Origin of the sequence: Loktanella salsilacus, from assembly GCF_024206795.1 — a bacterium.
In the GTDB taxonomy this organism is placed as follows: Bacteria; Pseudomonadota; Alphaproteobacteria; order Rhodobacterales; family Rhodobacteraceae; genus Loktanella; species Loktanella salsilacus.
The window spans coordinates 2754503-2811499 of record NZ_CP072994.1 but is presented as its reverse complement, the minus strand read 5'-3'; the positions used below and the strand labels follow the sequence as shown (position 1 = coordinate 2811499).

The 56997-nt window shown below is 59.6% G+C and carries 56 protein-coding genes (2 of these 56 only partly in view); 28 read left to right on the top strand and 28 right to left on the bottom strand.

The genetic code is table 11. The annotated features are described in order from the left end of the window. The 8 genes from KBW81_RS13590 to folD all read left to right on the top strand — a co-directional run. On the top strand, positions 1-15 hold the 3' portion of the coding sequence (locus KBW81_RS13590; RefSeq protein WP_254247538.1) for a hypothetical protein. The gene continues 1122 nt to the left of window position 1, outside the view; the window shows 15 of its 1137 coding nt (coding positions 1123-1137); its start codon lies beyond the left edge, outside the window; its stop codon occupies positions 13-15. Between the two features lie 103 nt (positions 16-118). Next, complete coding sequence (tolB, locus tag KBW81_RS13585) at positions 119-1447, top strand: Tol-Pal system beta propeller repeat protein TolB (protein ID WP_090185675.1); 1329 nt, start codon at positions 119-121, stop codon at positions 1445-1447. A gap of 73 nt (positions 1448-1520) precedes the next feature. Then, positions 1521-2048, top strand: coding sequence for a peptidoglycan-associated lipoprotein Pal (gene pal / locus KBW81_RS13580; RefSeq protein WP_090185678.1), 528 nt, complete (start codon positions 1521-1523; stop codon positions 2046-2048). 44 nt (positions 2049-2092) lie between these two features. Next, positions 2093-2872: a tetratricopeptide repeat protein gene (locus KBW81_RS13575; RefSeq protein ID WP_254247537.1), complete on the top strand. Its 780-nt coding sequence runs from the start codon at positions 2093-2095 to the stop codon at positions 2870-2872. A gap of 14 nt (positions 2873-2886) precedes the next feature. Then, positions 2887-4140 (top strand): tRNA lysidine(34) synthetase TilS, encoded by a 1254-nt coding sequence (tilS, locus tag KBW81_RS13570; protein ID WP_254247536.1) that lies wholly within the window; start codon positions 2887-2889, stop codon positions 4138-4140. 87 nt (positions 4141-4227) lie between these two features. After that, positions 4228-6141, top strand: a complete 1914-nt coding sequence (gene ftsH, locus KBW81_RS13565; protein ID WP_254247535.1) for an ATP-dependent zinc metalloprotease FtsH — start codon at positions 4228-4230, stop codon at positions 6139-6141. A gap of 66 nt (positions 6142-6207) precedes the next feature. Continuing rightward, positions 6208-6789, top strand: coding sequence for an MOSC domain-containing protein (locus tag KBW81_RS13560; protein WP_254247534.1), 582 nt, complete (start codon positions 6208-6210; stop codon positions 6787-6789). Between the two features lie 188 nt (positions 6790-6977). Further along, positions 6978-7856: a bifunctional methylenetetrahydrofolate dehydrogenase/methenyltetrahydrofolate cyclohydrolase FolD gene (gene folD, locus KBW81_RS13555; protein WP_090185691.1), complete on the top strand. Its 879-nt coding sequence runs from the start codon at positions 6978-6980 to the stop codon at positions 7854-7856. Here the strand turns inward: folD and pdeM are convergent. The 15 genes from pdeM to KBW81_RS13480 form a co-directional block, all read right to left on the bottom strand. Continuing rightward, positions 7801-8499: a ligase-associated DNA damage response endonuclease PdeM gene (pdeM, locus tag KBW81_RS13550; RefSeq protein ID WP_254247533.1), complete on the bottom strand. Its 699-nt coding sequence runs from the start codon at positions 8497-8499 to the stop codon at positions 7801-7803. The genes folD and pdeM overlap by 56 nt on opposite strands. Positions 8500-8537: 38 nt before the next feature. After that, a complete protein-coding gene (locus tag KBW81_RS13545) occupies positions 8538-10937 on the bottom strand; it encodes a ligase-associated DNA damage response DEXH box helicase (RefSeq protein WP_254247532.1) in 2400 nt (799 codons plus the stop codon). A gap of 39 nt (positions 10938-10976) precedes the next feature. Continuing rightward, positions 10977-12287 (bottom strand): ATPase, encoded by a 1311-nt coding sequence (locus KBW81_RS13540; protein ID WP_090185700.1) that lies wholly within the window; start codon positions 12285-12287, stop codon positions 10977-10979. 121 nt (positions 12288-12408) lie between these two features. Then, a complete protein-coding gene (locus KBW81_RS13535; protein WP_254247531.1) occupies positions 12409-12903 on the bottom strand; it encodes a prepilin peptidase in 495 nt (164 codons plus the stop codon). Positions 12904-12906: 3 nt separating this feature from the next. Beyond that, complete coding sequence (locus tag KBW81_RS13530) at positions 12907-13752, bottom strand: tetratricopeptide repeat protein (protein ID WP_254247530.1); 846 nt, start codon at positions 13750-13752, stop codon at positions 12907-12909. 27 nt (positions 13753-13779) lie between these two features. Next, positions 13780-14337 carry a tetratricopeptide repeat protein gene (locus KBW81_RS13525; RefSeq protein ID WP_090185708.1) on the bottom strand — a complete coding sequence of 186 codons (558 nt, stop codon included), beginning with the start codon at positions 14335-14337 and terminating at the stop codon, positions 13780-13782. Positions 14338-14341: 4 nt separating this feature from the next. Next, positions 14342-15325: a type II secretion system F family protein gene (locus KBW81_RS13520; RefSeq protein ID WP_090185709.1), complete on the bottom strand. Its 984-nt coding sequence runs from the start codon at positions 15323-15325 to the stop codon at positions 14342-14344. 9 nt (positions 15326-15334) lie between these two features. Further along, on the bottom strand, positions 15335-16300 hold the full coding sequence (locus tag KBW81_RS13515; protein WP_090185712.1) for a type II secretion system F family protein: 966 nt from the start codon (positions 16298-16300) through the stop codon (positions 15335-15337). A gap of 6 nt (positions 16301-16306) precedes the next feature. Next, complete coding sequence (locus tag KBW81_RS13510) at positions 16307-17755, bottom strand: CpaF family protein (RefSeq protein WP_090185715.1); 1449 nt, start codon at positions 17753-17755, stop codon at positions 16307-16309. Positions 17756-17769: 14 nt separating this feature from the next. Continuing rightward, positions 17770-19017 (bottom strand): AAA family ATPase, encoded by a 1248-nt coding sequence (locus tag KBW81_RS13505; protein WP_254247529.1) that lies wholly within the window; start codon positions 19015-19017, stop codon positions 17770-17772. Between the two features lie 276 nt (positions 19018-19293). After that, positions 19294-19953, bottom strand: a complete 660-nt coding sequence (locus tag KBW81_RS13500) for an OmpA family protein (protein WP_254249067.1) — start codon at positions 19951-19953, stop codon at positions 19294-19296. A gap of 13 nt (positions 19954-19966) precedes the next feature. After that, entirely contained in the window at positions 19967-21391 is a 1425-nt protein-coding gene (locus KBW81_RS13495) for a type II and III secretion system protein family protein (RefSeq protein WP_254247528.1), read from the bottom strand. A 218-nt stretch (positions 21392-21609) separates the two neighbouring features. Continuing rightward, complete coding sequence (cpaB, locus tag KBW81_RS13490; protein WP_090185723.1) at positions 21610-22476, bottom strand: Flp pilus assembly protein CpaB; 867 nt, start codon at positions 22474-22476, stop codon at positions 21610-21612. A 73-nt stretch (positions 22477-22549) separates the two neighbouring features. Beyond that, positions 22550-22714, bottom strand: a complete 165-nt coding sequence (locus KBW81_RS13485) for a hypothetical protein (protein WP_175499140.1) — start codon at positions 22712-22714, stop codon at positions 22550-22552. Positions 22715-22872: 158 nt separating this feature from the next. Next, positions 22873-23061: a Flp family type IVb pilin gene (locus KBW81_RS13480; RefSeq protein ID WP_090185725.1), complete on the bottom strand. Its 189-nt coding sequence runs from the start codon at positions 23059-23061 to the stop codon at positions 22873-22875. A gap of 357 nt (positions 23062-23418) precedes the next feature. Here KBW81_RS13480 and KBW81_RS13475 point away from each other — a divergent pair, with 357 nt between their 5' ends. Beyond that, the gene (locus tag KBW81_RS13475) at positions 23419-24264 is read left to right on the top strand and encodes a lytic transglycosylase domain-containing protein (RefSeq protein ID WP_090185728.1); all 846 of its coding nucleotides are present in this window, start codon (positions 23419-23421) and stop codon (positions 24262-24264) included. Between the two features lie 35 nt (positions 24265-24299). Here KBW81_RS13475 and KBW81_RS13470 read toward each other — a convergent pair whose 3' ends face one another. The 5 genes from KBW81_RS13470 to tldD form a co-directional block, all read right to left on the bottom strand. Then, on the bottom strand, positions 24300-24944 hold the full coding sequence (locus KBW81_RS13470; RefSeq protein WP_254247527.1) for a 3-oxoacid CoA-transferase subunit B: 645 nt from the start codon (positions 24942-24944) through the stop codon (positions 24300-24302). Continuing rightward, positions 24944-25648, bottom strand: a complete 705-nt coding sequence (locus KBW81_RS13465) for a CoA transferase subunit A (RefSeq protein ID WP_090185732.1) — start codon at positions 25646-25648, stop codon at positions 24944-24946. The genes KBW81_RS13470 and KBW81_RS13465 overlap by 1 nt, the downstream gene beginning before the upstream one ends. Before the next feature lie 80 nt (positions 25649-25728). After that, positions 25729-28446 carry a type I DNA topoisomerase gene (gene topA / locus KBW81_RS13460; protein WP_254247526.1) on the bottom strand — a complete coding sequence of 906 codons (2718 nt, stop codon included), beginning with the start codon at positions 28444-28446 and terminating at the stop codon, positions 25729-25731. 157 nt (positions 28447-28603) lie between these two features. Then, entirely contained in the window at positions 28604-29770 is a 1167-nt protein-coding gene (dprA, locus tag KBW81_RS13455; RefSeq protein WP_254247525.1) for a DNA-processing protein DprA, read from the bottom strand. A gap of 98 nt (positions 29771-29868) precedes the next feature. Continuing rightward, positions 29869-31287: a metalloprotease TldD gene (tldD, locus tag KBW81_RS13450; protein WP_254247524.1), complete on the bottom strand. Its 1419-nt coding sequence runs from the start codon at positions 31285-31287 to the stop codon at positions 29869-29871. Between the two features lie 207 nt (positions 31288-31494). Here tldD and coxB point away from each other — a divergent pair, with 207 nt between their 5' ends. From coxB to KBW81_RS13395, 11 genes are all read left to right on the top strand, one after another. Beyond that, the gene (gene coxB / locus KBW81_RS13445; protein ID WP_254247523.1) at positions 31495-32325 is read left to right on the top strand and encodes a cytochrome c oxidase subunit II; all 831 of its coding nucleotides are present in this window, start codon (positions 31495-31497) and stop codon (positions 32323-32325) included. Between the two features lie 96 nt (positions 32326-32421). Then, complete coding sequence (gene cyoE / locus KBW81_RS13440) at positions 32422-33366, top strand: heme o synthase (protein WP_254247522.1); 945 nt, start codon at positions 32422-32424, stop codon at positions 33364-33366. Then, a complete protein-coding gene (locus KBW81_RS13435; protein WP_090185747.1) occupies positions 33367-33594 on the top strand; it encodes a hypothetical protein in 228 nt (75 codons plus the stop codon). Beyond that, positions 33594-34205, top strand: coding sequence for a cytochrome c oxidase assembly protein (locus KBW81_RS13430; protein WP_254247521.1), 612 nt, complete (start codon positions 33594-33596; stop codon positions 34203-34205). The genes KBW81_RS13435 and KBW81_RS13430 overlap by 1 nt, the downstream gene beginning before the upstream one ends. Before the next feature lie 33 nt (positions 34206-34238). Next, on the top strand, positions 34239-35039 hold the full coding sequence (locus KBW81_RS13425; RefSeq protein WP_090185753.1) for a cytochrome c oxidase subunit 3: 801 nt from the start codon (positions 34239-34241) through the stop codon (positions 35037-35039). A 125-nt stretch (positions 35040-35164) separates the two neighbouring features. Next, the gene (locus KBW81_RS13420; RefSeq protein ID WP_254247520.1) at positions 35165-35842 is read left to right on the top strand and encodes an SURF1 family protein; all 678 of its coding nucleotides are present in this window, start codon (positions 35165-35167) and stop codon (positions 35840-35842) included. 1 nt (position 35843) lies between these two features. Continuing rightward, entirely contained in the window at positions 35844-37229 is a 1386-nt protein-coding gene (thrC, locus tag KBW81_RS13415; RefSeq protein ID WP_090185758.1) for a threonine synthase, read from the top strand. Next, positions 37226-38488, top strand: coding sequence for a M16 family metallopeptidase (locus KBW81_RS13410; RefSeq protein ID WP_090185760.1), 1263 nt, complete (start codon positions 37226-37228; stop codon positions 38486-38488). The genes thrC and KBW81_RS13410 overlap by 4 nt, the downstream gene beginning before the upstream one ends. Continuing rightward, the gene (locus tag KBW81_RS13405; RefSeq protein ID WP_254247519.1) at positions 38488-39072 is read left to right on the top strand and encodes a GNAT family N-acetyltransferase; all 585 of its coding nucleotides are present in this window, start codon (positions 38488-38490) and stop codon (positions 39070-39072) included. The genes KBW81_RS13410 and KBW81_RS13405 overlap by 1 nt, the downstream gene beginning before the upstream one ends. 148 nt (positions 39073-39220) lie before the next feature. Next, positions 39221-40036 (top strand): alpha/beta fold hydrolase, encoded by an 816-nt coding sequence (locus KBW81_RS13400; RefSeq protein WP_254247518.1) that lies wholly within the window; start codon positions 39221-39223, stop codon positions 40034-40036. An 88-nt stretch (positions 40037-40124) separates the two neighbouring features. Continuing rightward, on the top strand, positions 40125-41546 hold the full coding sequence (locus KBW81_RS13395; protein ID WP_254247517.1) for an FAD-binding oxidoreductase: 1422 nt from the start codon (positions 40125-40127) through the stop codon (positions 41544-41546). A 171-nt stretch (positions 41547-41717) separates the two neighbouring features. Here KBW81_RS13395 and KBW81_RS13390 read toward each other — a convergent pair whose 3' ends face one another. Together KBW81_RS13390 and KBW81_RS13385 are read right to left on the bottom strand one after the other, a co-directional pair. Continuing rightward, positions 41718-42248, bottom strand: a complete 531-nt coding sequence (locus KBW81_RS13390; RefSeq protein ID WP_090185768.1) for an adenine phosphoribosyltransferase — start codon at positions 42246-42248, stop codon at positions 41718-41720. After that, positions 42245-43120 (bottom strand): S-methyl-5'-thioadenosine phosphorylase, encoded by an 876-nt coding sequence (locus KBW81_RS13385; protein ID WP_254247516.1) that lies wholly within the window; start codon positions 43118-43120, stop codon positions 42245-42247. Before KBW81_RS13385 ends, KBW81_RS13390 begins: the two co-directional genes overlap by 4 nt. Before the next feature lie 137 nt (positions 43121-43257). On the opposite strand from KBW81_RS13385, the gene KBW81_RS13380 reads away from it, so the two are divergent. From KBW81_RS13380 to KBW81_RS13365, 4 genes are all read left to right on the top strand, one after another. After that, a complete protein-coding gene (locus KBW81_RS13380) occupies positions 43258-44877 on the top strand; it encodes a SulP family inorganic anion transporter (protein ID WP_254247515.1) in 1620 nt (539 codons plus the stop codon). A gap of 118 nt (positions 44878-44995) precedes the next feature. After that, positions 44996-45994, top strand: coding sequence for an ABC transporter substrate-binding protein (locus tag KBW81_RS13375; protein WP_254247514.1), 999 nt, complete (start codon positions 44996-44998; stop codon positions 45992-45994). A 3-nt stretch (positions 45995-45997) separates the two neighbouring features. Further along, positions 45998-46780: an ABC transporter ATP-binding protein gene (locus KBW81_RS13370; RefSeq protein WP_254247513.1), complete on the top strand. Its 783-nt coding sequence runs from the start codon at positions 45998-46000 to the stop codon at positions 46778-46780. Beyond that, positions 46777-47535, top strand: a complete 759-nt coding sequence (locus KBW81_RS13365) for an ABC transporter permease (RefSeq protein WP_090185781.1) — start codon at positions 46777-46779, stop codon at positions 47533-47535. Before KBW81_RS13370 ends, KBW81_RS13365 begins: the two co-directional genes overlap by 4 nt. On the opposite strand, the gene KBW81_RS13360 is transcribed toward KBW81_RS13365, so the two are convergent. After that, entirely contained in the window at positions 47532-48152 is a 621-nt protein-coding gene (locus KBW81_RS13360) for a flavin reductase family protein (RefSeq protein ID WP_090185784.1), read from the bottom strand. The genes KBW81_RS13365 and KBW81_RS13360 overlap by 4 nt on opposite strands. Before the next feature lie 79 nt (positions 48153-48231). Here KBW81_RS13360 and KBW81_RS13355 point away from each other — a divergent pair, with 79 nt between their 5' ends. Further along, positions 48232-48723 (top strand): GNAT family N-acetyltransferase, encoded by a 492-nt coding sequence (locus tag KBW81_RS13355; RefSeq protein WP_254247512.1) that lies wholly within the window; start codon positions 48232-48234, stop codon positions 48721-48723. Positions 48724-48774: 51 nt separating this feature from the next. Continuing rightward, positions 48775-49563 (top strand): EcsC family protein, encoded by a 789-nt coding sequence (locus KBW81_RS13350; RefSeq protein ID WP_254247511.1) that lies wholly within the window; start codon positions 48775-48777, stop codon positions 49561-49563. Here the strand turns inward: KBW81_RS13350 and ptsP are convergent. Continuing rightward, the gene (gene ptsP / locus KBW81_RS13345; protein WP_254247510.1) at positions 49539-51803 is read right to left on the bottom strand and encodes a phosphoenolpyruvate--protein phosphotransferase; all 2265 of its coding nucleotides are present in this window, start codon (positions 51801-51803) and stop codon (positions 49539-49541) included. The two genes, KBW81_RS13350 and ptsP, sit on opposite strands and share 25 nt — an antisense overlap. Before the next feature lie 191 nt (positions 51804-51994). Between ptsP and KBW81_RS13340 the strand changes: the two genes are divergently transcribed. Beyond that, positions 51995-52735, top strand: a complete 741-nt coding sequence (locus KBW81_RS13340) for a carbonic anhydrase (RefSeq protein ID WP_254247509.1) — start codon at positions 51995-51997, stop codon at positions 52733-52735. A 91-nt stretch (positions 52736-52826) separates the two neighbouring features. On the opposite strand, the gene KBW81_RS13335 is transcribed toward KBW81_RS13340, so the two are convergent. The 4 genes from KBW81_RS13335 to KBW81_RS13320 form a co-directional block, all read right to left on the bottom strand. Then, complete coding sequence (locus tag KBW81_RS13335; protein ID WP_254247508.1) at positions 52827-54065, bottom strand: aspartate kinase; 1239 nt, start codon at positions 54063-54065, stop codon at positions 52827-52829. A gap of 141 nt (positions 54066-54206) precedes the next feature. Next, complete coding sequence (locus tag KBW81_RS13330; RefSeq protein WP_254247507.1) at positions 54207-54851, bottom strand: SDR family NAD(P)-dependent oxidoreductase; 645 nt, start codon at positions 54849-54851, stop codon at positions 54207-54209. Between the two features lie 12 nt (positions 54852-54863). Beyond that, positions 54864-55250, bottom strand: coding sequence for a DUF1178 family protein (locus KBW81_RS13325; protein WP_254247506.1), 387 nt, complete (start codon positions 55248-55250; stop codon positions 54864-54866). A gap of 75 nt (positions 55251-55325) precedes the next feature. Then, positions 55326-55817 carry an NUDIX hydrolase gene (locus KBW81_RS13320; RefSeq protein ID WP_090185805.1) on the bottom strand — a complete coding sequence of 164 codons (492 nt, stop codon included), beginning with the start codon at positions 55815-55817 and terminating at the stop codon, positions 55326-55328. A gap of 20 nt (positions 55818-55837) precedes the next feature. On the opposite strand from KBW81_RS13320, the gene KBW81_RS13315 reads away from it, so the two are divergent. Then, positions 55838-56997, top strand: partial view of an acetoin utilization protein AcuC gene (locus KBW81_RS13315; protein ID WP_254247505.1) — the 5' portion only. Its footprint extends 4 nt past the window's final position; only the first 1160 of its 1164 coding nucleotides appear in the window; it begins with the start codon at positions 55838-55840; the stop codon falls past the right edge of the window.

Here is a 56997-nt window from a genome sequence, read left to right as displayed (position 1 = left end):
ATGCGGCTGCGCTGACGGCGAAGTTCCGCCTGTCGGGCGTAGCAAGTCACATCCACACTTGATAGTGTGGCAACAACAGGCAAACGGGCGCAAAGCCCTGCGAGTGAGGACGAGAGTGATGAAGAACCGGTTTATGATTGCCGCTTTGGCCGCCGCTTTGGCGTTTGGCTCTGCCGCCCCCGTGCTGGCGCAGGGAGGTCCGCTGCGGCTGACGATTACCGATGGTGTGATCGAACCGCTGCCATTTGCTGTGCCGACGTTTCAGGCGGAAACCGCCGGGGCAGAGCAGGTCGCGAGCGATATTAGCCGTCTGGTCGCGCAGGATTTGGCCGGCACTGGTCTGTTCCGCGAAATCCCGCAAGACGCGTTTATTAGCCAGATGGGCGCGTTCGGTGCACCTGTTGCCTATCCTGATTGGCGTGCGGTGAATGCGCAGGCTTTGATCGGCGGCGCAGTCAGTGTGAATGGCGATCAGTTGGTCGTGAAATTCCGTTTGTATGACGTCTTTACCGGCGCTGAACTGGGCGAAGGTCTTCAGTTTGCAGGCACCGTCGGCGGTTGGCGCCGGATGGCACATAAGGTGTCGGATGCAGCCTATAGTCGGATCACGGGCGAGGGCGGTTATTTCGACAGCCGCGTCGTTTACGTAGCCGAGCAGGGGCCAAAGGATAACCGCCAGAAGCGTCTGGCGATCATGGATTATGACGGCGCGAACACGCAGTTCCTGACCGACAGCAGCACGATCGTGCTGGCGCCGCGCTTTTCGCCAACGGGTGACCGGGTGCTTTATACATCCTACGAATCCGGTTTCCCGCGCATCAACCTGCTCGACGTCGGCTCTGTATCCAAGCGTCAGGTGCAAACGGCAGAGGGCGAGATGGCGTTCAGCCCGCGCTTTTCCAAGGACGGCAGCCGCGTGGTGTATTCCATCGCGAATGGCGGCAACACCGACCTTTATATCTCTGACCTGAACAGCGGTGCCTCGACCCGGCTGACCAATGCGCCAAGCATTGAAACAGCGCCGAGCTTTAGCCCCGATGGCAGCCAGATCGTGTTTGAAAGCGACCGGTCCGGTGGCAGCCAGATCTATATCATGTCCGCTGGCGGCGGAGAGCCGCAGCGTGTGTCGTTCGGCGCGGGTCGTTACGGCACCCCCGTCTGGTCACCGCGCGGTGATTTGATCGCGTTCACCAACCAAGAGGGCGGGCAATTCCATATCGGCGTCATGCGCACGGATGGATCGGAAGAGCGTATTCTGACGACATCGTTCCTTGACGAAGGCCCGACCTGGTCGCCCAATGGCCGCGTGCTGATGTTCAGCCGCGAAACACAGGGCGCTGGCGGTACTTCGGCACTGTATTCGGTCGATATTTCTGGCCGTAACTTAAAGCCGGTTCCGGTGCAGGGCGGGGCGTCTGACGCGGCTTGGGGGCCACTGCAGCCATAAACGCCAAAGATTTCCCTGTTACGGAAACCGTGATAGATTAATACGAACAGCAGTTCATAGGGACGAATTGACAATGAAGATGACGACTAAGGCGATGCTGGTTCTGCTGGCCCTGTCCACCGCGGCATGCACGCGGCCCGACCGTTTTGGCGGCGCTGACGACCTAAGTGCCAACGCAGGCAACGGCGCGCCGCTGGGCAACACACTGCCGCAGGGCGGCGCCTCTGATCCGCGCAGTGCGGAATACTTTCAGCAAACGGTCGGCGACCGTGTGTTGTTCGTTGTGGACAGCAGCAGCCTGACACCGCAGGGCCAAGCGACGCTGGACGGTCAGGCGAACTGGTTGCAGACCAATAGCGATTACCTTGCGATCATCGAAGGCCACGCCGACGAGCAGGGCACGCGCGAGTATAACCTTGCGCTGGGTGCACGCCGGGCGAACGCTGTGCGCGAATACCTCATCTCTCGCGGGATCCCGTCGTCGCGTCTGCGCACGATCAGCTACGGCAAAGAGCGCCCGATCGAGGTATGTTCGAACGAGGCTTGCTATGGCAAAAACCGCCGTGCTGTGACCGTTATCTCGGTCGGGTCGCTCAGCTGATGCGGGGCGCGGCACGCTTTGGGGCGCTGCTAGGTCTGGCGGTTATGACCGCCACCGCCGCCACAGCGCAGGACGCCACGCTGGCGGATATCCGTCAGCAGCTGGGCACGCTTTACAGTGATGTGCAAAGCCTGCGGTCGGAATTGTCGACCAGCGGCGCGCTGACGACGGGTGCGGTGGGAAACACGCCGCTGGACCGTCTGAACGCGATCGAGAGCGAGCTGACGCGCCTGACTGGTAAAAGCGAAGAGCTGGAGTTCCGCATCAACCGGATCACTACTGATGGCACCAACCGGATCGGTGATCTGGAATTCCGCCTATGCGAAGTCGAGCCCGGTTGCGATATCGGCAGCCTTGGCGACACGCCGTCGCTGGGCGGTGTCGATAGCGCATCCAGCGTGCCCGCCCCGGCGGCGGCCGTGCCGGATCAACCCCAACTCGCCCTTGGCGAACAGCAGGACTATCAGCGGGCGCAGGAGGCGCTCGCATCAGGTGACTTTCGCAGCGCCGCGGATCTCCTTGCGACCTTTAGCGCGACCTACCCGGGGTCAACCCTGACAGAGGAAACGGCCCTGATGCGGGGCCGTGCGCTGGACGGTTTAGGCGACACGGCCAACGCGGCCCGCGCCTATCTGGAGGCGTTTTCTGGTAACCCAGAGGGGGCGGTCGCTGCAGAGGCACTGTTTCGTCTGGGCAATGCCCTTGGCGGTGTTGGGCAGGCGCAGGACGCTTGTGTCACCTTGAACGAAGTCGGCGTGCGTTTTCCCGCGTCCCCCTTCGTGACCGAGGCTGCGAACGCGCGTGTCGCGCTGGCATGTCCCTAAATACGGGATCTGCCTTGAACACTGGCCTGCCGCAGCGGTTCGCGGACCGTATGGGGCAGTTGCTGGGGCCTGATTTTCCACAACGTTTGTGCCTCGCCGTGTCTGGCGGCGGGGACAGTATGGCGATGCTGCATCTGGCCGCTGGCTGGGCACGGGTTTACGGCATTTCGCTGCAAGTTGCGACCGTGGACCATGGTTTGCGCGAGGCGAGCGCCGCCGAGGCCATGATGGTCGCGGCAGAGGCGCAAGGTCTTGGTTTGCCGCATGAAACCCTGCGCTGGCAGGGGTGGGATGGCTGCGGAAATTTGCAAAATGAAGCGCGGCAGGCACGGCGGGCTTTGCTGCGGCAAGCGGCAGGCGGCGCACCTGTTTTGATGGCGCATACGCAAAATGATCAGGCGGAAACGGTGCTGATGCGCCTTGCGCGCGGATCGGGCGTCGATGGCCTTGCAGGTATTTCTGACGACGCGACTGCTGGCGGAATGCGGATTTTGCGGCCGCTGTTGACCGAAACGCGGGCGGCGTTGCGGCACTATGTGACGACGCTGAAAATTCCCTTTGTCGACGATCCGAGCAACGATGATACCGAATATGCACGTGTGCGGATGCGGGCGTTGATTGGCACCGAAGGGCTCGATACCGCGACCCTTGCCGCAACGGCCACGCATATGGCGCGGGCGCGCGATGTGCTGCAGGCTTTGGCGCGGAATGCGGCTAGAGACCTGTCGCGCCCAGATGCAACCGCACCTGGGGCGGTTGTCTGGGATCGTGACGGATTTGCCGCGCTTGGCGCGGAGACTCAGTTGCGGCTTGCGGCTGCTGCGGTGATGGCTGTGACCGCTGCGACCTATCGTCCACGCCTTGAACCGCTCCTAGAGGCGGTAAATCGCGCAATGTCGGGGGGCGCGGCCGTGCTGGCCGGGGCCATCATCGTCCCGCGACGGGGCCGTTTGTTCATCGCAAGAGAGCCGATGGCGGTGGGGAATGCGGTGGACGTCGCGGGACCTGCATGCCTTTGGGATACCGGGTGGCGGTTGGAAGGCCATGATATCAACGGCTTGACGGTGCGCGCCTTGGGCGAGGCCGGGCTTGGCCTCATCCCCGATAAGCCGCAGTCGCGTGCGCCGCGACACATCTTAGCCAGCCTGCCAGCGGTCTGGGACGGCGCAACGCTGGTGGCCTTCGCGCCGCTTAGGTTTGGCGCGCCGCACAGCATTATTCCACCCGGCAGCGGTGAAGAATTGACCCTTGCGCGGCTTGCGCATTGAAGATTGCGGCGGAATGTCTATTTTGGGTAACAACGCACGGTTTGTTAATAAACTTCCGTCATTTTCCGATGCCAAAGGAGCCTCTCATTGGGCAACGTACGTAATATAGTCTTTTGGGTCGTCCTGTTCCTGTTGGTTCTGACGCTGTTCAATTTGTTCAGTGGTGGCACCAGTAGCGGGATGAGCAATTCTAAAAGCTATTCGGAATTCGTTTCCGCTGTTGAAACCGACTCTGTGTCCAGCGTGACGCTGGATGGTGAACAGGTCCGCTACCGCGGCACCGACGGTCGCGATTATGTCACGATCAAACCGCAGGATGCGGAAGTCACAAACCTTTTGATCGCCCGCGACATTCCTGTGACGGCGCAAAGCCAGGAACAGTCTGGTCTGCAAAGCTTTTTGATCGGCTTGCTGCCCTTCGTACTGCTGATCGGTGTGTGGGTCTATTTCATGAACCGCATGCAGGGCGGCGGCAAAGGCGGCGCGATGGGCTTCGGTAAATCCAAGGCAAAGCTGCTGACTGAAAAGCATGGCCGCGTGACCTTTGATGAAGTGGCTGGCATCGACGAGGCCAAGGACGAGCTGGAAGAGATCGTCGAATTCCTGCGCAATCCGCAGAAATTCTCGCGGCTTGGTGGTAAGATTCCTAAGGGTGCTTTGCTTGTCGGCCCTCCGGGTACGGGTAAGACCCTGCTAGCCCGGGCGATTGCGGGTGAGGCTGGCGTGCCGTTTTTCACCATCTCTGGTTCCGACTTTGTCGAGATGTTCGTCGGTGTTGGTGCAAGCCGTGTGCGCGACATGTTCGAACAGGCAAAAAAGAACGCGCCTTGTATCGTATTTATCGACGAGATCGACGCTGTTGGTCGGTCGCGTGGCGCAGGCTATGGCGGCGGCAATGATGAGCGTGAACAGACTCTGAACCAGTTGCTGGTTGAGATGGACGGTTTTGAGGCCAACGAAGGTATCATCATCATCGCGGCGACCAACCGTCCTGACGTTCTGGACCCCGCTCTGCTGCGTCCAGGTCGCTTTGACCGTCAGGTGCAGGTGCCGAATCCAGACATTAAGGGCCGCGAGAAAATTCTCTCCGTCCATGCTCGGAAGGTGCCGCTGGGTCCCGATGTTGACCTACGCATTATCGCACGCGGCACGCCCGGATTCTCGGGTGCCGACTTGGCGAACCTTGTGAACGAATCCGCACTGATGGCGGCGCGCATTGGGCGTCGGTTCGTGATGATGATCGACTTCGAGTCGGCCAAGGACAAAGTTATGATGGGCGCGGAACGCCGCAGCATGGTCATGACCGAGGACGAGAAGAAGTTGACGGCCTATCATGAGGCTGGTCACGCGGTTGTTGGTCTGAACGTTCCGCAGCATGACCCGATCCACAAGGCGACAATCATCCCGCGTGGTCGTGCGCTGGGTCTGGTGCTGTCATTGCCGGAACGTGATCAGTTGAGCGTAAGCTACACGAAGTACACATCGAAAATCGCGATGGCGATGGGCGGCCGTGTTGCTGAGGAGCTGGTGTTCGGCAAGGATCAAGTCACCTCTGGCGCGTCGTCCGACATCCAGCAAGTATCAAAGATTGCCCGCGCCATGGTTACGCAGTTCGGCTATGCGGAAGAGCTTGGGTTCGTTGATTACGCGAACGAGCAAAGCTCTTATCTGGGGAATTACGGTGGTGGTACAAACCACTCTGCCGATACCCAGAAGATCATCGATGACAAGGTTAAGGCCATCGTTCAGGAAGGTTATGAAACCGCTAAGCGTATTCTGACAGAGAAGCGCGACGATCTGGAACGTTTGGCGCAGGGTTTGTTGGAATACGAAACCTTGACCGGTAACGAGATCACACGTGTCATTGCTGGAGAAGCACTGAAGCGCGGTGAAGATCAGGACGATACGCCGCCCTCTGGTGGCAATGCGATCCCTACGGTTCCTAAGACCCGCAAGACGCCGCAAGCTGACGGCGGCCTGGAGCCGGAGCCTTCGGCTTAATCCTAACTTGATTTAAATAGAGCCCCGTGCTGAAAAGCGCGGGGTTTTTCTTTGTGAAAGTATGCGATGCCAGCGCTGATAAAAACGGAACACGTGGGTCGGGTAACTTGGCTTGGCCGCGTCCCGCACCGCAATGCATCTGAGATTGTGGGGGAGCCGATTCAGTCAATGTCCTTGAACTTCGACGGGATGCCGGGCGAATTTCACGCAGGATTAACGCGGCTGTCGTGTAGTCGGGTGACGACGCAATACCCCAAGGGAACTGAAATTCGGAACGTGCGGCAGTTGAGCATTGTGAGCGCTGCCGAACTTGCGATCATCGCGAAGAAACTAGATTTGGACGAGATTGACCCAGCTTGGTTGGGTGCAAGCGTTGTGGTGGACGGCATTGAAGATTTCACGCATGTGCCGCCATCAGCGCGCCTTCAGGGACCAGATGGCGTCACATTAACTGTCGATATGCTGAATCAGCCCTGCCATTTGGTGTCGAAGACGATTGAAGAAGCGCGACCAGGGCATGGTAAGGCTTTTAAAGCTGCTGCCAATGGTCTGCGCGGTGTGACTGCTTGGGTGGAACGGGCGGGAACGTTGACACTTGGTGATACTTTGGTTCTGCATGTCCCAGGCCAAAGGGCATGGCGCGGGTAATTCTTTGGTCGCGACACCATCTGCGAGCGGAGACCATATTCCTTTGCGGGGCGGGCCAGTGTAGGTGAGTAGCGCGCGCCGCGGCTGCGCGTGAATGACGATTTAGGGATTGAACGATGTGCGACGCTGCCCGGGTGTGCCACCCGAATGCGGCCCGCACAGCGTCCTGCGATGGAAAGGCAGCATCAATGACAGCCACGATTATCGACGGAAAGGCCTTTGCTGGCCGGGTTCGGGAAAAAGTCGCAGCGCATGTCGCGCGGCTAAAAGAGGAGCACGGGATTACGCCTGGTTTGGCTGTCGTGCTGGTCGGCGATGATCCCGCATCAGAGGTTTATGTCCGCTCTAAGGGCAAAATGACGAAGGCTGTCGGCATGTTGTCGCTGGAATACCGCCTGCAGGCAGATGCGGCGCAGGATGAAGTGATGCGCGTTGTTGCAGAGTTGAATGCCAATCCTGAAGTGCACGGCATTCTGGTCCAACTGCCGTTGCCGCGGCACATGGACGAGGCAGAGGTTCTTGCGGCGATTGATCCAGCGAAGGATGTGGACGGGTTCCATATTTCGAACGTTGGTCTGTTAGGTACGGGCCAGCGGGCGATGGTGCCCTGTACGCCGCTGGGCTGTCTGATGATGCTGCGCGATCATCATGGTGACCTGACCGGCATGGATGCGGTCGTTATCGGGCGTAGCAATATTGTTGGTAAACCGATGGCTCAATTGCTGTTGGGCGAGAGCTGCACGGTGACGATTGCGCATTCACGAACGCGTAATCTGGCTGACGTGGTGCGCCGTGCGGATATCGTCGTGGCGGCCGTGGGGCGACCCAAGATGGTGCCGGGCGATTGGATCAAGCCGGGGGCGACCGTGATCGACGTGGGTATCAACCGGACCGAGGATGGTTTGGTCGGCGACGTCGATTTCGCGTCGGCGGTAGAGGTCGCTGGCGCGATAACGCCGGTGCCGGGCGGCGTTGGCCCGATGACCATTGCCTGCCTGTTGGCAAACACGGTTACGGCCTGCTGCCGCGCAAACGATTTGGCCGAGCCGGATGGGCTGACGGTTTAACTGGAACGCAGATTGCGCGATGGCCGGTTAAAATAGCGATAACTGATCCGCTAAAAAGGCGGGTCAGCACCGGGTCCGTTGCGCGCAATCCGCCCGTGTATGCGCCATAGGCCGGCAAGATCAGGCGTTTAGCATCGGTTAAAAAGCATGAGCGCGCATTGCCTGCGCCAGGAATCGCGTACTTGGGGTGATAGTGGCCGGATATCTCGAGCTGGGTGTCGCTTGCGATATGGCGAAAGGTCAGGCCGCCGTCCTGATGGATTGAAAGGTGTGTTCCGCCCAATGCCAAGGGACCCGGATCGTGATTCCCTTCGAGCCAGAGCCACTGACGCCCGGCCTGAAGGCTGGTCAGGGTTGTGTCATCCGCGTCTGACAGGCTGTCCGCAGCCATAAGATCGTCGAAACTGTCGCCAAGGCAAAGCACGGTTTTTGGGTCGGTCACGGCAATGTCGTGGCTCAATTTCGCCAAGGTTTCTTGGGTCTCATAGGGCGGCAACATGACACCGGACCGCCGTGCAATGCGGTCGGATTTACCAAGATGCAGGTCGGATACGCAAAGCAACTGCCGATCGGCCCACCATAAAGCACCAGAGGGCAGGGCGGTCAGCCGGTGTTCACCAAATGTAAAGCTATGTGCGTTCATACTTTGTTCTAGAGCGTATTGAGTCGGAGGTGCAAGGATCAGAGTGCAGATAGACCAGCCTCGTCCATTAAGCGGGCGGCCATCTCCTCCATCAGGCGTTCGCGGCCTGCGCCTACGACGGGTACGCGGCCGGGTTCAAGGAGCATAGGTGCTGCAAGAGGGCTCACGCGGGGTAGGATGACGTGATCGACGCGGCCAGACGTGCGGGTCAGCATCTCTTCGATGCGGCCGAAATCGACCAGGCCACGCAGGGACTCTTCTCGGGTCACCTGCATAATAAGATGGTCGGGGTCGTATTTGGCGAGTGTGTCATAAAGGATGTCGGACGAAAACGTTGCTTGGCGGCCTGATTTACGTGCCTGCGGTAGGTTGCGCTGGATGAGGCCAGCGATGGTGGCCGATGCACGAAAGGTGCGTTTCATGACGGCGTTGCCGGCAAGCCAATCGGCGAAGCCATCGTGCAGCGCATCAGGGTTGAACAGCGGTGCGGGGTCATCGACAGGGGTTAATCCCCAGACAAGTGTCGCATAGTCGGTCGAGACAAAGCCAAGGGGATTGAGGTCAAGCTCCTCCATCCGTTTGGTCAGAAGAAGGCCAAGGGTTTGCTGCGCGTTGCGGCCTGCAAATCCGTAGAAACAGGTATGCGCGCGGCCATCGTGCGGAAAGGATTCGACAAGGATGCGGTCGGCTTGCGGAAGCTTTGACCATTCTCGTTGCAGGTGAAGCCATTCGGCGGTGTGCATCGGCAGCTCTGGCCAATCGTCTTCACGGAACATGCGCAAGATGCGTTGGGATAACTGAGTGGAGGTTGCGAATTTCGTGCCCATGAATGTGGCGATCTTGGGTGTCTTATCAGCGCGTCGGGTGACCTCGACCGACATGTCTTTAAGGGATTCGTAGCGGACGATTTGGCCGCCGATCAAAAAAGTATCACCGGGGGTCAGGGTAGCGGCAAAGGATTCCTCGATCTCGCCCAACGGTTTAAATCCGCCGCGCAGGCGAACTTTAAGGGTGTCGGTGTCCTGAATTGTGCCAATGTTCATGCGCAGATCGCGTGTAGCGCGGGGATCGCGCAGGTGCCAAAGGCCATCACGCAGATGAAGTCGCTTCCAGCGATCATAGGCGCGCAGGGCGTAGCCACCGGTGGCACAGAAGTCGAGGCAGGCGTCGAAATCAGCGCGAGCCAGGGTGCTGTAGGCGCCGACGGTGCGGACTTGCTGATAGAGGTCGTCTGCCGAGAACGGTCCAGCGCAGGCGCGGATCAGGATGTGTTGGCATAGGACGTCGCGTGGACCGGGGCCGGGGGGGTCGCCGTCGAGTTCATGGTCGCGGGCGGCTTGCAGGGCGGCAACGCATTCGACGACTTCAAACCGGTTCGCCGGAACCAGAAGCGCCTTGGACGGGGCGTTATAGCGGTGATTTGCTCGGCCGATACGCTGGATCAGGCGTTTAACGTTTTTGGGGGCACCGACTTGGATCACCAGATCAACGTCGCCCCAGTCGATGCCAAGGTCGAGGCTGCCAGTGCAGACGATGGCGCGCAGTGTGCCGGCGACCATCGCGGCCTCGACTCTTTGTCGTTGATCCCGGTCTAGGCTGCCGTGGTGAATGCCGATTGGCAGATCCGTGTCATTCGCGAGCCATAGGTTGTGAAAGAAGATTTCCGCCTGCGCCCGCGTGTTGTGGAAAATGAGCGTGGTTTTGTGTTGTTTGACCTGCTCTAGGACAGCCAGAATTGCATATTTGGCCCCGCCACCAGCCCAGGGGGGCCGTTCCTCGGTCACCAGCATGGAAATGTCAGGGTCGGGGCCGGGATCGGCGTAGAGAATTTCGCAGGGGTCAGGATGGCAGGCGAGGCCGCTGGCAATCCGGGCGGGGTTTTCGACGGTGGCAGAGAGGCCGACGCGGCGCAGGCCGGGGGCCATGGCTTGCACGCGCGACAGGGCTAGCATGAGCTGATCGCCACGTTTCGATTCCGCGAGCGCGTGAATTTCGTCAACGATGACGCGCTGTACACCGGCAAACATCCGGGGCGCGTCCTCGTACGAGGTCAGAAGGGCGAGGCTTTCAGGCGTGGTCAGTAAAATATGCGGGGGATCGGCGCGCTGGCGCTTTTTCTGGGTGGCGCTGGTATCGCCAGTTCGATCCTCGATCCGGATCGGCAGGCCCATGTCAGTGACCGGAGTGGTCAGATTGCGTTTGATATCGGCCGCCAGCGCCTTGAGCGGCGAGACATACAGCGTGTGAAGGCCTTGATGTTGGCCATCTGCGAGTTCGGCCAGCGTTGGCAGAAAGCCCGCGAGCGTTTTGCCGCCGCCCGTCGGTGCAATCAGCAGTAGCGCAGGGGCATCGGCCCGGTCCAGCATGTCCCGCTGATGGGGATGGATGGACCAGCCCCGCGCGGTGAACCAATCGTTAATAATAGGGGGCAATTCCATCCCCCTGATGTGTGGCGGCAGGTGCCCTTGGTCAAGCGATCAGCGGACGATCTCTTCTTCTTTGACGAACATGTTGGCCCAAGCGCGGTCAATCATGTCGGGATTCATTTGATATGGGATCCCCTCAAACTCGCAGATCGAGATCATCTGATCGATCAGGAAGATCGGTTGGTAGTTGGCATAGACGTTGTCGATCTGCGGGTAGAGGTTGTTGAGCAGGTGAACCAACGTGCGTTCGTCCAGCGGCATCTTTTTCTTGCGTGCAACAAGAGCGAAGATTTTCAGGAAGTCGGCCTGCGAAGGTCCGTCAATTTTGATCTTGAAGAAGATACGGCGCAGGGCCGCTTGGTCAAAGATCGCATTGGGGTGAAAGTTCGTGGAAAAGATGACGAGGGTGTCGAATGGCACCTCGAACTTTTCACCCGATTGCAGGGCAAGAATATCTTTGGACTCTTCAAGTGGTACGATCCAGCGGTTGACCAGCGACTGCGGCGGCTCTGCCTGACGGCCAAGGTCGTCCACGATAAAGATGCCCCCCGTCGATTTCATCTGCAGCGGGGCCTGATAGGTCCGTGCAACCGGGTTGTAGACAAGGTCGAGCATCGAGAGCGAAAGTTCGCCCCCGGTGATCACGGTCGGGCGTTCGCAGCGAACATAGCGGGTATCGAACCGACCTGTCGTGCGGCGCAGGGAATTGGGGTCCTGTTCGTCGTCATCGGCGCTGGAGTGCACGATCGGATCGTAGACGGTGATGACCTGACCGGAGTATTCGATGGCGCGGGGCACATAGATTTTGTCCCCCAGAGCGTCGCGAATACCGTTTGAAATTGAAGACTTACCATTGCCCGGCGGGCCATACATCAGGATGGATCGCCCGGAGCTGACAGCAGGGCCAAGGTTGGAAATAAGGGCGGGAGGCAGGATGAGGTGCCCCATCGCGGTGGTCAGTTGGTCGCGTGTAATCTGGATGTTGCGGATCGACTGACGCTTGATCTGTTCGCGGTAGATGTCCAGCGGCACGGGCATTGCACCGTAATATTCCGACTGTTTCAGCGCATCATTGGCCCGGTTACGGCCTGCGTCGGTCAGCTGATAGCCCATTTCAGAGCTGCCAGAGGACGACATGCTGCCCGTCGCCTCGAGTAAGAGCTGGCCGCGGGCCAGATCGACCAATTCCTGCGTGACATTGACGGGCAGACAGACGGCGCGCGCAAGCTGCGTGACCATAGTCAGGTTCATGCGGAACATGGTTTTAACCAAAATGTCGCGCATCATCGGCAGGGGCAGAGCCATACCTTCCAAAGAGCGCGGGCTTGGCGGGGCCATGACCCCAGTGTTTTGCATGTTCAAATGATCGACCCCATCAAAGCAACGCGGGGCGGACCCCCGGTGTTGCCTCTGTATGGTGTCGATTTATGGCTAAAACATGGACAAACGGTTTCACTGCGGCGGCATTTATGGCCGCCGTGGGTCAATATCCGCGGTAAATGACCAGTCCGAGGTAGGCGAGCAGGGTCATTGCCAAGGGAAGGCCCATGGGAAAGCGGCGCCCTGACGTCCAGCTGGCCCAGTCCGGTGCGAGCCGGCGCAGGGGCGTCATGCGCGCGATGCGGTGGATAGCCCAGCCGCCCAGCAGGCACAGCGAAAACAGGTAAAGCAACGGGGCGATGTCACCTGTCGCGATCATCGGTGCGGCGGCGGCGGCGAATTTCGCATCACCCGCGCCGACTGCGCCAACGGCGTTCAGGGCAATGCCGATGATCAACACGACGATCATGTGCACATAGCCCCAAAGATAAGCCTCGAGCGGGAGGGCGAAGTAGCCAAGGACCACGTAGCCTGCAAAAAGCGTCATGACGGCGGCGTTGGTGATCTTCATACGCGATAAATCGGTATAGGCGACCCAGAGGCAGACCGGGATTGCGACGATCATGAACCACCAAGCGGCTGTAGCGGACAATACCATGTGTTAAACCGCTTCCAGGGCGCGCAAGGCGCGGGTGGCTTCTTCGAAGTGCTGCGGGTGCGTGTCGATGGCTTCGCGCAAAAGGCCCTTGCCCGTGGTCACGTCGTTTTGCTTAATCGCGGTCAGCGCCATGGTGTAAAGCAGCTGTGCGCGTTCAATTTGGGTCATTGGCACGACCGGCAGGTCGTATTTGCGCTGCGCGCCGCGTGCCAGGATCAAGTTGTTCTTGGCGGTAAACATTGTGCTGTCTTGGCGCAGGGCGTCGGTGAACAGACGCTCTGCCCCCGGATAATCGCCGCGTGTCAGTTTTGAATAGCCCCAGTTATTCATGGTGTTAGCGGGTGTCGACGTCAGGCCGACGGCGGTTTGGTAAAAGCTATCAGCCTTGGACCACTGTTGTTTGCTGTCGGCGATCATCGCCTCTAGCCGGTAGCGATCAAAGGTTTCGTGGGTCGGGGGGATGGCGTTCAGCGTTGCCGCTGCATCGTCCCAGCTATTTGCGCGAATTTGGGCTTCGGCCATTTCAACCCGGTCATCAAGGTTGGAGTCGGGGTGCGCAATGACAAGCTTCCAAGTCGTCACGCCCTCGTCTGCGCGGCCTGCACGGACCAATGATTGGGCAAGTCCGCGCTGCAGATCGATCCGGTCCGGATTGCCGGCCAAGGCGCCGTTGAAATATTTTACGGCCTCTTCGGGATCGCCAACCGTAAGCATGACGTCGTTCAGGCTCGCGCTTTCGATCGAGTTGAGGTCCTGCATAGCGCGCTGCACTTCGGCATCGCCGTTACGTGTGCCGCAAGCGGACAAGGCCAGCGTTCCGGCCAGACATAGAATAACGGTATGGCGCATTTTTATGCGTCCTTTCCTGCTGCTACCTCAAAGCGGTTCGATGGAGTCGTCATCGGCGCGCCGGACCAGTTCAAAGTTCTGGTTCTCTTGCGCAGGATCGTAAATAACGGCGTCGCGTTTGGATAGTGCCAAGCGCAGGTTCTCTCGGATCTCGTCAGAATTCCCGTTGTCCGTGGCAAATGCGCGACGAAAAATCTCGGCGGCTTCGGCAAATTCGCCTTTTTCCATCAATAATACGCCCAAGTTGTTCCAAGCGGGGGCGAAATCAGGTGCCTCTTCAGCGGCGCGGCGCAGCAGGCCTTCGGCTTGTCCTAAGCGGCCAAGGCGCAGGTTGGCGGACCCAAGCGCGGACAATGTGTCCACGTTAAAGCCCTGCACCACGGCGGCGCGGGAATATGCATCAAGCGCGAGTTCGTATTCCCCGGCGGCCATCAGGCGGTGACCAACGACAAGGTTATCCACCTGCGCCTTGCCGGCGACGCCGGGTGCAAAAACGCCGTCCCCAGACGCAAGCGGGCCGCCTGATGAACAGGCGGCCAGTGCGAGACATATTGCGGCAGCCAAGGCGCTGCGAGGTCGAATCATCGGTTCAGTTTCCGCCCCCCATGGTTTGCGTGATACCGTAGATGGAGGGTCCGATCAGGATGAGCAAAAGCGGCGGCACGGTCAACATCATCGTGGCAAGTGTCATCTTGGTTGGTAGTTTATTTGCAGCTTCTTCGGCACGCATGACACGTTTATCACGCATTTCTGCGGCATAGACCCGCAGCGCATCGGCGATCGAGGTGCCGAATTGTTGGCTTTGGATCAGCACTGTTGTGAAGGACGAGATGTCTTGCACACCGCAGCGTTCCGCCATGTCGCGCAACACAGCCTCTTTCCCTTTGCCGGCCTTCATTTCTTGGCTGACCAGTTCGAATTCAGAAGCCAGATCGGGGAAGCCTGATTTCAACTCTCTTGCGACGCGCAGGATGGACTGGTCCATGGATTGACCAGCTTCAACGCAGACCAGCATCATGTCGAGGCTATCTGGGAAGCCGTATTCGATGGCCTCTTTGCGCGCGGCGACGCGGCGCGTGACCCAGTATTTCGGTAGCATGTAGCCAATAAAGCCCGGAATCAGCAACGTCATCATCATAGACTGCTGCGACACTTCGCCCGTCTGCGTTTTCAGCAGGGCATAGAGGCCGCCAAAGATAAGACCGAAAATACCCAAGGCGAACTGACTGAAGTGAAAGGTTCGGACGGCGTTTTTGGATTTATAGCCGGCCTGCAACAGCGTCAGTCGTGCTGCAGAGTAGGCGACGGCATCCTGCGGTTCCAGAAAGTTGGCGTATTTTTCCAACTTGTCTTTGCTTGTGGGCGCACGCAGGCGTTCGCCGTTGCCGCTTGCCTTGGCGGTGTGGGCGCGGTTGAGGGCTTTGAGTTTGTCTAGTGGATCGACCTGCTTTTTCAGCAGGACAGGCAACGTGACAAGGATCATGATGAGGCCAATAAAGCCCACCAGAATGACGCCGCCAAATGGACCAAGGATGTCGGTTAGCATCGTGTTGATATCGTTGATAATAGACATAATCTGACCTTACACCTTGATGTTCACGAGGGCGCGCATGACGATCAGGTTCAGAACCAGAAAGCCGGTTACGACCAGACAGGCAGGGATGAAAATTGGCTTATCCATCACCTCGTCGAAATAGCCGGGCTGGATCAGGTTGATCACGATCAACGCTAGGATCGGGAAGGCCGAGAGCAATTTGCCGGACCATTTTGCCTCTGACGTGATGGCTTTGACGCGGCGGAACAGGCGGAAGCGGGACCGGATCACTTTGGCCAGACCGTCAAGAATTTCGGCCAAGTTACCACCAGAGGTTTGCTGGATCGTGACGGCGACCGCCAAGAAGCGCAAATCCTGCATATCTAGACGTTCTGCCATGGCCTTCAGCGTTTCACCCATATCGCGGCCATAGGCGGCCTCGTCCGAGATGACGCCCATTTCGGTGCCCAGTGGGTCAGGCAATTCCCTAGCAACAATCTGAACAGCCGAGGAAAATGGGTGGCCGACGCGCAGGGAACGCACCATCAGTTCGACGGCTTCTGGCAGTTGTTCTTCGAACAAGGCCATGCGCTTGTTCGCCTTGCCGCTGATCCACATGAACACACCGCCCACGCCCATACCAACCGCGACGACGGCGCGGGTCGGGGGGGCGACTTCGGTCATCATTGTCAGGCCAAAGAAGGCCATGACGCTGACGCCTGCCATCAGCAGGATGATTTGCGGCGGGGTAAAGGCGATGTTAGCACGCTGCGCCTTGGCAGCCAAAATCGAATAAAGCGGGATGCTTTGCGATTTCATGTGCTGGGTCATCTCCTTGCGGAGCTGTTCCAGAACCTGTTCGCGGTTGCCGCCTTTTTCAAGCAGCTGCAGGCGGCGGTTCACCTTGCCATTCATGGTGATCGATTTGCCAAAAAGCACCAAATAGATGCCCTGCACCACGAAGATCACGGACGCAAAGATCGCAATATAGATAAGCGGTTCGGCGGAAATCATGGTGCGTTACTCCGCAACAAGGGGTTCGAAAATCTGCGGCGGCAAATCGTAGCCCCACAGTTTGAAACGGTCAGAGAAGTGGCTGCGCACGCCGGTGGCCGTGAAGTGACCGATGATCTTATTCTCGGGCGTCAGACCAACACGTTGGAATTTAAAGATTTCCTGCATTGAAATCACGTCGCCTTCCATCCCGGTAATTTCGGTGATGGACGTCATGCGGCGCGAGCCGTCTTGCAGACGCGAGGCCTGCACGATCAGGTTCACAGCGGATGAGATCTGGCTACGCATCGCTTTAATCGGCATTTCAATACCGGCCATAGCGATCATGTTTTCTAGACGGGACACGCCGTCACGCGCAGAGTTGGCGTGGATCGTTGTCATCGATCCGTCGTGGCCCGTGTTCATGGCCTGCAACATGTCGATAACTTCTTCGCCGCGCGTTTCCCCGACGATGATGCGGTCTGGCCGCATCCGCAGGGCGTTTTTCAGACAGTCGCGCTGGCTGACAGCGCCCTTGCCTTCGACGTTGGGCGGACGGCTTTCCATGCGACCCACGTGGATCTGTTGTAGCTGAAGTTCGGCCGTGTCTTCGATCGTCAGGATTCGTTCGTCGTTGTCGATGAAAGACGACAGCGCGTTCAACGTCGTCGTCTTACCCGAACCCGTACCGCCAGAAACGATAATGTTCAGACGGGTTGCGACGGCGGCCTGCAGATAGGCGGCCATTTCTTCGGAAAACGCCCCGAATCGCACCAGGTCATCGATGCCCAGCTTGTCCTTTTTGAACTTACGAATCGACACCAGCGAGCCGTCGACAGCAATCGGACCGACCATCGCGTTGAAACGCGAGCCGTCGGCAAGACGGGCGTCAACGTAGGGGTTACTTTCGTCGACGCGGCGACCCACGGCAGATACGATCTTGTCGATGATCCGCAGCAGGTGCTTTTCGTCTTTAAAGGTGATGTCGGTCAGTTCGAGCTTGCCGTCGCGTTCGACAAAGATCTGCTGTGGGCCGTTCACCAGAATATCGTTGACCGTGTCATCCTTGAGCAGGGTTTCAAGCGGACCCAAGCCCTTCACCTCGAAGAACAGGTCCTGCGACAGGGTGACGCGTTCATCCCGGTTCAGGACGATGCCCATTTCATCAAGCGTTTCGTTCGTGATTGCGTTGATTTCGTTGCGCAAATCATTCTCGCTCGCGTTTTCAAGCGCGGCGAGGTTCAGGTTGTCGAGCAGGGCTTTGTGTAGCTCTAGCTTAATTTCACCCAGTCGTTCCTTGCGCTTTTTATCGCGGTCACCCGGCGCGACTTCTGCCGCGCGGGTGGGCATGGATTTCATCAAGGATTTACGCGGAGCATCCTCGGCCACCAGCGCCGTTACGGCGGACATGGTTGGCTTGGGATTTCCGGGTGCGGGCGTCGCCGCGCCGCCTGGCTTTTTGTACTTCGAGAACATGACGTGCCTTTCCCTTAACCGCGTGCTTCGGCGTGATCGGCCCGATTGACCGCGTGGACAGAGGCCGCGAGTTTCGCGATCTCTTTGCGCATGGTGTTTTTAGGGGCATTCACAGCAAGCGGCGTGCCGTGATCACCGGTTTGCGCGACCTGCTTGCCGCCATCGGGCAACTGAACTTCGACTGAGATTCCAAGGCTTTCGCCCAGCCGTTTGACCCGCGCCTTGCCGGAAAGATCGGTGAAGCCGGGTGCCCGGTTCAGCACAAAGCGCAGCTTTTCAAACGGCAGGCTTTCAGACTGCAGGGCGCGTTTCAGACGCAGAGTGTTCTGCGCTGAACGCATGTCCAGTTCCAACGTCGCGAAATAGATGTGCGCGGCTTCTAGAACGGTCTGCGACCATTCGACCATGACAGAGGGCATATCGATGATGATGTAATCAAAGTTCGTCCGCGCCATTTCCAACATTCGCGAGACATCAGCGCTGGTGATCAGATCCATGGGGATCATGTCCGTCGGCGCGGTCAGCACGTGCAGTTTTTGGTCATAGGACAAAAGCGCCTGCATAAATGAGGTGCTATCCATCGCTTCGGTGTCTGACATCAATTCAAGCACTGCCTCTCGGCGGGGCAGGTCGAGGTAAGTCGAGACCGAGCCGCACTGCAGGTCGAGGTCGAGCAAGCAGACGCGGGGTGGGTTGTCCTTGTCGAGCAGCGACAATTCCCAAGCCAGATTGACTGCGAAAGTCGTGGCCCCGGTGCCGCCTGCCATGCCGTGCACAGCGATCAGCACACCATCATGGGTGCCAGTCGCCTTCAGCTTGTTTTGCAATTCCGGGGCGATGGCGATTTCCGCGGCAGGGGTTAGGACCCGTTCGATTGCGTTGGCCAGCTCGTTTTCCGGCAGCGGATAGGGCACAAATTCGTCGCCGCCTTCGCGCAGCAGCTTGTGTAGCGCGGCGGGGCTGACGTCTTCGGTGATAAGGATGACTTTGATTTCTTGGGTTTTGGCCGCGCTGATGATGGCAGCGATTCGGTCAAGGTTGACTTCATCCTCTGCATCCATCGCGACGGCCAGAAATTGCAATTCAGCCGCGTCAGGTTGGCGCAGAAATGCAAGGGCGTCGTCAAAGCTCAAATCACCCCAGCTTTCGCCAAGGGCTGCTTCCATGTCTTCGATCAACAGATCAAAGATCTGTACATCACGACTGACGGTGCAGGCCACCAGAGCGGGGCTATCGGATTTATGAATTGCATTGCTGCTCATGCCGGACGTCCTCATTCAATTGGGCGCCACACGGGTATATGAGGGATGTCTTAAGGTCCCGTCACGATCACCCGGTGCCTACGTATGTCCTGCATCGTGCAGAACAAGACTGACCCGTTGGATCGGTTTTGACGGTTAATCTTGTCGAGAATGGGACCAAATTCGATTGATTGTGCGTTCAGGCGGCACGATCATGTGAATTTTGAAGCACTGTTGACGCACACCTTGCGGTGCGCGTCACATAACAGTGAGAATATTAGGCGGTTTTGGCGCGTTTTACTGAATAGAGTCCAGCGTCGCCGTCGCAGAAGTCGACAAGGTCGTCGGAGGGACGGCGCTGGCGATATATTCGCGGAAAATGACTTCGGCGTATTTACCGTTCAGCAACATCGGCGCGCCTTTGACGAAGCCAGAAACTTCGGTGACGGTGCGGCGATTCTGTTGTTCGGGCGCTTGTGTTGCGATGACCGGACGGGTTTCGCCGTACGAAACAAGCGCTTCTAGACGCGAACGGCTGATGCCTTGGGTCGACAAAAAGTTGACGACCGCATTGGCGCGCGCCAAGCCGAGGCGTTTGTTGTAGGACGCGCTGCCGACCAGGTCGGTGTGCCCGTAAACATTGAAACGGATTTCCGGGAATTGCCGAATCCAATTGGCCTGTGTGATCAGAACCGCCTGCGCGGCTGAGTCCAACTGGCTGGAATTGAACGCGAATGTGACCGTCGTGTCGACCTCGGCTGCAAAGCGCTGGCCCAATTGGACTGTTGCCTCGCCGGGGTTGGTCATTGCTTGATGGTTCGCAGCGGTGGCCGCACCAAAGTCGGCAGCAACCCCGGCAGCGCCAGCAGGCAAAGCGGCATCGTTGTGGAAACCGGCCTCTTGGGCGCAGCCCATCAAGGTCAGGGCGGCGGCGGTAACTGTTAGCAGAGTCTTCATCATACCGCCCCTATCATTCCATCACATAGCCGTAGGACCCGCTAAAGTCCTGACGTGCTACTTCACCCGCGCCGCCCGATTTGGGGGCGTTTGATGCCGCCACACGGCCGAACAGGAACAGGTCCTTTTCGGATGGCGGTTGCACACGGTCTGTCGGCAAAGCCAAGGCTTGCCCACGGGTTGGTGTCACCAAATGCGGGGTGACGATAATCACCAGCTCGGTCTGTTCGCGGCTGTATTCGACGCTGCGGAACAGGGCACCCAAAACGGGCACGTCGCCCAGCCATGGCACCTGACCTTTAAGATCGGTGAAATCATCAGACAGCAAACCGGCGATGGCAAAGCTTTCGCCGTCGCGCATTTCAACTGTGGTCGATGTTTCGCGGCGCTTGAAGGCGTTGATGGTAAAGCCGTTTGCGGTAAAGCCGTTGGCCGTATCGATCGACGACACTGCTGCCTTTAGTTCCAAGTTGATGATGTCGCCATCAACAACCCGGGGTGTGAAGGTCATTTCCACGCCAAAGGGTTTATATTCAACCGAAATTTCACCGTTGTCTTGTGTCACGGGCACGGGATATTCACCGCCGGCCAAGAACTTAGCCTCTTGCCCTGAGAGCGCGGTCAAGTTCGGCTCTGCCAAGCTACGGACCACGCCGCGCGCTTCCAAAGCTTCTAGCAGAATGCCGACTTCAAGTCCGCCAGCGTTAAAGCCAAACAAGAAAGCGCCGTTATTCGCATTCGTGGTGGGGGTGGACCCGCTAAAAGTATTGCTCACTGCGCCAGAGCTGACAAGCGAACCAGTGCCGCCAGTTGTGCCAAGGTTGCCGTTCAGCGCGGTGCCCTGTGCTGCAATCGATGATGCCAGCGATTTGCTAACACTGCGCTGCATTTCGGCAAAACGGACCTTCAGCATGACCTGCTGGGTGCCGCCGACGCTCATAAGGTTGGACACCCGGTCAGGGGCATAACGCTCAGCAAGTTCCAACGCGCGATCAAGCCGCGCAGTGCTGGTGACAGTACCGGACAAGACGATACCGTTGTTCGCTGTGCGGACCTCGATCGGCTCTCCTGGCAGGATCTGCTCCAGCCGTTCTTTGAATTCCGCGATGTCAGGGGTGACCTGCACCTCGACGTTGCTGATCAGGCGGCCGTCTGGCCCCAAAATCGTCATCGTCGTGCGCCCTGGTTCCTTGCCCAGCAAATAGATGCTGCGGTCCGACAAAGACGAAATGTCGGCGATACCAGGGTTTGCGATGGAAATTTCCGCAAAGGGTTCGTCGCTTTCAACCACGATCGCACGGTTCATGGGCACTGCCAAAGGGGCAGACGCCGAACCGCGCACAACACGCAGTGTCTCCGCAGACGTTGTCATTGGAATGCTGGCCATCGCCAGCGAAAGGCTCGCAAGTGCGGCCTTCATGAATCTGTCATAGCTCATTGTGACCTGCCTCTCCGATCACGCCTCAGCGGAAATTATTTTCCGTCATTAGGGCTACCATGACCGGACCGCATGATTATTGCAAGAATCAATGGTTTGCAGGTCGGACTTGCTGTGGATAAAGCGCAACAGCTAGCCATTTTTTGTATGTCTGCTTGGCTCTGCGGACATAGAAAAGGCGCCGGGGACGTGGCCCCGGCGCCTTGTATTGGCTGCCATCAGTTTGTGCAGGCGATTTCCATCTGCACTTTTTCGGTGCCGCGGCGGACAGTCGTGTAGCAAGTCTGCGGGGCAGGGGCGACTTCGACGGGGGCTTCTGCAACGACGACGGGGGCTTCTGGCGGCTCTGGCAAGGTGATTGCCTGATCGCCATCGGGCACGACATTCAACGCAGAGTCCGATCCGACGAGCGAGAGGCTGAGCTTGCCTTCGGACTGGGCCTGCGCAAGGCGGGCCACGTCAGAGGGGCTGACCTGAACAGTCACCGTGCGCGGGATGACGGTTTGGGTGCTGTTGCGGTCGGTGCTTTGATCAATCGCGATCAGCTCAATCGACGATCCGATCAAGAATGTTTCATCCTGCCGTGCGGTCGGGCCGACCAAGCCGGTCCAGTAGATGTCGACTCGGTTTCCGGGGCGCAGAAAGCCTGACACGCCAGTTCCGGCATCAACATAGATGGTAAAAGCACGCATCATGGGGCGCAGTGTCTGCGTGATGCTGGCGATCTGGCCTTGCGGGGTCACTTTGGACGAAAGAACAATTTCGTTTGCGTCCATCGACACGAGTACCGATCGGCTGATGTCCATGCCTTCGGGGAATAGGTCCTCTTTGGTTGCAAAAGAGCCTTCGGGAAGGAAGTCTTTGGCGTAACGGACCGCTATCAGGTCGTCGGGCATGATGGTGTCGCCAAAGGCCTTTGCGGAGTTGACCGCCAGTACTTCGACAGTTTCGACAATTTGAGCCGCGCGTTGGCGTTCTGCAATCAACGCAGATTCTGTATCGGCAACATAGCCTTTGACCATGTAGACGGCGAATCCTGCGAGCGCCATTCCCAGCACCAGCACTAATCCAAATACTGTACGCATGATTTATCCTTTCGTGGTGGCCGTAAAATCGACGGAGTGGGGCAGCAGGGGCCGACGCGTCGTGGCTAAAATATTAAGGTTCGGTGGCTGCGATGACGTCTGCGATGTTATCTGCTTTTGCCAGCGCTGACGGCTTGATGGCGACGGCGATGATCAGGCCAAGGCCCACAGTTGCAGCTGTAAGTACGACCCAATCTACGGTGATCGCGCCGTCTTCGGCTGCAATGAAATTTTTCAAAAATCTTGTCATGTCCAAGTTCTCCGATCTGGTGGCGACATCTTTGCATCGCAGGGTATTACGGCAAACTTGCGGCGGGGCCGTGGTGCTTTCGTGCCCAGCACAACAAAAAAAGCCGCGCCATATTGGCGCGGCTTTCAGTAGCGTTGGAGCTACTATTATGGAGTGGTGGTGCCGGCAACAGCCTGGATGTCAGTAACGATCAGGGCAGTCTTGGCGATTGCCGCGTTACGGACAGTCGTGCCGACCAGCAGGCCCAGAGCAACGATGGCAGCGGTCAGAACGACCCAGTCAACAGTCACAGCACCGTCTTCGTCGTTGCGGAAGTTTTTGATAAAGTTCAACATGTTAATTCCCTCCTCAGGGTATCGCTAGTGTTATAGTATCCCTTGCCGGATTATCGCGACCGGCCTCTTGTTTGGCCGCTCCCCGTCTTGGATGAGTTATATTTGCCCTGTGATTGCGTCTGAAATTAGGCCCGTTTCGCACTATTTTGGACGAGACTTAATAAAGAGCAATAAAACTCCTAAGTATCTGAATTAATGTGTGAATTTTATTCATTTACTACATTTTCGTTAATTTTTGCGTTGCGCGTTTGCGTCGAATACTGGCGAAAATGCCTTATTGTTCACGTCAAAGTAGCAATCATGCTGTGAACCTGCGACTCTCGGCGCAAAAGAAGCGTCGAGCAGGACGGATAAATTATGAAAATCTTTACGGTGGGCTGTCTTGTGGTAGCCGGGCTGATGATGGGCGTCGCAGAATTGCGGGCTGAAAGCCGATTGCAGCCTGATTTTACCTTTAAAAGGGTCGGGGTGCCTAAGTCGGGCGGATCGCGGATTACTGTTCAGGTCGATCCTAACGCGGCCCCTGCGACAATGTTTGCGCCAAAGCCCGAACAGACCGCTGCGGCTGTTATGACGCCGGACGGTGCTATCGCCCGTGTGCCGCAGTCCTCGGGGCTGGATTGGTTCTGGTCCACGATCTCTCCTGCTTTGGCGGACAGTGGGCCGGGGCGTTTGCACGACGCGCTTGCGGTGATCGCCCAGCCGCCAGAGGGAAAGTCGGTGCCGGCCCCGCGCTTGCAGACATTGCAGGACATCGCGGCGCTACATGGGATCGAGATTCTGAAGGCGACCGTCGGCACAAAGGTCAGTCCGGCGTTAGTGCTTGCTTTGATCAGTGTGGAAAGCGCGGGGAATGCGCAGGCGGTTAGCGGGGCAGGGGCGCAGGGATTGATGCAACTGATGCCCGACACCGCCGCGCGTTTTAGCGTGACGGATAGCCTGTCGCCCGCACAGAACATTAAAGGCGGCGTGGCCTATTTGGATTGGTTGATGAACAAGTTCGATGGCGACCCGATTTTGGTGCTGGCGGGATACAATGCTGGCGAAGGGTCGGTGCGCGACAACAAAGGCGTGCCGCCCTTCGCGGAAACCCGCGGCTATGTGCCCAAGGTGCTAGCCGCTTTTGCCGTGGCAAAGGGCCTGTGCCTGACACCGCCAGAACTGGTCAGCGACGGCTGTGTGTTCGCGGTCAACAGGTCGTAATTGGTAGGCGGGCCAATCTGGCCCGCCCGTTTTGATTAGTCGACGATTGTGGCTTCGGTTGCAGCGCGCAATTCGTCCATCGTCACGTCCGTCGCGCATTCGACGATCCGCAAGCCGCCTTCGACGACATCCAGCACACCAAGGTTCGTGATGATCCGGTCCACGACGGCAGCGCCCGTCAGCGGCAGAGTGCAGGCCTTCAAGACTTTTGATTCGCCGTGCTTGTTGGCGTGATCCATGACGACAACGACGCGCTGCACGCCGGCGACAAGGTCCATCGCGCCGCCCATGCCTTTGATCAGCTTGCCGGGAATCATCCAGTTCGCCAGATCGCCATTCTCGGCGACTTCCATCGCGCCAAGAATCGCCATCGCGATCTTGCCGCCGCGGATCATGCCAAAGGACGTCGCAGAATCGAAGAACGAGGTCTGCGGCAGTTCGGTAATCGTCTGTTTACCCGCATTGATCAGGTCGGCGTCTTCTTCGCCTTCAATCGGGAAAGCGCCCATGCCAAGCATGCCGTTTTCCGATTGCAACGTCACCTCGATCCCGTCGGGGATATAGTTGCTGACCAGCGTCGGGATACCGATGCCAAGGTTTACGTACCAGCCGTCCTGCAATTCTTGTGCAGCGCGGGCCGCCATTTGGTTGCGGTCCCAGCCCTTTTGCGTCCCAGCCATTATGCAGACTCCTTCTTGCGTGTCGTGCGCTGTTCGATCCGCTTTTCGTGCTCGCCTTGAATAATGCGATGCACATAGACGCCGGGCAGGTGGATGCTGTCGGGCTCTAGGCTGCCTGTGGGCACGATCTCTTCGACTTCGACCACGCAGACCTTGCCGCACATGGCGGCGGGTGGGTTAAAGTTGCGGGCAGTCTTGCGGAACACAAGGTTGCCGGTCGCGTCCGCTTTCCAAGCCTTCACGATTGCCAGATCCGCGACGATGCCGCGTTCCATGATATAGGTCTGGCCGTCGAAGTCCTTGTGCTCTTTCCCCTCGGCGATCTGGGTGCCGACGCCGGTCTTGGTGTAAAAGCCGGGAATGCCGCAGCCGCCAGCGCGCATCCGTTCGGCTAGCGTGCCTTGCGGATTGAATTCGACCTCTAGTTCCCCAGCCAGATATTGACGCATGAACTCGGCGTTCTCGCCCACGTAAGAAGAGATCATCTTCTTAACCTGCTTAGTTTGCAGCAGGATGCCGATCCCGAAGTCATCGACGCCAGCATTGTTGGACGCAAAGGTCAGACCCTTGACGCCTGAGTCCTTGATCGCGCCCAGCAGAAGTTCGGGGATGCCACACAGGCCAAAGCCTCCGGCGGCGATTAGCATGTCATCGGTCAGCAGACCGTCCAACGCCTCGGCGGCAGAGCCATAGACTTTCTTCATCTCGCACCCTCAAAATTCAATTGCCCGGCGAACCTGCTAGGCGCGCCGGGCAATGTCAATCTGATGCGGGCCTCTGAAGCCTATTCCAAAACGTCGCCGTCATCGTCGTCTGGCGCTGGCTTGGCTTTTGGCGCAGCTTTTTTCGCAGCAGGCTTTTTGGTCGCCGTCTTAGTTGCAGTCTTCGCCGCTGTCTTTGCAGCAGGTTTCTTTGCGGCCGTTTTCGCGGCTGGTTTTTTGGCAGCGGCCTTTTTCGGAGCAGCCTTCTTTTTGGCCCCCGGTTTTGGTTTGCCAGATTTCGCAGCCCGTTCGTCCAACAGGTCCACCGCCTGCGCCAGCGTCAAATCCTCTGGCGTGATCGTGTCAGGGATCGTGGCGTTCAGCTTATCCCATTTCACGTAGGGCCCGTATTTGCCGTCATAGATATTAACCGGACCGCCAGCGGCCGGGTGTTCGCCCAACTCTCTCAACGCGACGGCTGCCTTGCCGCGGCTGCCGCGGCTGGCGACTTTTTCGGCCAATAGCTGCACCGCGTGGTTCATGCCAACGGTCCAGACGTCGTCCAACCCTTCGAGGTTGGCATTGGTGCCACCCCGGTCAGATGTCGTGTCAGCGTGTTTCAAATACGGACCATAGCGCCCGATGTTTGCCCAAACGTTAATGCCGTCTTCGGGGTGTGTTCCAATGAGGCGGGGCAGGGCGAGCAGGCGCACGGCCTCTTCTAGGCTAACCTCTTCAGGCTCCCACGCAGCAGGCACAGATTGACGCGGCGGCTTCGGCACCTCCTCTGTCGCGGCACCGCGCTGTGCGAAGGGGCCAAAGCGGCCTTTGAAGATGCGGATCTCTTCGCCTTGATCCTCGCCCAGTAGCTTGCCGTCAGGGGGAATTGCAGACTTTTCCGCCTCTGGATCGGGGGGGCCGAAGGGCCGGGTGTAGCGGCATTCAGGGTAATTCGAACAGCCGATGAATGCGCCGCCGGACCGGGCTGTGCGCATCGAAAGGCGGCCCGCGCCGCAGTTGGGGCAAAGGCGTGGATCGGTGCCATCGCCGGGATCGGGGAAAAGGTGCGGTTCCAGCACCTCGTTGATTTTGTCCAGCACTTCGCCGATGCGCAGATCGGCGGTCTCGGCAATAGCCGCAGAAAAGTCGCGCCAGAACCGTTCGAGCAGCTTTTTATAGTCGCCTTCTCCGGCGCTTACCTTGTCGAGCTGATCTTCTAGGTCGGCTGTAAAGTCGTATTCAACGTAGCGGTGGAAATAGTTCGACAGGAACGCTGTCACCAGCCGCCCTTTATCCTGCGGAATCAGGCGGTTCTTGTCTTTTTCGACATAGCCGCGATCCTGAATCGTCGTGACTATGCTGGCATAGGTGGACGGGCGGCCGATGCCGAGCTCTTCCATGCGCTTGACCAGCGTCGCTTCGGTATAGCGGGGCGGGGGAAGGGTGAAATGTTGTTCACTATCAACCGATTGCTTTTTGGCAACCTCGCCCTGTTCGATCTGCGGCAGACGCTTGTCGTCTTCGTCCGTGCTGTCGTCGCGGCCTTCCTCGTAGACACGCAGGAAGCCGTCGAACAGCATGACCTGACCGTTGGCACGCAGCATGACTTGCCCATCCTTGCTGCCCACATCCACGGTCGTGCGTTCCATACGCGCCGCTTCCATTTGGCTGGCCAGCGTGCGCTTCCAGATCAGATCATACAGCTTGCGCTGATCGGCATCCTTGATCTCTGCCTGTGAGGCGTCGACCATCATATCCGTCGGGCGGATACATTCGTGCGCCTCTTGCGCGTTCTTCGCCTTGTTTTTGTAGATGCGAGCGTCCTTGGGGACGTAATTGTCGCCAAACTTCGCCTTGATCGCGTCGCGCGCACCGGTCACCGCTTCTGGTGCCATGTCGATGCCGTCGGTCCGCATATACGTGATGAATCCGGCTTCATACAGGCGCTGTGCAACGCTCATGCACTGCTTTGCGCCCATGCCGAATTTACGGCTAGCTTCCTGCTGCAGGGTCGAGGTCATGAAGGGTGGGCTGGGGTTGCGGCTGGCGGGCTTCGCCTCCACGCTTTGGACGGACAGATCGCGCGAGGTGATCGCCTGCACAGCCATTTCGGCCTGCGTTGCGTTACCCAGATCGAATTTATCAAGTTTTTTGCCGCCAAGAACCGTCAGGCGCGCCTCGTAATTTGCGCCGCGGGGGTTTTCCAAAACCGCGCGGACGGTCCAATATTCCTGATTGCGAAAGGCTTCGATTTCCATCTCGCGTTCGACGATCAAACGTAGGCAGACCGACTGAACCCGGCCTGCGGATTTCGCGCCGGGCAGTTTGCGCCACAACACAGGCGACAGGTTGAAGCCGACCAGATAATCCAGCGCGCGGCGCGCCAAATAGGCATCCACCAGCGGTTGGTCGACTTGGCGGGGATTTTTCATCGCCTCGGTTACGGCGGATTTTGTGATCGCGTTAAAGACGACGCGGCTGGCAGATTGAATTTTCAGCCCGCGCTTGTTCTGCAACTCTTCTTGCAGGTGCCACGAAATCGCCTCGCCCTCTCTGTCGGGGTCGGTTGCGAGGATCAGGTGCGGGTCTTCTTTCAGCGCATCGACGATGGCCTTGAGGTGCTTTTTGGAATCGCTCGCGACCTCCCACAGCATGGTAAAGTCTTCGTCCGGTAGGACCGAGCCGTTCTTTGGCGGCAGGTCGCGGACGTGGCCGTAGGATGCCAGCACCGTGAAATCCTGCCCCAAATACTTGTTGATCGTCTTGGCTTTCGCCGGGGATTCGACAACGACAACTGGCATGGAAAACCTTGCTTTTACTAGAGGGCACACTGGCCGCGCAACATGGTCGGCTTGTCCCTAAGTTGTCAATCCGGCGGCGTAGCGCCAGTGCCAAACCGCTTGATGCGCCTTACTGCATTGAAATTAATGATAAACAAATTTTCCGGCGGGTCGCCGCTCAGTTGGTGCGTGACAATAGCCCGCCGGCAGAGCGGGCAATGAGGCCCTCAAGCTCTAGGTCGACAAGCGCTGGTGCGACGACGGGTGCAGCCCCGCCAAGGTCGCGGATTAGCTGATCTTCGGCCATCGGGGACACGCCAAGGCGGTTCAGGATCAAGTTGTGCAGCGCTGCAGTTTCGCGCAATCCGCGCTGCGGTTTTGGGGGGCGGTCTGGCGCTTGTGGGCGGTCTGGTGTTTGCGAATGATCTGGCATTCGCAGCGGCAGTTCAGGGGCGGCGCAGGGCAGGGTGCCGACGGCTTCGATCACGTCAGCGGCGCAGCGGATCAACGTTGCCCCATCGCGGATCAGCATGTTGCACCCGGCGGCGCGGGCATCAAAGGGGTGGCCCGGCACGGCGAGCACGTCGCGGTTGGCATCCAGCGCATTGCGGTCGGTGATCAGGCTGCCTGACTTGGCCGCTGCTTCTACGATGACCACGGCGCGCGACAGGCCCGCGATAATGCGATTGCGCGCGGGAAAGTGCCGCGCCTGTGGCTGCAAGCCCATTGGCATTTCCGACAGGCGCAGTCCCTGCACACCAATCTGCTGTGCCAGCACACTATTTTCGCGCGGATAAATCACATCGACCCCGCCCGCCTGGACCGCAACTGTGCCACCTTGCAGCGCGGCGTGGTGGGCGGCGGCGTCAATGCCGCGCGCAAGGCCGGACACCACGACAAAGCCTGCGGCGGTCAGATCGGCGGCCAGCGCCTTTGCCATGCGTGTGCCAAGGGACGATGCATTGCGGGCACCAACCATGGCGATCATGGGCCGCTGCAGCAGGTCAATTTGACCGATTGCCCATAGCATGGGCGGTGCGTCGGAAAGATCGTCAATGACCGCAGGCCAACCCGGATCGCCCTGCATCAGCAATTGCGCACCGGCCTTTTGCCCGGCCTTCAGTTCGGCGGCAACAACGCCTTCTGGGCAAATGCTGTAGTCTGATACGCCAGCCGCTGCTGCGATATCTGGCAGGGCGTCAAGCGCTGCAAGCGCTGTGCCGTGTTCTGCAAGCAGCCGGCGATAGGTTGCTGGCCCGACCCGGCGAGAGCGCAGAAGACGAAGGTGATGGAACCTGGGGGCATCCTGGGGGGGGATGTGGTGCGTGGTCGGGAAACGTTCCACTTTTGAACCATACCTTCGTCTTGCTGCCTGATCAGATTAGAATCCCAAGGGTTAATAGGTTCTGAATCATTTCAGCAATTTAAGACGTTTTTGATCGGTCAGGCCGATCCGCCCACGGTCAGCCCCCCGATCATCAGGCTAGGTTGGCCGACGCCCACGGGCACCCACTGGCCTGCCTTGCCGCAATTCCCGATGCCGGGGTCGAGCGCGAGGTCATTGCCGATGCCGCGAATCTGCTTCAGCGCGGTCGCGCCGTCACCGATCAAGGTTGCGCCCTTGATCGGCGCGCCAACAACGCCGTCTTTGACGCGGTAGGCCTCTGTGCAGGAAAACACGAACTTGCCATTGGTGATATCGACCTGACCACCGCCAAAGCCAACCGCATAGATCCCGTCCTTCAGGTCTGCGACCAGATCTGCGGGGGGCGTGTCGCCAGCCAGCATATACGTGTTCGTCATCCGCGGCATCGGCGCATGGGCATAGCTTTCGCGCCGCCCGTTGCCGGTGGGTTCGACGCCCATCAGGCGGGCATTCTGCCGGTCCTGCATGTAGCCAACCAGCACACCGTCATCGATCAACACATTTTTGGCGCTGGGCGTGCCTTCGTCGTCCACGGTGATCGAGCCGCGACGGTCGGGGATCGTGCCATCGTCCAGCACTGTCACGCCTTTGGCCGCAATCTGTTGGCCCATCAGGCCCGCAAACGCGCTGCTGCCTTTGCGGTTAAAGTCGCCCTCTAGCCCGTGGCCAATCGCTTCATGCAGTAAGATGCCTGGCCAGCCTGGCCCAAGCACCACGTCCATCACGCCTGCTGGCGCGGCTTCGGCCGTCAGGTTGACCAGCGCGATGCGCAGCGCTTCGCGGGCGACGCCCTGCCAGTGGTCGGGCGCGATCAGGCCGATCAACGATGCGCGGCCACCGCCGCCCATGCTGCCGCTTTCCCGGCGGCCGCCGTCCTCGACGATGACAGAGATATTGATGCGGCTCATCGGCCGAATATCCGTGACGACAGTCCCTTCGGGGCGCAAAATCACGACCTCTTGCAAGGATGCGCCCAAGGATGCGCTGACCTGCACGATGCGCGGGTCCAAATCGCGGCAGAAGGCGTCGATCTGGCGCAGCAGGTCGATTTTTGCCGGAAAGGTCGCCTCTGCCACCGGGTCAACGTCGCTATAAAGCTTAACATTCGTTCCCTTTGGCCCGGCCGCTAATGTGCCGCCGCCATCACCGACGGCCAAACGCGCCGTCGCCACGGCCCGCCGCAGCGCATGTTCGTCAATGGTCGAGGCGTGGGCATAACCGGCACGCTCGCCCCGCACGGCGCGCAGGCCGAAGCCTTCGGACGCATCATAGCTGGCGTTTTTTACACGCCCATCGTCCAGCACAAGGCTTTCCGACCGGCGGCGTTCAATGAACAATTCACCGTCGTCAGCGCCCTGAACGGCGTCCCGCAACAGGCCGAGGGCTGCATCCTGATCGAGGTGCGTCGTGAACGGGCGGAAGGCGTCAGCGGTCATTTAGGCATCCTTAAGCGGGGCAAGTTAAACACACACATCGCGCCAAAGCGTCTCTTTGACGCAATCGTGGTTCTTGAGTTGTCCCTCAGGATATGGGACACGCTGGGCAGGATACAACGGGATTCCGTGTCGGCCGCATCGTCGGTGGCCCCGCGCAATCGTCACGCCGCAGGGGGAAAACCCTGCGCCGGAGCAAAAGGGAAAGACATGCGAGTGAGCAATTTCGCCAAGACTGCCTGGACCACCATGGGTCTTATTCTTGCCGGTGCCGCGGCCAATGCGCAGGACGTGAACGTGGAATTGCCCGTCATCGGTGCCCCCCATGCGAACGGAATCGGTTTTCAAGAAGCTGTCACCAGCATTGCGCGCGACGTGCATTGGCTGGACGGCATGCTGCTGTGGATCATCACCGCGATCGTGCTTTTCGTGTCTGGTCTGATGATTTGGACCTTCTGGAAATTTAACCACAAGACGAACCCAAAGCCCGCTGGCTTTACCCACAACAGCCCGCTGGAAATCGCTTGGACCGTCGTGCCAATCATCGTTCTGGTGTTCATCGGTGCGTTTTCTTTGCCGGTTTTGTTTAACCAGCAGGAAATCCCTGAAGGCGACATCACCATCAAGGTGACAGGCTACCAGTGGTACTGGGGCTACGAATACGTTGACGAAGGCGTCGCGTTCGAATCCTTCATGCTCGCTCCTGAGGAGCTGGCCGATTACGGTTACACCGACGATTTGTACAAGCTGGCAACCGATCAGGCGATCATCCTGCCCGTTGGCAAGACTGTCGTGATGCAGCTGACCGGCGCTGACGTGATCCATTCGTGGACCATCCCTGCCTTTGGTGTGAAGCAAGACGCCGTGCCTGGCCGTTTGGCGCAACTGTGGTTTAACCCAGAAAAAGAAGGCATCTACTTTGGCCAGTGCTCTGAGCTGTGCGGCAAAGACCATGCCTTTATGCCGATCACCGTCAAGGTCGTCAGCCAAGAAGTCTACGACGCTTGGTTGATCGAAGCGAAAGACCAGAACGGCGTCTGATCGCAGTTGCGATTAGGGACCAAATTTGCATACGGCGCGACCCGGTGATTACCCCGGGTCGCGTCCCTTTTATCCGAGCTGCTGAAGGCGCAAACCATGTCTGACATGAGCCTGCACGAAACCACCCCAGAGACCGAGTACGAGGCGCAGATGGGCGATTATTTCGCCTTACTGAAGCCGCGCGTGATGTCGCTGGTGGTGTTCACAGCCCTTGTTGGCCTTCTTGTGGCACCGACGCCGGTCCATCCCTTCATCGGGTTCGTTGCGATTTTGTGCATCGCCGTTGGGGCAGGGGCCTCTGGTGCGCTGAACATGTGGTGGGATGCGGATATCGACGCCCGCATGCGCCGCACGGCGAAGCGGCCCATTCCTGATGGCCGCGTTAAACCAGGCGAAGCGCTGGGCCTTGGCCTGACGTTGTCCTGCTTTGCTGTTGTGCTGCTCGGGCTTGCGACCAATTGGGTCGCGACCGGGTTGCTGGCCTTTACCATCTTCTTTTACGCCGTCGTTTATTCGATGTGGCTTAAACGCGCGACGCCGCAGAATATCGTGATTGGCGGCGCTGCTGGTGCGTTTCCTCCGATGATCGGCTGGGCCGTTGCGACTGGGGGAATCAGCATTGATTCGGTCCTGATGTTCGCGCTGATCTTTATGTGGACGCCGCCGCACTTCTGGGCGCTCGCGCTGTTTGTGAAAACGGACTATGGCGACGCTGGCGTGCCGATGCTGACCGAAACCCATGGTCGCCGCGTTACCCGTAACCACGTGCTTGCCTATTGCGTGCCGCTGGTCGCTGTGGCGATTGGACTTGGCTTCACCTCGATCGGGGGCTGGGTCTATTTGGCGGTGGCGGTGTTCTTTAACGCTTGGTTCCTGAAAGGCTGCTACGACATTTGGCGCCGGGACGATGCACAGGCCGAGGCTGACAATTACAAGGTCGAGATCAAGACCTTCAAAGTGTCTCTCTATTACCTTTTCGCGCATTTCGGTGCCCTCCTGATCGAGGCTGCCTTGCGCGCCAACCATATCGGAGGCCTGTAAATGGCAATCCAAGTCGAACATGAAATTCACAAACGCCGCCGTGGCCGCAACATGGGCGTCGGCATTTTGCTGCTGGCGTTTATTGGTGTCGTCTTCGGGCTGACCGTGGTGAAGGTTCTGCAACTGGGCGATTTGCGCAAGTTTGAGACATTTGACCACGTTGTGCGCCCGCAGATCGTGCCTGATACTCCTGAAACAACTGTTCCATTACCAGAGGTTTCAAACTGATGCTTTTCCCTAGGCTTACCGGTGCCAATCGCACCCTTGCACAGACGGTTGCTGTCGTTGCGGTGATGGTTGGCCTCGCGTTTGCGTCCGTGCCTTTTTATTCGTGGTTCTGCCGGGTTACGGGCTTTTCCGGCTATACCAATGTCGCGGCCGCCGGGTCTGACACGATCCTTGATCAGACGATTAAAGTCCGCTTTGACGCGTCCCTTGATCGCGATATGCCTTGGACCTTTACGCCCGTGCAGCGGGAAATGACCCTGCGCCTCGGCGAAACTGGCCTTGCATTTTACGAGGCGCATAACCCGACTGACCGTGTTGTGTCGGGGCAGGCTGCCTATAATGTCACCCCTTACGAGGCGGGCGGCTTTTTCGATAAGATCGAATGCTTCTGCTTTACCGAGCAAACCTTGCAGCCCGGAGAAACGGTACAGATGCCCGTCAGCTTTTATGTTGATCCGGCAATTATCGAAGACCGCGATGCGAAGTATGTCCATACGATCACATTGGGTTATACCTTTTACGAGATTGACCCACCCGAAACCACACAACAGGCATCCGCCGACGCGAATCTTTTGACAACCGCGCCAGCCAACGCCATAGACACCAACTAACGACCGCGACCAGCAGCACGGGAAAACAACAACATGGCTCACGAAAAGAACCACGACTTCCACATCCTCGCACCGTCGATCTGGCCATTCGCCGGTTCGCTAGGCGCATTTATCATGCTGTTCGGCGGCACACTGTGGATGCACGATCACGGGCCATGGGCGTTCCTGGTCGGCTTGGCGCTGGTGCTTTACGTCATGTTCGCTTGGTGGTCCGAAGTCGTCCACGAAAGCCAGATTGGCGATCACACCCCGGTTGTCCGCATCGGCCTGCGTTACGGCTTCATCATGTTCATCATGTCCGAAGTCATGTTCTTTGCCGCCTGGTTCTGGTCGTTCTTTAAGCACGCCATGTACCCGATGGGCCCGATGAGCCCCATCGTTGATGGTGTTTGGCCGCCTGCAGGGATCGAAACCTTTGATCCGTGGCACCTGCCGCTGATCAACACGCTGATCCTGCTCTGCTCTGGCGCTGCTGCGACTTGGGCACACCACGCGCTGGTGCACGAAAACAACCGTCAGGATATGAAGTGGGGCCTGATGCTGGCCGTCGCTTTGGGCGCGCTGTTCACCGTGTTTCAGGCGTACGAGTATTCGCACGCGGCCTTCGGCCTTGCTGGCAATATCTACGGCGCGAACTTCTACATGGCGACCGGCTTCCATGGTTTCCACGTTCTGATCGGCACGATCTTCCTGCTGGTCTGCTTGATCCGCGTCTACAAGGGCCACTTCACCCCTGAAAAGCACGTCGGTTTCGAGGCCGCAGCTTGGTACTGGCACTTCGTTGACGTCGTCTGGCTGTTCCTCTTTGCCTCGATCTACATCTGGGGCGCATAAGCGCGATCCACGCACCGAATTTGAAAAGGCGGCCCCAGCGGGTCGCCTTTTTGCATAAGACCGGACCTTCACCCCGCGCGCCAAACGCGGTAAGGCAACCCGGTCTGATCCAAGGGGCGACATCGATGCTGCGCAAGATTTTCTTTCCCCTGCTAATGGGCGTCGCCGGTTGCGCCGTCCTGATTGCGTTGGGGACATGGCAGGTGCAGCGGCTGACGTGGAAGACAGCCATTCTGGACCAGATCACAGCGACCATCATCGCACCGCCCGTGGCGCTGCCCGCGAACCCCGATCCTGTCGCTGACGAATATCTACCCGTTATGGTTTCGGGGCAGATCATCGGCGCACCCTTGTCGGTGCTTGTCAGCACGGCGGATAACGGCGCAGGCTATCGCACCATCACGGCATTTCAAACCGACGCGGGCCGCACGATTGCGGCCGATTTTGGCTTTCTGTCCCTGGATGATCGCGGCGCGGCGCTGCCGACGGGGCAGGTGACGCTGACGGGCAATCTGCTTTGGCCGGACGAGGTGGACAATTGGACGCCGGAGCCCGATGTCGCCACAGGCATCTGGTTCGCCCGCGATCTGCCTGCCATGGCCACTGCCTTGAACGCAGAGCCTATTTTGCTGGTCGCCCGCAATATTGACCCCGTCAGCCCCACCGTCCCTATGCCGGTCGGGATCGAGGGGATCCCCAACGACCACCTTGGCTATGCCATTACGTGGTTCATGCTGGCTATCGGCTGGGCGCTGATGACTGGCCTTTTGATCTTTCGCACACTTCGCCAAAAGGACGCCTGACATGCGCTATATTTCGACCCGCGGGCAGGCCCCGATCCTGTCGTTTGAAGACACAATGCTGACGGGCCTTGCCCGGGATGGCGGCCTTTATGTGCCGGAAACGATCCCGACACTAACCCCCGATCAGATCGCCGCAATGGCTGGGCAAAGCTATGAGGACGTGGCCTATACCGTCATGCGCCCCTTTATCGGTGAGACCTTCACCGACGCGCAATTCCGCGAGTTGATCGCCAAGGCCTATGCCGGATTTGGCCACGCCGCCCGCGCGCCATTGGTGCAGTTGGCCCCGAACCATTTCCTGCTGGAACTGTTCCACGGCCCAACGCTGGCGTTCAAAGACTTTGCGATGCAGCTGATTGGTCAGATGTTTCAGGCGGCGCTTGCCCGCTCTGGCAACCGCGTCACGATTGTCGGTGCGACATCGGGCGATACCGGTTCTGCCGCGATAGAGGCGTTTCGCGGTCTTGATGCCGTGGATGTCTTTATCCTGTACCCGCATGGCCGCGTGTCCGAAGTGCAGCGCCGTCAGATGACCACGCCGACCGAATCCAACGTCCATGCGATTGCCGTGGATGGCGATTTCGACGGTTGTCAGGCGCTGGTGAAGGATATGTTCAACGACTTCCAGTTCCGCGAAGACGTGCGGCTGGCGGGGGTGAACTCGATCAACTGGGGCCGGGTGTTGGCGCAGGTGGTGTATTACTTCACGTCCGCCGTGTCGCTGGGTGCGCCGCATCGCAAGGTCAGCTTTACCGTGCCAACGGGCAATTTTGGTGACATCTTTGCGGGCTATATCGCCAAGCAGATGGGCCTGCCGATTGGCGAGTTGGTTGTTGCGACCAATACGAACGACATCCTGCATCGCACACTGGAAACCGGCGCTTATACCAAGGACAGCGTGACTCCGACGATCAGCCCGTCGATGGATATTCAGGTCAGCAGTAACTTTGAACGCGCGCTGTTTTATGCCTACGGCCAAGACGGCGCCGCCGTGGCCAGCCAGATGGATGATCTGAAAAAGGGTGGCTTTAAGATTTCCCAAGGTGCCATCGACGCGCTGCGCAGCGCCTATGCCTCTGGCCGGGTGTCAGAGGGTGATACATCCGAGACGATCACCCGCTATCTGGCAGAGCATGGCGAACTGCTGTGCCCGCACACGGCTGTGGGTGCGAATATCGGCGAAAAGCACCTTGGCACCGTTCCGATGGTCACACTGGCCACGGCACACCCCGCAAAATTCCCCGCCGCGGTCGAGGCTGCGACAGGCATCCACCCCCCCTTGCCCCCGCGCATGGCGGACCTGTATGACCGCCCCGAACGGATAACACGCAGCAAGGGTGACCTTGTTGCAATCCAGAAAATCATCAAGGACCGGATCACGTCTTGACCATTGAACTTCACACGCTGTCCAACGGCTTTCGCGTTGTAACCGAACATATGCCGGGGCTGGCCAGCGCCTCTGTTGGCATCTGGGTGAACGCGGGCGGCCGCCACGAGGCCGAAGAGCAGAACGGCATTGCGCACTTTCTGGAACACATGGCGTTCAAGGGCACAGACACCCGGACGTCCCTGCAGATCGCAGAGGCGATCGAGGATGTGGGCGGCTATATCAACGCCTACACCAGCCGGGAAACGACGGCCTATTACGCACGCGTGCTCGAATCGGACGTCGGGCTTGGCCTTGATGTGATCGCTGATATCCTGCTGAACCCGCTGTTCGAGGACCACGAGATCGAGACAGAGCGCGGCGTGATCTTGCAAGAGATCGGCCAAGCGCTGGATACGCCAGACGATATCATCTTCGACTGGCTGCAAGAGGTCGCTTATCCCGATCAACCCATTGGGCGCACGATCTTGGGACCAGAGGAGCGGGTCGAGAAGTTTACCCGCGACGATCTGACCGGCTTTGTCGGCACGCATTATGGCCCGAACCAGATGATTCTTGCCGCCGCTGGCGCTGTCGATCACGACGCATTGGTTGCGCAGGCGGAAAAGCTGTTTGGACATCTGCCAGCGCGTCCGCGCACTGGCCTGATCCAGCCCGCGAAATTCGTTGGCGGCGAGCGGCGCGAGAGCAAGAAGCTGGAGCAAGTCCACTTTGCGCTGGCGTTCGAGGGGCCGGATTACCGCGATCCCGCGATCTACACCGCGCAGATCTATGCCAGCGCGTTGGGCGGCGGCATGTCGTCCCGTCTGTTTCAGGAAATCCGTGAAAAGCGCGGGCTGTGCTATACCATTTTCGCGCAGGCCGGAGCCTACGAGGATACAGGCCTGACCACGATCTATGCGGGCACCAGCGCCGAAGAGATCGAAGAGCTTGCCAATATCACCATGGACGAGATGAAGCGCGCCGCCGACGATATGACGGCAGCCGAGGTTGCACGGTCGCGTGCGCAGATGAAGGCTGGCTTGCTAATGGGGCTAGAAAGCCCATCGAACCGGGCAGAGCGTCTGGCGCGGCTGCTGGCGATCTGGGACCGTATCCCGACTGTCGCGGAAACGGTGGAAAGCATCGACGCCGTCACCACGGGCGACGTGCGCGACTTTGCCGCCCGCACGGCGCAGGCTGGCGCGGCGCTGACGCTTTATGGTCCCGCCGACGCGGCCCCCTCGCTAGAGGCGCTGCGCGCGCGACTGGTCGCCTGATGCTGGGGCGGGCGCGCAAGGTTCGGCTAGAGACCGAACGCCTGATGTTGCGCCCGCCGATGCATGCCGACTTTCGCCCTTGGTGCGGGTTGCGCGAAGCCAGCCACGATTTCCTGCAACCGTGGGAGCCGACCTGGGCTGCCGATCATTTTAGCCGCAAGTCATTCACCAACCGGGTGTATTGGTCGCAACGGTCGATCCAGCAGGGCAGCGCAGTGCCGTTGTTTCTGATCCGCCACAGCGACAACCAACTGATCGGGGCGATTACGCTTGATAATATCCGCCGCGGTCCGGCGCAGGCGGGGACAACGGGCTATTGGATCGGGCAATCTTTTGCGCGCCAAGGCTATATGCGCGAGGCGATCAAAGCGCTGGTGCATTACGCCTTTACCGCGCTGGACCTGAGCCGGATCGAGGCAGGGTGCCTGCCCGAAAACGCGCCTTCGCGCCGGCTCTTGGAAAACTGCGGATATAAATACGAGGGCGTCGCGCAAAGCTATTTGCAGATCGACGGGCGCTGGCGCAATCACGTGCTTTACGCCAACCTGCGCCATGACCGGCGGGGGCGCACTGACGTCGGCTAGGCGCTACGCCACCGATACGCGGCAGGGCATCTTGACGGCAGCGTGCAATCGCACAATGCATGGCGGCATGCGCTGGATTTTTCTTTTGTTGATGTGTGCAGGGTGTAGCCCGGCCTTACTGCGAACCACCGGGGCGCAGGACCCTTTTGTGTATGACGCTGCAGCCGTGGCGCAGGCCGACAAGGTCGCCCTTTTTATCCCCGGGGCTCTGTCGTCAATCGAAGTCTTTGGCCCTTCAAAAGACTGGGAAGCTGCAGGTTATACCCGCGCTTTTTACCGTTATCCCGGCCTTGATGGCCTGCCGACAGACCACCGCCTTGACCCGTCAACTGCCGCGGCTGACGTTGTTCAATTTGCCAGTAAGTTGGCCCCAGACGCACAGCTGGTCTTGGTCGGCTATTCTACCGGCGCATTGATCGCGCTAGAGGCCGCGCCTGACATAAATCCCGCCCATCAGGTCCGCGTGGCCGCGATGTCGCCGTCGGTCGAACACGCTGGTGGATTGCAGACGATTGTGTCCGGCGCAGGTGATGTCGTGCGGGCGGTTTATGCGACAAAGTCGGTGGCAAAGGAAAAAGTTTGGCCTCGGTTCTGGGCAGGGCTTTTGTTCGGCAGAGAAGAACTGGCCGCGCCAACCGCTTCGCCTGAATTGCAGGACGCGGTGGCGCGTGGGTCCAAGATTCAGACGCAGCTGGATACGCAAATTGCGTTTGCGCATATGCTGGCACTGCCCGGCTGGCGTTTGCCTGATGATCTGGACCTGACGGGCATCCCGGTCGCGTTTTTCATTGGCCTAAGTGATCCGGTCTTCTCGACCCGCCAAACAACCGATTTTTCGCGAAAAATCGGCGGCGTCCCCATCCTTGGCTATCCGGGGCAGGGGCATCTGTTGTTCTTTACCCGGCCAGATGTCTTCTCCGATATGCTTGATTTTGCCGAAGGCCGCCCGCCCCGATTGCGTTAAGGTCCGGCCGTTTCCGATCGTCGGGGCGTTTGCGCTGGACACCGCCCGGCGTGCCCTTACCTTTGCCTCGACAAAGAATGGAGCCGCCATGCTGACCCCGGCCACGACCGATACCCTTACCGATCTGCGCGCGGCCTTGCCCGCAGATACCTTTCGCGATGATACCGCGCCTTACCTGACCGAACCACGCGGCCGCTGGGCGGGGAGCGGGATCGTCGTCGCGCCGCGCACGACGGATCAGGTTGCGCAGATCGTACGTTATTGTGCCGAACGGCGCATCGCTGTCGTGCCATACGGTGGCGGCACCGGATTGGTCGGCGGCCAGTTGATGGGGCAGGGGGATGTGCCGCTTGTGCTGTCGCTAGAGCGCATGAATGCAATCCGCGCGACCTTTCCCAGCGAATCCGTTCTGGTGGCCGAGGCCGGGGCGATCTTGGCTGATGTGCAAAAGGCCGCAGAAGATATCGGGCGGATGTTCCCGCTCTCGCTTGCCTCTGAAGGGTCGGCGCGGATTGGCGGGTTGCTGTCGACCAATGCGGGCGGCGTGAATGTGCTGCGCTACGGCAATGCGCGCGCCCAGTGTCTGGGGCTAGAGGTGGTGCGCCCGGACGGCAGTATTTGGAACGGGTTGTCGCGCCTGCGCAAGGATAACACCGGATACGATCTGCGCGATTTGATGATCGGGGCAGAGGGCACGCTTGGCATTATCACCGCCGCCGCGTTGCGCCTTGTGCCGCAGCCTGCCGCTGTTGGGGCCGCAATGTTGGCCGTGCCATCCCCTGCCGCGGCGCTGGATTTGCTTGCGTTGGCCCAGTCGCGCCTTGGTGACGGGATTTCCGCGTTCGAGATGATCCACCGTCAGGGCCTAGATTTTCTGGACGAGGTCGGCCCGGCTTTTAAGGCCCCCTTTGCTGCGCACCCCGAATGGATGGTGCTGATTGATATCGGCATGCCCGCCGGGCTCGCCCCTGACGCGGCGCTGGAAACCCTGTTCGAGGCTGCGGCCGAGGCGGGGCTTGTGACCGACGGCGTGATTGCCCGGTCCGGTGCGGACCGCGATGCGCTGTGGCATATCCGTGAAAGCATACCAGAAGCGAACCGGCGCATCGGCTCTATTTCGTCCCACGATATTTCGCTGCCGCTGAGCCTTGTGCCTGATTTCATCGTCGAAGGTGGCAAGCGGTTGGCGCAGGTCGGTCATTTCAGGATCAACTGCTTTGGTCATCTGGGGGACGGTAACCTGCACTACAACGTCTTTCCCTTACCCGGAGAGACGCGCAGCGATCACGAAGATAAGCGCGCCGCGGTGAAGGATTGCGTGCATGATCTGACCCACGAGATGGGTGGATCGGTCAGCGCCGAACACGGCGTTGGGCGGCTAAAGGTCGGCGATCTGGAAAAATACGGCGATCCGGCCAAGCTGGCGATGATGCGTGCGATTAAATTAGCACTCGATCCCCACGGCATTATGAATCCCGGTGCCGTGCTGCGCACGTTAACTGACGATTAAGGATCACGACGCATAAGGGAGGAAGAAAGCCGGTGAATCACTGGACTTCCTCCCAGGTCAGAAGACCTATGCTGCGACCTTCGAAAGAGGTCTTGCCGGAAAATCCGGCGCAGCCGGTCTGCGGATCTAGTCGCGGCGGCGCGGGTTAAATGCCAACGCCGCCGCAGCGCCTTAGTGGCCTTCGTAGGCACACAGCGCATGGACATCCATGCCGAGCGCTTCCAGTTTTGCCCGTCCGCCTAGTTCAGGCAGGTCGATGACAAAGGCGCAGCCGGTGACCTGTGCGCCAAGGCGTTCAATCAGCTTAATCCCCGCCTCTGCCGTGCCGCCAGTGGCAAGCAGGTCGTCAACCATCAACACGCGTTCGCCCGGCTTCAGCGCGTCGTCGTGGATTTCGACAATCGCCTCGCCGTATTCCAGCGTGTAGGCCTGCTCGATGCATTTGGCGGGCAGCTTGCCCTTTTTGCGGATCGGCACAAAGCCGACGGACAACTGGTGGGCAATCGCGCCGCCAAGGATAAAGCCGCGCGCTTCGAGCCCGACAACCCGGTCGATGGGCTGACCAGCATAGGGGTGCAGCAATTGGTCGATCGCCATGCGAAATCCGCGCGGGTCGGCAAACAGGGTCGTCACATCGCGAAACATGATCCCTTCGTGCGGGAAATCGGGGATCGTGCGGATATAGTCCTGAACGGTTTTCATGCGGTGTCCTTTGGGTTCAGAACGCGGCCCGCGACCGCGTCGAGTTTTGCCACCAGCGCAGAGTCGCGCCGGTCGGGGGATGTCATAATCGCATGGGCCAATGCCTGATCGCAGTCGCTAGCACAAGCTTTGGGCAGCATCGCGGCAAGCGCCATGACCATGTCGCGCGCCTTTGTGCCGTTGCCTTGCAGGGTGCGGATCACGTCGGCGACGTCGACGGCATCGTGATCCGGGTGCCAGCTGTCGTAGTCGGTGATCATCGCGACAGAAGCATAGTGCAGCTCTGCCTCTCGGGCGAGTTTCGCCTCTGGCATGTTGGTCATGCCGATCACGTCGCAGCCCCAGCTGCGGTACATCAGGCTTTCCGCCCGGGTGGAAAATTGCGGGCCTTCCATCGCCAGATAGGTGCCGCCGTCATGAACGCGAATACCGGCCGCGCGGGCCGCAGAAACGCAGGCGGCGGAGAGGTCGGGGCAGACCGGGTGGGCGACGCTGACGTGCGCGACGCAGCCGGTGCCAAAGAACGACTTTTCCCGTGCAAAGGTGCGGTCGATGAATTGGTCCACGATGACGAAATCGCCTGGGGCCATGTCTTCGCGGAACGATCCGCAGGCGCTGATGCTGACTAGGTGTGTCACGCCCAGCCGTTTCATCGCGTCAATATTCGCGCGGTAGGGGACAGTCGTCGGGCTGTGCACATGTCCACGTCCGTGGCGCGGTAGAAACGCCAGCGGCACGCCGTTCAGTGTGCCGGTCAAGACCGCATCGGATGGTGCGCCCCACGGACTGTCGACTTGCGTCCAAGCTGCGTCCTTGAGACCCGGAATGTCATACAGGCCCGAGCCGCCGATAATGCCAAATCTGCCCTGCATGAATGCGCCTTTCGGTGTTGCACCATCGCTTTGTGGCCCCTGCGCCGCGGCGGTGCAACCGTTCAGCGCGGGGCGGGGTGACAATCGGGCCGTTCTGGCGTAGGGGCCACACAACACGTTTAGTATTAGGATGTCCCATGGCCCCCCGCGCCCTTCTGGCAAGTTTTGCCGACAGCATTGCCCTAACCGATCCCAGTGCGCCCCTGAATGCCGGGCGCCTGCGGATCGAGGTGCTGTCAGGTCTGACCGTCGCCCTTGCGTTGGTGCCAGAAGCCGTGGCCTTTGCCTTTGTCGCCGGGGTGCCGCCGCTTGTGGGCCTTTATGCCGCGTTCATCGTGGGCCTGATTACGGCCGTGTTTGGCGGGCGTCCGGGCATGATCTCTGGCGCGACGGGCGCGCTGGCCGTTGTGATCGTCAGCCTCGTGTCGCTGCACGGGATTGAGTATCTGTTTGCCACCGTCGTTTTGATGGGCCTGATCCAGATCGTCGTTGGCGTCATGCGTTGGGGGAAATTTATTCGGCTTGTACCGCATCCGGTTATGCTGGGCTTTGTGAACGGTCTGGCTATCGTGATCTTCTTGGCGCAGCTGGGCCAGTTCAAAGTGCCCGGCACGGCAGAAGCTGTTGGTCACGGTATGTCAGGCGGTGCATGGCTGTCTGGTCTGCCGTTGATCTGGATGCTGGGCCTGACCGCCTTGACCATGTTCATCATTTGGGGTGCGCCCAAGGTTACGAACCTGATCCCCGCGCCATTGGCCGGCATTGGTATTGTCGCCGCAATCGTCATCATCTTTGGCATCGACGTGCCTGTCGTGGGCGATCTGGCGTCCATCGAGGGCACTTTGCCCCCGTTCCACGTTCCCATGGTGCCCTTCACCTTTGAGACGTTCCAGATCATCCTGCCCTATGCGATGATCTTGGCCGCCATTGGCCTGATCGAAAGCTTGCTGACCCTAAACCTGGTGTCCGAAATGACGAACCAGCGCGGCGGTGCCAGCCAAGAGTGCATCGCGCAGGGTGTTGCGAACACTGTCACCGGTTTCTTTGGCGGTATGGGTGGTTGCGCGATGATCGGTCAGTCCATGATCAACGTGAAATCTGGCGGCCGTACGCGCATCGCCGGGATCGCGGCGGCGCTGTTTCTGCTCGCCTTTATCCTGTTCGCTTCTGGCCTGATCGCGCAGATCCCGCTGGCGGCGCTGGTCGGCGTGATGTTCATGGTCGTGATCGGCACCTTCGCGTGGAACAGCTTTAGCATCCTGCGCAAAGTGCCGCGGACCGACGCCGTCGTCATCGTTCTGGTGACCGCCGTCACTGTGGCGACCGATCTGGCGACGGCTGTGCTGGTCGGTGTGGTCGTATCCGCGCTGGCCTATGCGTGGAACAACGCGACCCGCATCCACGCCAAGACCTATACCACGCCCGAAGGTGCCAAGGTCTATCAGATCCAAGGACCGCTGTTCTTTGGCTCTGCCGAAGGTTTCAGCGAGCTGTTTCAAGTGGACGCCGACCCGTCGCTGGTGATCGTCGATTTCAACGATAGCCGCGTTGTGGACCAGTCAGCTCTGGCCGCGATCGAGGCGATTGCCGGCAAGTATGAGGACGCCGGAAAATCCATCCAATTGCGCCACCTGTCTCGCGATTGTCACCGTCTTCTGTCCAAGGCCGGGCACCTGATCGTCGATAGTGATGACGATCCCGATTACGCACTGGCCGTTGACTATTCGGTCCGCACTGGGGTTCTGGGCGGTCACTGACGCCTAACAATTAAGCAAACGCACGGAAACGGGGCGAAATTCCCCGTTTCTGGCTAGCCATGCGGCGGGCAAGGTCCAATACTGCGGTTTAACAATAAACCGATGACGGGGACCTTTTATGTTTTATCGCTCACTTACTGCTGCCGTTCTGATGGCATCCGCCGCGCAGGCGCAGACTGATCTGCCATTCGCGCTGGACTGGAAATTCGAAGGGCCCGCTGCGCCCTATTTTGCCGCCATCGACAATGGCCACTTTGCGGCCGCCGACCTGAATGTCACGGTCGAGGCTGGCAATGGCTCGCTTGATGCGATCCCCAAGGTGGCCACCGGCGCGTTCCCCGTGGGCTTTGCCGACATCAACAGCCTGATCAAGTTCCTTGACCAAAACCCCGGCGCGCCGGTGATTGCGGCGATGATGGTCTATGACAAGCCGCCATTCGCCGTGATCGGCCGCACGTCGCTGGGCGTCAGCGATCCTAAATCGCTTGAAGGCAAAGTGCTGGGTGCCCCGCCGCCCGATGGCGCATGGGCGCAGTTCCCGATCTTTGCCGCTGAAAACGGCCTTGATATGGATGCGATCACCGTCGAACCTGTCGGCTTTCCGACGCGCGAACCGATGCTGGCCGAAGGCAATGTCGCCGCGATCACCGGCTTTTCCTTCACGTCCTACCTGAACGCCGCCCGCCTTGGCGTGCCAGAGGATGATCTGGTCACCATGCTGATGGCGGACTACGGCGTTGATTTGTATGGCAATGCGGTCATCGTGAACACCGAATATGCCGCGGCCAATCCAGACGTGATCAAGTCCTTCCTTGGTGCCGTGGCGATGGGCTGGTCCGACGCAATTGCTGATCCAGCCTCTGTCATTCCCATGCTGATCGAACGTAACCCCGCGGCTGATGCAGAGCTGGAGCAGCGCCGGCTAGAGCTGTCGATCCGCGACAACGTGGACACCGATTGGGTCAAGGCGAACGGCTTTGGCGGCATTGATGCGGACCGTATGGAGAACAGCCTTGCCCAGATCGCGACCACCTATGAGTTCGCGACGACGCCTGATGCGTCGCTGTATTTCACCAGCGATTACCTGCCCGAGGGCGGCTTTAAGTTGGCGGAATAAGGTTTGGAAAACCTAATTGAAATCAGGGGGGTGCGGCACTCTTACCGCACCGCCTCTGGCCCTTTGCCGGTGCTTGATGGGCTTGACGTTACAGTGCCAGAGGGCGGTTTTGTTGCCGTCGTCGGGCCGTCTGGCTGCGGAAAATCGACACTGACCCGCCTTGTCGCGGGTTTGCTGATCCCGGACGAAGGCACGGTCAACGTTCACGGCACCCGCATCACCGCGCCGCGCAGCAATGTCGGCATGGCGTTCCAGAACCCGGTACTGCTGGAATGGCGCACGATTTTGGACAACGTCATGTTGCCGCTGGAAATCGTGCCGAACAAACTGACCAAAGCCCAAGGCGAGGACCGCGCGCGCAAGCTGCTGGCGCTGGTGGGGCTCGAAGGTTTCGAGTCAAAACGCCCGTCAGAACTGTCGGGCGGTATGAAGCAACGCGCGTCCCTGTGCCGTGCGCTGATCCATCAGCCAGAGGTGTTGATCCTTGATGAACCTTTTGGCGCGCTTGACGCTTTCACCCGCGAAGACCTGTGGCAGACCATGCACAAGGTCAAAGCAGAAGAGCCATTTACCGGCGTGCTGATCACCCATGATCTGCGCGAATCGATCTTTCTGGCCGACCAAGTTGTCGTGCTGTCTGGACGTCCCGCTAAGACGCAGTTCGTCATGGATATCCCCGATACGGGCCTGCGCACGCTCGAAGACCTTTATACCCCGCTGGCCGCTGAACGCCTGAACGTGCTCCGCCACCAGATCGAGGTCGCCCAAGGGCGGGTTGCCGCATGAAGGCGCGTCAGGTTCTTGTGCCGCTGGCCGCCGTCGTCGTGTTTCTGGTCCTGTGGGAGGCCCTTGTTTGGGTCATGGGGTGGCCGAACTACAAAATGGCCTCTCCGTCCGACTTGATCCCGGCCTATGAAAAATACTGGTCGTTGTTCCTGATCATGGGCTGGCAGACGCTGTGGCGGACGATTGTCGGCCTGCTGCTTGCGGTGATCTTTGGCACCGGACTTGGCATGGTCATGGGCTTTTCACGCACAATGCGCGACGCGCTCTATCCCCTGCTGGTGGGCTTTAATGCCGTGCCCAAGGCGACCGTGGTGCCCATCGTGGCGCTGATGTTCGTCGGTTGGCACGATTTTAACACAGTGCTGATCGCCTTTATGATCAGCTTCTTTCCGATCGCCGTATCCGTCAGCATCGGCCTGTCCACGCTGGAACCGGAATACCGCGACATCCTGCGCAGCCTTGGCGCGAGCCAAGCACAGGTATTCTGGAAAATCGCGCTGCCCAAAACCCTGCCGGAATTCTTCGGTGCGCTCAAAGTCTCGGTCACGCTTGCTTTTATCGGCACCAATCTGATGGAAATCGTGTCGCCCCATGGCCGCGGCCTTGGGGCGCTGTTTGATAGTGGTAAAACCAACTCTGACTATCCGCTGATGTTCGCGGTGCTGATCGCTTTGGCGTTCCTTGGCATCGTTTTGTACTACATCGTCGTCGCGCTAGAGAAGATTTTTGCCGGTTGGGCCGACCGGACGGTTTAAGATTCGCCGGGTCGGTTTAGACTGAACACCTCGGTTACCGTCGCATAGTCGCGGTAGCCGAGGCGTGACAGCGGGTTGAACGTGGTCACGTCAAACATGCCGTCTACGATGCAATCGTCAGCCATGCGGATGCCGACGACTTCGCCGATCACCATGAAATTGTTTGCTCCCTCTAGCGTCACGATCTGGGTCATCTTGCATTCCAGCGTCGCGGGGCTGGCGGTGACAAAGCCGCAGTCGATGGTCTGGCATTGGCCCTTTTCCAGTCCCGCGACAGCAAACTCGTCCACGTCCCTGCGCCACGGGCCGGACGTTTGGTTCATCGCGTCGCGCAGCGCATGGCTGACGATGTTAACGGCAAAGACACCGGTTTCGCGGATATTGGCGACCGAATCCTTGGTGTCGCCCCGGTCCGGCTTGGCCGAGGTTGAAGCAAACATGACCTGCGGGGGGAAATAGCTGACTGCGTTGAAAAACGAATAGGGCGCAAGGTTATCTGACCCGTCGCTGCCGCGCGTCGAAATCCAGCCGATGGGGCGGGGGGTGACGATGGCGTTGAACGGGTTGTGCGGCAGGCCATGGCCCGCCCCTGTGTTGCGATCTGGTTGATAGAACATGGTTGTGATCCCTTTTATCCGGCTTGCTCAACAGCTAGCGTGCCAAAACGCGCCGGACCATACGAAAGACTCGCACAGCATGGATATCACAACCGCACGGGAACGCCCCGACGACTGGTGGGAAGTCGAGGCGCTGTACGACACATGCTTTGCGCCAGGCCGGACCGCGTTGTCGTCCTATCGCCTGCGCGACGGTGTCGACCCGATTGAACGGCTGTGCATCGTGGCGCGCGATGGTGACGGGCAGATTGCGGGCGCGATCCGTAACTGGCCCGTGCGGGTCGCCGGCAAAGAGGTCGTGCTGCTGGGCCCCGTCGCCGTTCACCCCGTTCACCAAGGCGAAGGGATCGCCGCCCTGCTGATCTGGCGCTGCCTAGAGGTCGCGGCAAAGGACGGTTGGCCGCGGATTATGCTGGTGGGCGATGCGCCTTATTATGGCCGCTTCGGTTTTACCCCGCTGACGGACGTTGTCATGCCGCCGCCGACCAACCCTGACCGCGTTTTAGGCATCGCTTTGCGCAAAGGCGGCTGGGACGGCGTAACTGGGCCGGTGGAACGCGCGCACGATTGAAAACGCCGTAGGGTTGCATATGTTCATGCTAACCAAAAAGGTGCGGTCCCGATGAAGACGATCAACGCCGAAATATCTGACAAGTCCCCGTTGGGCGATGACGACCGCGCCCGTATTCGCGCCCTTGCCGACCGGCAGCGCCGTGCGAACGGGGTGCTGATGCGGGCGATTAACTTTGTCGGCACGCAGGTCGAAGACACACTAAAAATGCTGCCCAAAGGCGCGCGCGGTCAGATTGATGCCGCAGCCCGCGCCGCCTTGACGCATAGCTACGAGGTCGCCGCGCGGTCCCGCTCTGGCGCGCTGGGGCAGGCGGTGAACACGGACCGGATGCACAAGGTTATGGCGACGCTGTCGGGCGCGATTGGGGGCTTTGGCGGCCTACCTACAGCGCTGGCAGAGCTGCCTGTCGCCACCACGATGATTTTTCGCGCGGTACAGGGTGTCGCCGCCCAATATGGCGAAGACCCCGCTGACCCCGAAACCCGCTTGCAGGCGCTGGCTGTCTTTGGCGCGGGCGAGGATGGCGAGGACGGGATCGACACGTCGTTCCTTGGCGCGCGTTTAGGGCTGTCCGGCGCTGCCGTGCATACACTGATCGCCCGCGTCGCGCCGCGCTTTGCCGCTGTTTTAACCCAGAAACTGGCGACGCAGGCCGTGCCGATCCTTGGCGCAGCGGCCGGGGCAGGGACGAATTATGCCTTCACCCAATACTACGTCGAGATGGCCCATGTACATTTTGGCCTGCGCCAAATCGTGCGCGAACACGGCGAAGATGCGGTGTTAGACGTCTTCCACGCCGCTCTTGCCAAACGTCAGGTCACGGACCGCGACGCCTGATGGTGTTCCACTAGCCAAGCGTTAATCATCTCTCTGATATCTTGCTCGCCTGCGTCAAGCGCAGCTGACACAGCCTTGCCTGCGGCGACAATATCGACCTGACGCAGCAGGTGTTTGACTGGCCCGACAGAGGCGGGGCGCATCGACAGGCTGCGGAACCCAATGGCCGACAGCACAAGCGCCTCTAGCGGGCGGCCCGCGTCTTCACCGCAGAATGACACCGGGGTGCCCGCCGCATTACAGCGTTCGACGACGGTCTTCAGGAACGACAAAAAGCTGCCGTTCAATGTGTCATAGCGCCGGCGCACCAGCTCGTTCTCGCGGTCAGCTGCATAAAAGAACTGCTTTAGATCGTTGCCGCCGACCGAGATGAAATCGACCTCTTTGAAAAACGCAGCAGGCGCATAGGCGAGCGACGGGGTTTCTAGCATGGCGCCGACTTCGAACTTTGACGGCAATGGGTTGCCCAGCTTGACCTCGCGGGCCAGCACCTTGTCCAGCTCTGCCTTGGCCGCGCGGAATTCGGAATGCAGCGTGATGAAGGGGAACATCACGGCCAGCGGCCCGCCGTTTGCAGCGCGGATCAGCGCCTGCAGCTGCATCCGCAGAATGCCGGGCTTATCAAGGCCAACGCGGATCGCGCGCCAGCCCATCGCGGGGTTCGGCTCGTCGTTGGCCTTCATGTAGGGCAGGACTTTGTCCGACCCGATGTCGAGCGTGCGGAAGGCAACGCGCTTGCCATGCGCCGCGCCGATGACGCGGGAATAAAGCGCTGACAGCTCTGACCGTTTCGGCATCTGGCTGCGGATCAGGAACTGCAATTCGGTACGGAACAGGCCCACACCTTCGGCCCCGGATGACGGCAGCGACGGCAAGTCCGCCATCAGGCCCGCGTTCATATGCAGTGCGATCTGCGTCCCGCAGGTGCCCACCGCAGGCAATTCGCGCAAAGACGCATAGCGTTCTTGTGCCCGCGTCTGCATCGCCAGTTTGTCACCAAAGGCGGTCGACACGCTGTCGTCAGGCCGCAGGTGCACAACGCCCTGTTCGCCGTCCACAAGGATCGTGTCGCCGTTCAGCGCCTCTGTCGTGATGCCTTTGACGTTGATGACCAGCGGAATGGCCCAAGCCCGCGCCACAATGGTCGCGTGCGATCCGACAGAGCCTTCTTCCAGCACGATCCCGCGCAGCGCCTTGCCGTATTCCAGCAATTCGCCGGGGCCGATGTTCTTGGCGATCAGGATCGGATTTTCGGGCATTTCCGCGCCAGTGTTCGATCCTTGGCCGGTCAAAATCCGTAGCAGGCGGTTCGACAGATCGTCCAGATCATGCAGCCGGTCGCGCATATAGGCGTCCTCTGCCTGACCCAGACGGGACCGGGCAAGCGATTGCTCTTTCTCGACAGCGGCCTCGGCGGACAAACCGTTAGAGACGTCCGCTTCCATCCGGCGCATCCAACTGCGCGAATTGGCAAACATCCGGTAAGCTTCAAAGATTTCGACCTGATCGGGGGTCATCGCGCGGTCGCCGCTGAGTAGTTCGTCGACGGACAAGCGCAGCGTTTCCACCGCAGCGCGCAGGCGTTCCAGCTCTAGATCGGGATCGTCAGAAATCGGGTTCGTGACCACGACGCGCGGCTCGTGCAGGTAAACTTTGCCAGCGCTGGCCCCTTCTTGCGCGATCGTGCCGCGGAACAGAACCGGTTGTTGGTGCCGCGCAGACAAGGCCGCACCTTCGCCGACAAAAGCGCCCAGTTCCGTCATTTCCGCCAGCACCATGGCGACCACTTCAAGGGCATAAACCTCGTCCGTGGTGAAGGCGCGCGAATCCTTGGACTGCACAACCAGCACGCCAAGGGCATCGCCCAGCCGCTGGATTGGCACGCCGCAGAAGGACGAATAACGCTCCTCCCCAGTCTCAGGCATATAGCGAAAACCGGGGGCAGAGGGCGCGTCGGCGGCGTTCACCACACGGCGCGTCCGAGCCACGCGGCCAACCAAGCCTTCGCCCAGCCGCATCCGCGTTTTATGTACTGATTCAGCCTGCAAACCTTCGGTTGCGCACAACTCTAGCGTGTCTACGTCGCGGAAAAGATAGATCGAGCAGACCTCCGTCTGCATCGAACTCGCGATCAATTCGACGATTCGATCCAGCCGTTCCTGACCGGCTGAATCCTCGGCCAAGGCGCGGCGCAGACGGCCAAGCAGCTTTCGGCTTTCGGTTTCGATCCTGTCGCTCATGGCTCCCCCAGCGCGTCGTCTTTTGCCCTCTGTATGCGGTTTGCACCCAGAAGGGGAGGGTGAATGCACCCCAGCGTCGGCGCGGTGATCAATTCAGGCGAAAAGTTTGCGAAATCGCACAGCACTTAAGCGGATATTCACCCCAAGCCCGCAGTCTGTCCGAAGACCATTGATCTGCCATAGGATTGCCCATGACACCCTGCCGCGCTGCCCTGTTCTCTGTGATGCTGTTATGCTTTGCGCTGCCTGCGGCGCATGCGGCGGACTGGTCTTACGATGGCGAACACGGGCCGGACCATTGGGCTGACCTATCGGACGATTTTGCAACCTGCGCTGAGGGTCATTTTCAGTCGCCGTTTAACATCGTCCCTGACGTCGATGCCGATTTGGCGAACCTTGATATCCACTACACCCCGATGCCGGCTGCGGTGACAAACAACGGGCATACGCTTGTGGTGAACGGCGGGGTTGATGATTTTCTTCGGATCGGTGGGACGGATTTTAAACTCCTGCAGTTTCACTTTCACACACCCAGTGAATACCTGATCAATGGTGACGCCTTCCCGATGGAACTGCACTTTGTGCATCAGGCCGCTGACGGGCGTTTTACCGTCCTTGGGGTGATGATTGCCGAAGGGGCCGCAAATCCTGCGATCGCGCAGCTATGGAACGTCGCGCCATATGATCACGGCGCCACTGGCAGCGGGGACGCCATGTTCAACCCGCGCGATCTGCTGCCAAGCAGTCAAAGCTACATGCGTTTCATGGGCTCTTTGACAACGCCGCCCTGCACGGAAGGAATCAACTGGCACATGTTGATGTCGCCGATCACAGCCTCTGCGGAACAAATTGCCGCATTTCAGACTGTGTTTCCCAACAACGCCCGCCCAATCCAGTCGCGCAATGGGCGGCTTGTCGTGGCAGAGTGGTAACCGCATCGCCGCTTTGGCGTAGGGATAGGCGGTCTAACTGAAAGGTGGATTGGCCCGAACCTCGGACCAATCCTTTCTCTTGAAACGAACCTTAAGCGGATTTTTCCAGCTCAAACGCGTCGTGCAGGGCCTGCACGGCCAGTTCCATATACTTGCGGTCGATCAGCACGCTGACCTTAATTTCGGATGTGGTGATGACCTTGATGTTTACGCCTTCGTCGCGCAGCACGGCAAACATCTTTGCTGCGACGCCAGCGTGGCTGCGCATGCCGATGCCGACGATGCTGACCTTAGCCACACCTTCATCTGCAACCAGATCGTGGAAGTTAATCGTTCCGCCAGCCTTGGCATCTTCCATCGCCTTTTGCGCGCGGACGACCTGATCGACCGGGCAGGAAAAGGTCATGTCAGTGCGACCTTCTTCGCTGATGTTTTGCACGATCATATCGACGTTGACCCCGGCATCTGCCAGCGGGCCAAAGATCGCCGCAGCGATACCCGGCCGGTCCGCGACCGAGATCAGGGTCATCTTCGCTTCGTCACGCGAATAGGCCACACCGGCCACGACATTGCTTTCCATGATGTCCTCCTCGGCGCACACCAGTGTGCCCGCATTGTCTGATGGTTCCTCGAACGATGACAGCACCCGCAGCTTGACGCCAAACCGCATGGCCAGCTCGACAGAGCGGGTTTGCAGCACCTTGGCCCCGAGCGACGCCAGCTCTAGCATCTCTTCAAAGGCGATGCGGTCCAGCTTGCGCGCTTTACGAACGATACGCGGGTCGGTGGTATAGACGCCGTCAACGTCTGTATAAATATCGCAACGCTCTGCATCGAAAGCGGCGGCAAAGGCGACAGCGGTCGTATCCGATCCGCCCCGGCCCAGCGTCGTGATCCGGCCTTCTGGGCTAATGCCCTGAAAGCCAGCGACCACGGCAACCTTCATGCCTTCGGCAAACTTGGCGTTGATGTTGTCGGTCGGGATCCCCTCGATGCGCGCATTGGCATGGGCAGAGGTCGTCTGCACCGGCACTTGCCAGCCTTGCCAGCTGCGTGCCGGGATATCCATTTCCTGCAACCGCAGCGCCATCAGGCCCGCCGTGACGTTCTCTCCGGACGATACGACAGCGTCATATTCGCGTGCATCATACAGCGGCGACGTCTCGTTCACCCAGCCGACCAGCTCGTTGGTTTTGCCAGACATGGCTGACACAACGACGATCACGTCATAGCCATTGGCCACTTCCAACGCGACGCGTTTGGACGCGCGCGCGATCCGGTCAAGGTTTGCGACGGACGTGCCGCCGAATTTCATCACAAGTGTGGGCATGATATTTCCCTGTGCTTCCGCGCCGCCCTTTACGCGACGAGAGGCGCAAGAGCAATCCACATGCATGGAACGTCCGTATTCTTCTCTTCAAAAATATCCCGGGGGGCCGCGTAGCGGCGGGCGCAGAGCCCCCTTCAAGCCTTAATAAGGGTGATCTTCCCCGTCCCAAGTCTTGAAACATCCCGTCGTCGCCACGGATAAATCATCGAACCTGTCCAGTAACCCGCCTGCGGCCTGAACGGGCGTAATCGCAGCGCTGCTGCCGCCCATGTCCGTTTGCACCCAGCCGGGGTGATAAATCCCGACGGCGATCCCGTCATCCTTTAGGTCCGCCGCAAGGTTGCGGCCAAAGTTCAGTACCGCCGCCTTGGATGCACGGTAAACATAGGACCCGCCCGGCGCATGGGTGTCGGATGCCATCTGGCTGCTGATGATTGCGATCTTGCCGCCAGCGGCTTTGATGTTTGGCAAAAGCGCCTGAATGGTTAGGAATACGCCCGTCACGTTGACCGCAAATTCCTGCGCCCAAATGTCGGCGGTTAGATCTGCCACGGACTGGCCGCGATCCAGAAAAACGCCCGCGTTGCACACCAGCAGATCCAGCGGTGTATCGCCAAAATCCTGGGCCATCTGTGCGACCGAACCCGGATCGGTCACATCCAGCCGCATCCAATCTGTCGTTGGTGCATCACGGTGGGTGCCAATCACCTTTTCGCCGCGGTCACGATACCCTTCGAACATGGCCCGGCCAATGCCGCGATTCGCGCCAGTAATCAAAGTTGTCATGTCGTCACCTTTTCAATTGGTACGGCGGCGCGGCATAAACGGCAGCGGCAGCACGGGAATATCATCGGCCAGCAGGGCGCGCACATCTGCGCCCGTCGCCTCGCCGTAGATAGCGCGCTCTGGCGCGTCGCCCAGATGCATTGCGCGCGCCTCTTTGGCAAAACTGGTGCCGACGTCCTCTGCGTTTGCTTCGACCTGTTTGCGCAACTTTTGGACAGCAGCCTCTTTGCCGCGATCGGCGGCGACGGCGGGGGCCATGATCGTTTTGCTGACCTTCGCCGATCCGCAGACGGTGCAGGTCAGCTGCCCTGCCGCAGAGAGCGCAGCATAGGCATCAGCCGACTGAAACCAGCTGTCAAAGCGGTGATCACTGTCACAAATCAGGGTATAGCGGATCAAGGGTCACATCCGTTGCGGGGTGGGGCAAAGATAAGCTGACTGCGCCCGGATGCAACGGTTTAACCGCAGCTGGGCTTAAAGGCTATCGGGATCAAACGCTTCGACAATGCGCCGCAGTGCGGGTTCCTCCAGTTTCGACGCCGCCTTGCGCCGAGAGAACCACTTGCGCTTGCGTTCAGCCTTTTCCGGCCAATCGCTGGCGACCTGCAGAACTTCCAGCGGATAGACCATGACAACGACCGGAGTTGTCCGATTGGACAGCGGTTTCACATAGGAAAATACGCCAAGACAGCGGTCTACCGGGTGTCCGGTTAGGCCCGCTTCTTCCCAAGCTTCGGTTGCTGCGGCCTCTGCCGGGGTCTGTTTGTGCATCGGCCAGCCCTTGGGCACGATCCAGCGTTTCGTGCGGCGCGATGTGATCAGGCAGACCTCGACCTCTCCTGCTGCGTCGCGGCGCCAGCACAGAGCCGCGAACTGGCCGCGGACGTCCGTTTTTCCGCCGCGCAGCTTGAGCGGCAGCTGGGCGCGGGCGGGGAATGGCTGGTCAGGGGTGGCGTCGGCTGGCAAAGGTCTTACATCCCGTTTATATGCACCCTGTCGTCCCACACCCCCATGACGTCCGCAAGACGCAAACCCTGCCTTGGTTTATCGGGTCGGAAATATACCGCCATTCGTCATATGGCCCGTTTCATCCGCTACGTGTGCCGCGCGTATCGACGGTGATGGACCTGTGCCGCGCCATGGGTTGGATCGCGCCAGAGCAATATCTGAACAGCCCCCGCGCCAAGCCTGCGGCCCTGATGTCCTATCACACGCCCGAATATGTCGCCGCCCTGCAACGGGCAGAGGCGACGCAAACCGTCAGCGACACTGACCGCACGCGCCACGGCCTCGGCACCTCGAATAACCCCGTGTTCAAAGAGATGTATCGCCGCCCCGCGACCTCTGCTGGGGCGGCGATGTTGGCGGGCGAGTTGTTGCGCCGGCCCGGCACCGTGTTCACCCCTGCTGGCGGCACGCATCATGGATTTCCTGACCGGGCTGGTGGGTTTTGTTATCTGAATGATCCTGTGCTGGGCATTCAGTCCCTGCGCCGGAATGGGGCCGCGCGGATTGCCTATCTTGATATCGACGCGCACCATTGCGACGGCGTGGATCACGCTTTTCGAGACGATCCCGATACGCTGCTAATTTCCACGCACGAGGCGGGCCGTTGGCCACGTACCGGACCGCTTGATGATGCGGGCGCTGGCAACGTGCTGAACGTGCCGCTGCCCAGCGGCGCGCATGACGACGACATGGCCCTTGTGCGCGACCGCGTGATCCTGCCAGCGCTGGCGCTGTTCCGCCCAGACGCCATCGTGTTGCAATGCGGCGCGGACGCCGTAAATGAAGATCCGCAATCGCGCCTGTGTTTGTCCAATAACGCGCATTGGGCGATCTTGCGCGCGATCCGCCCTTTGGCGCCGCGCCTGATGGTGCTGGGCGGTGGTGGCTATAATCCGTGGAGCGTCGGCCGGCTTTGGTCGGGAAACTGGGCGATTTTGAACGATCACCCTATTCCTGATATCCTGCCTGACCCGGCGCAAAAGGTGTTGGCCGCGCTGCGCTGGGACGGGCAGCGCCGTATCGCAGTTCCGCCGCCGCATTGGATCACAACCCTGCGCGATGCGCCGCGCCCGGGCGCGATTCATGACGCGGTGCGGCACGCCTGCGATACGCTGTCGGCGCGTCTGCTCTCTTGGAC

What these genes read in the sequence shown, in the direction of transcription:
- KBW81_RS13475 (WP_090185728.1), top strand. Translation starts at nt 23,419, where the DNA reads ATGAAAATCTTTACGGTGGGCTGTCTTGTGGTAGCCGGGCTGATGATG.
- KBW81_RS13505 (WP_254247529.1), bottom strand. Translation starts at nt 19,017, where the DNA reads ATGAGCAGCAATGCAATTCATAAATCCGATAGCCCCGCTCTGGTGGCC.
- KBW81_RS13375 (WP_254247514.1), top strand. Translation starts at nt 44,996, where the DNA reads ATGTTTTATCGCTCACTTACTGCTGCCGTTCTGATGGCATCCGCCGCG.
- KBW81_RS13420 (WP_254247520.1), top strand. Translation starts at nt 35,165, where the DNA reads ATGCTGCGCAAGATTTTCTTTCCCCTGCTAATGGGCGTCGCCGGTTGC.
- KBW81_RS13530 (WP_254247530.1), bottom strand. Translation starts at nt 13,752, where the DNA reads ATGCGCCATACCGTTATTCTATGTCTGGCCGGAACGCTGGCCTTGTCC.
- cyoE (WP_254247522.1), top strand. Translation starts at nt 32,422, where the DNA reads ATGTCTGACATGAGCCTGCACGAAACCACCCCAGAGACCGAGTACGAG.
- pdeM (WP_254247533.1), bottom strand. Translation starts at nt 8,499, where the DNA reads ATGAACGCACATAGCTTTACATTTGGTGAACACCGGCTGACCGCCCTG.
- KBW81_RS13560 (WP_254247534.1), top strand. Translation starts at nt 6,208, where the DNA reads ATGCCAGCGCTGATAAAAACGGAACACGTGGGTCGGGTAACTTGGCTT.
- KBW81_RS13520 (WP_090185709.1), bottom strand. Translation starts at nt 15,325, where the DNA reads ATGTCTATTATCAACGATATCAACACGATGCTAACCGACATCCTTGGT.
- tolB (WP_090185675.1), top strand. Translation starts at nt 119, where the DNA reads ATGAAGAACCGGTTTATGATTGCCGCTTTGGCCGCCGCTTTGGCGTTT.
- ptsP (WP_254247510.1), bottom strand. Translation starts at nt 51,803, where the DNA reads ATGAGCGACAGGATCGAAACCGAAAGCCGAAAGCTGCTTGGCCGTCTG.
- KBW81_RS13355 (WP_254247512.1), top strand. Translation starts at nt 48,232, where the DNA reads ATGGATATCACAACCGCACGGGAACGCCCCGACGACTGGTGGGAAGTC.
- KBW81_RS13480 (WP_090185725.1), bottom strand. Translation starts at nt 23,061, where the DNA reads ATGTTGAACTTTATCAAAAACTTCCGCAACGACGAAGACGGTGCTGTG.
- KBW81_RS13535 (WP_254247531.1), bottom strand. Translation starts at nt 12,903, where the DNA reads ATGGTATTGTCCGCTACAGCCGCTTGGTGGTTCATGATCGTCGCAATC.
- KBW81_RS13390 (WP_090185768.1), bottom strand. Translation starts at nt 42,248, where the DNA reads ATGAAAACCGTTCAGGACTATATCCGCACGATCCCCGATTTCCCGCAC.
- pal (WP_090185678.1), top strand. Translation starts at nt 1,521, where the DNA reads ATGAAGATGACGACTAAGGCGATGCTGGTTCTGCTGGCCCTGTCCACC.
- KBW81_RS13500 (WP_254249067.1), bottom strand. Translation starts at nt 19,953, where the DNA reads ATGAAGACTCTGCTAACAGTTACCGCCGCCGCCCTGACCTTGATGGGC.
- tldD (WP_254247524.1), bottom strand. Translation starts at nt 31,287, where the DNA reads ATGACCGCTGACGCCTTCCGCCCGTTCACGACGCACCTCGATCAGGAT.
- KBW81_RS13470 (WP_254247527.1), bottom strand. Translation starts at nt 24,944, where the DNA reads ATGGCTGGGACGCAAAAGGGCTGGGACCGCAACCAAATGGCGGCCCGC.
- KBW81_RS13340 (WP_254247509.1), top strand. Translation starts at nt 51,995, where the DNA reads ATGACACCCTGCCGCGCTGCCCTGTTCTCTGTGATGCTGTTATGCTTT.
- KBW81_RS13385 (WP_254247516.1), bottom strand. Translation starts at nt 43,120, where the DNA reads ATGCAGGGCAGATTTGGCATTATCGGCGGCTCGGGCCTGTATGACATT.
- KBW81_RS13395 (WP_254247517.1), top strand. Translation starts at nt 40,125, where the DNA reads ATGCTGACCCCGGCCACGACCGATACCCTTACCGATCTGCGCGCGGCC.
- KBW81_RS13575 (WP_254247537.1), top strand. Translation starts at nt 2,093, where the DNA reads ATGACCGCCACCGCCGCCACAGCGCAGGACGCCACGCTGGCGGATATC.
- KBW81_RS13465 (WP_090185732.1), bottom strand. Translation starts at nt 25,648, where the DNA reads ATGAAGAAAGTCTATGGCTCTGCCGCCGAGGCGTTGGACGGTCTGCTG.
- folD (WP_090185691.1), top strand. Translation starts at nt 6,978, where the DNA reads ATGACAGCCACGATTATCGACGGAAAGGCCTTTGCTGGCCGGGTTCGG.
- KBW81_RS13330 (WP_254247507.1), bottom strand. Translation starts at nt 54,851, where the DNA reads ATGACAACTTTGATTACTGGCGCGAATCGCGGCATTGGCCGGGCCATG.
- KBW81_RS13515 (WP_090185712.1), bottom strand. Translation starts at nt 16,300, where the DNA reads ATGATTTCCGCCGAACCGCTTATCTATATTGCGATCTTTGCGTCCGTG.
- KBW81_RS13365 (WP_090185781.1), top strand. Translation starts at nt 46,777, where the DNA reads ATGAAGGCGCGTCAGGTTCTTGTGCCGCTGGCCGCCGTCGTCGTGTTT.
- KBW81_RS13350 (WP_254247511.1), top strand. Translation starts at nt 48,775, where the DNA reads ATGAAGACGATCAACGCCGAAATATCTGACAAGTCCCCGTTGGGCGAT.
- KBW81_RS13510 (WP_090185715.1), bottom strand. Translation starts at nt 17,755, where the DNA reads ATGTTCTCGAAGTACAAAAAGCCAGGCGGCGCGGCGACGCCCGCACCC.
- thrC (WP_090185758.1), top strand. Translation starts at nt 35,844, where the DNA reads ATGCGCTATATTTCGACCCGCGGGCAGGCCCCGATCCTGTCGTTTGAA.
- KBW81_RS13425 (WP_090185753.1), top strand. Translation starts at nt 34,239, where the DNA reads ATGGCTCACGAAAAGAACCACGACTTCCACATCCTCGCACCGTCGATC.
- KBW81_RS13430 (WP_254247521.1), top strand. Translation starts at nt 33,594, where the DNA reads ATGCTTTTCCCTAGGCTTACCGGTGCCAATCGCACCCTTGCACAGACG.
- KBW81_RS13380 (WP_254247515.1), top strand. Translation starts at nt 43,258, where the DNA reads ATGGCCCCCCGCGCCCTTCTGGCAAGTTTTGCCGACAGCATTGCCCTA.
- coxB (WP_254247523.1), top strand. Translation starts at nt 31,495, where the DNA reads ATGCGAGTGAGCAATTTCGCCAAGACTGCCTGGACCACCATGGGTCTT.
- KBW81_RS13360 (WP_090185784.1), bottom strand. Translation starts at nt 48,152, where the DNA reads ATGTTCTATCAACCAGATCGCAACACAGGGGCGGGCCATGGCCTGCCG.
- KBW81_RS13435 (WP_090185747.1), top strand. Translation starts at nt 33,367, where the DNA reads ATGGCAATCCAAGTCGAACATGAAATTCACAAACGCCGCCGTGGCCGC.
- KBW81_RS13545 (WP_254247532.1), bottom strand. Translation starts at nt 10,937, where the DNA reads ATGGAATTGCCCCCTATTATTAACGATTGGTTCACCGCGCGGGGCTGG.
- KBW81_RS13525 (WP_090185708.1), bottom strand. Translation starts at nt 14,337, where the DNA reads ATGATTCGACCTCGCAGCGCCTTGGCTGCCGCAATATGTCTCGCACTG.
- KBW81_RS13405 (WP_254247519.1), top strand. Translation starts at nt 38,488, where the DNA reads ATGCTGGGGCGGGCGCGCAAGGTTCGGCTAGAGACCGAACGCCTGATG.
- cpaB (WP_090185723.1), bottom strand. Translation starts at nt 22,476, where the DNA reads ATGCGTACAGTATTTGGATTAGTGCTGGTGCTGGGAATGGCGCTCGCA.
- KBW81_RS13335 (WP_254247508.1), bottom strand. Translation starts at nt 54,065, where the DNA reads ATGCCCACACTTGTGATGAAATTCGGCGGCACGTCCGTCGCAAACCTT.
- KBW81_RS13495 (WP_254247528.1), bottom strand. Translation starts at nt 21,391, where the DNA reads ATGAGCTATGACAGATTCATGAAGGCCGCACTTGCGAGCCTTTCGCTG.
- topA (WP_254247526.1), bottom strand. Translation starts at nt 28,446, where the DNA reads ATGCCAGTTGTCGTTGTCGAATCCCCGGCGAAAGCCAAGACGATCAAC.